The sequence below is a fragment of the Lactococcus hircilactis genome, from assembly GCF_009601015.1.
GTDB classification, from domain to species: Bacteria; Bacillota; Bacilli; order Lactobacillales; family Streptococcaceae; genus Lactococcus; species Lactococcus hircilactis.
Window position 1 is genome coordinate 173,015 of record NZ_WITJ01000002.1, and the last position, 41,007, is coordinate 214,021.

Below are 41,007 nucleotides of genomic sequence, written 5' to 3' on the forward strand. Positions count from 1 at the left end.
TCTCCAATTCCCTGTCCGGCACCAGTAATAATGGCTAATTTTCCCATGTTTTCACACTTTCATGCGTCACTCTTATCGTCCTATTATTTAAGTTTCAAATCCCAAGCAGGAATTTCTTCTTTATGTGGGTAAGCTTCTTTAATCGCAGCTTTTGTGGCTTCGGATTGATAAGCTTCAACAACTTCTTTAAAGACTTTGTTATTTTCATCTGATTTTTTTGCAGCAATCAAATTGATCCATTGCGCACTGTCTTTATTGACAGGTTCAGCAAAGATTGATTGATCACTTGTTAATTTAGCCGCCGTAGCATAGTTTGTATTAATGACCGCTGCTTCAACAGAATCTAGTGCACGCGCAGTTTGTGATGCATCAAGTTCTTTGATGACCAAGTGCTTTGGATTAGATGAAATATCTTTTACTGTAGCTAAAGTGTCCCCAGAAACTGAGAGATTAATTAATCCAGCAGATTTCAAAACATAAAGCGCACGACTTTCGTTTGATGCATCGTTTGGTACGGCAATGGTTGAGCCATTAGCAATATCAGAAACGGATTTCACTTTTGATGAATACAGATGAATCGGTGTGATAAAGGTATTTCCCAAAGCCACTAATTTATTGCCGTTGGCTTTATTCCAAGCATCTAAGAATGCGTGATGCTGAAAAGCATTCAAATCCGTATCTCCATTAGCAAGTGCTGCGTTAGGTTGCGTATAATCTGTAAATTGAGTAAATTTCAATGTAATATTGTATTTGTCTTTAGCAGTTTTAGAAACTGCCTTCCAGATGATATCGTCTTGTTTGATGCCTGACATGATTCCGATATTTACTGTTTTTGATGCTGCTTTTGCTGGTTTTGCTTTATTTCCAAAAGCAAAGAATGCACCTACAGCAACGATGACAACGATAATGACAGCAATGATAATATTGCGATTTCTTGGATTCATAAAAATTCTCCTCTAAATAGTAATTTTTTTGTTCAATAATTTCCTCAAAAAAGTTGTGCACGACTTTTTTGAAAAGGGTTCATTTTGAATAAAAAAATTCGTCTCTATCTCTATAGAAACGAACTTTTCGTGGTACCATTCTAATTCAAGCGATATCACTTTTTTTAGCACTAAGCACTAAAAACAGAGGTGACATTTGCAACTCTTCGTTCAATAACGAGAACGACTCCGTTACCAGCTTGAATACTCACTGATACACACTGTTTTGGCCATTTTCACTAACTTCCCGCCGTTTACTCTCACCTGATGTAAACTCTCTGTGCTTGTTTGTTTAGTTACTTACCAAAATGTTTTTTTATTTCATGAACTCTATGAATTAATTATAGCAAGATTAAATGAACCTGAAGATACTATTTTTTTATGTTGCCTTAAAAATTTTTTAACTACAACTCACGCTCACTTTTCGATAAAAAAACTCTGATGATAACATCAGAACTTTTTTAAATGGTCTTTAAATTTCCATTTTTGAGATTTTCATAGAATGCCACAAGTGTTGCGGCTGCAAATGGATAGACGTAAATGCCGGCAAATCCAAGTGTGATTGAAACTAAGATGCTCCATCCAATAAAGCTTAGGATCATATAAAAATATTTTCCTTTGTAACCATTCATCATCACACGGCTTTCAGTGATAATGTCACGAGAGTTGGTGTATGTCCCATCTTTTAACTTATCAAATAAGATCATGTTCGACTGAGAATAACTGAATGCTTTTACAATGCCGGGAATAACAAAGAGTAAGGTCCATAAAAAGAGAAACAAAAACTGCCAAAGTTGTAAACACAATACTTTAAAGAACACGTCACGTTTAAAAACTTGAAACATATCTGCTTGCGCGTTGATTTTGCGCTCTTTTTCTCTAAACATGGCAATCAATGTAAACGTAATGGAAATGCCAACAAATAAAACAAAAATAGAAAGAATAGGGAAAACAACAGTTGTCATCACTGACGACTGTACGACTGGTTTTACTGTCGTAAGCCCCATAACGTATCGATAATTCGCCATCATAGCCGAAAAGCTACGTCCAGTGTTATAGATAAAATTAAGAATGCTAATGACGATTGGAATGATGAAAAGCCCAATGGCTTTCCCTGCGCCTTCACGGTAAATCACCGCTTTAGCTTGTTTTTTAAGATCTGAATTTTTCATAATGCCTCCATATAGATATAAAATTTTTTAACACTTTTAAACATGATTTTTCTGCGCCACGTCAGATTTTTCAATCGCCTCACACGCATTATAGAACGTTAAAGCAGGCGCTTTAATTTTTGACTGCAAAAACGCTGTTTTTTAATTCTGTCAGTACTGACAGAATTATTTTTGAGTGAACCGTCATTTTTATTTGTAAAGAATCATAAAGCGAATGTTAGTTTGACCTAACGCTCCTATTGTTGTTGACATTTTGACATCAATCAACTCATAGTTTTGCAATTGCAATGCTTCTAAAACCTCATTAAGCATCGCATTGGCTTCTTTATTGTCTCCTGCTGTCGTGAGCTTCAAACCACCCGTTGAAAAAGCATACGCATGAATCAATCCATTTTTTGGTAAAAACTCCATTGTTTCTCCTCCTTTCACTAAGTCGTATTCTTTTTCTAATTTTATCACTTCTTTTTCCATTAGTCAATTGACTACGCCAAAAAATTTAGAGAATGATTGTTTTAACGATTGTTTTATTGAAATCCAAATCGAAATAAGTAAAAAAATTTACATTTTTATCAGAATTATGTTAGAATAAATAAGTAAATAAAATTTGCACAATGGGTCTCGCAAACTGCGAGTGAGAAAGACCATCTGACCTGATCGAGATCATGCTCGCGTAGGGATGTGTATGCTGAATGTTTCAGCACTCTCTAACCCTCTTTGTGTACACAAGGAGATTTTTTTATGTCAAATTCTAAAGTTTTGTCACTTGCTGAAACAGCTATTTTTGTGGCATTAGCCCTTATTTTGAGCCTATTTTCTATTAATTATGCTCAAACCTTTTATATGGAACTCACGGTTATCCCGCTGCTTTTACTGGCCATTCGAAGAGGATTAGCGTGGGGATTAGTGGCAGGTTTGCTTTATGGCTTATTGGCCATTGTTCTAGGTGAGGTGACTCCACTTAGTTTTGCTCAAGGATTTTTGGAGTATATTATTGCTCCCATTTCTTTAGGACTTGCTGGAATCTTTCACACCAAAAATGGATCCACCTTTAAAACTGTGATTTATGCAACACTACTTGGTGTTTTTGTGAAATATTTCTTTCATTTTATTGCTGGAATCATTTTTTGGGGACAATATGCTTGGAAAGGATGGTCCGCATGGCTTTATTCGCTTGTAACACAAGGACTTTCAGGAATTTTAACCGCATTAGCTGCATTGATCATTTTAGGTTTAATTTATAAGGCCAGTCCAAAATTATTTGTGGTGAATCGATAAGAAATCTGCGTTAATCGCAGATTTTTTCTTTCATTTGGTTTATAATACATTTATGGCAAAAAAACAAAAAATTAAAAAAACATTAGTAGAACAAATTCTGGATAAAGCGAATCTTCCCTATCTCAGTTTATCACTCAACGCACTGGAAGAAAAAACCTTACCAGCAGGAATTGAGCGAAGTGATATCTACAAAACACTCGCATTAATCGGAGATAAAACTGGCCCCATCGTAGGCATTTTACCTTTAACAGAGCATTTATCTGAAAAAAAATTAGCAAAAATTTCTGGAAATAAGAAAATTTCGATGATTCCTCAAAAAGAGCTACAAAAAACGACTGGTTATATTCATGGGGCGAACAATCCTGTCGGCATTTGGCAAAATAAAAAATTCCCGATTTACATTGATCATCTCGCTAAATCGCGCGCTTTTATCATCGTTTCTGCAGGGGAAGTCGGACGTAGCGTTTCAATCAACCCAATCGCACTTGCTGAATTTGTTCATGCACAATTTGTCGAATTACGGGAAGCGTAAAATTTAAGCTTCATTTGTAGTGCTTCTCACTTCTTCCCTCTCACTAAAAGGAGCTTTTATGCGACTTCAAAAAACATATTCATTGACCTTGATTGCGATTGGAGCAGCAATTATTGCTGTTTTATCTCCATTTACTCTCCCTATAGGCACAGTTCCTGTGACCTTACAGACCCTTGCTGTTGGACTTGTTGCCACTGTCTTAAAAGCGCGTGAAACTTTTTTTGCCGTCTTACTTTATTTGATTTTAGGAAGTATTGGACTTCCTGTTTTTGCTGGAGGAAGTGCTGGGGTAATGACGTTTTTCAGTCCTACTGGAGGATATTTATTGGCCTTTTTGTTTGGTGGAACCTTGATTTCATTTGGCCTTCAACGTGTTTCTTATCGTCCTCTTTTTGCTTTTGTCGTTAATATTGTAGGTCATTTATTAATGCTATTTCTAGGTGCGATGTGGTTAAAACTCATCACTCATACTTCTTTAAAAACAGCGCTAATCCTTGGATTCACTCCTTTTATTGTTGTTGAGATTGTAAAAGCGATTATTGTGACGATTTTAGGACTGGCTTTGATTCGCGCACTGTCACATACTCATCAATACTTTACAAAAATGTAAAAAACAGCTACAATAATAACATGTTACCAAAGATTATCGTCGCGCTGTACCCAATTTTGGTATTTATTGCGCTTGTATTTATTTTTAAATTCTTCAGAATCCGTCCTTTAACACATCGGCGGCTCAAAATTCCTGATGTTTACACTGTTTTTCTCGTGATTGGATTGCAGATGTTTGGGCATCACCTTTCTAGTATTAGTATTTTACCCTATTATTTTTTGATCATTTCAGGACTTGCACTGGTGATTTTAATGCTCGATTTGCTCTATTATCATACCTTTAGGACAAGGACATTTTTTAAACTCTGGTGGCGCATCACGTTTATTATCACGTTCGTCATTTATTGTGCTTTTGCTATTTTCCTTTTGATCAATTAAAAAACATAAATGCTTCATTTTGGAAGCATTTTTTAATCAAATTGTTCCTGATACAAACTCGCATAATCACTATTTTTCAATAAGTTTTCATGAGCATCAAAGCCGATTACCCTTCCATCTTTCAAATAAAGTACCTTGTCAGCAAGTTTAACAGAGGTCATTCGATGTGTAATCCAAATGACCGTTTTCCCTGATGCAAGCTCCATTAATTTTCGATAAAGTTGTTTTTCTGATTGAACATCCAATGCACTATTAGCCTCATCAAAAAGATAAAGTTCCGCATTTTCTTTATAAAATGCTCTAGCAATCGCCAATTTTTGCCATTGTCCACCCGATAAATCCGTACCAGCAAACTCCTTTCCTAACTGAGTCTCAGACGTAAATTCTGCTAAACCTGAAAAATCAAGTGCTTTTTCAACTTCTCCCATCTTTCCAAAAGAAATAGAATCTCCAATTGAAAACTTAAATTTAGAAAAATCCTGAAAAACAGGCGCAATTTTTCCCCAATATGACTCTTGCTTAATTTCTCGTAAATCTACATTATTAATCAAAATCTTGCCTTTTGTTGGAACAAATAAATCAGCTAAAAGTTTTAACAAGGTTGACTTTCCTGAACCATTTTGCCCTACAATCGCAATTTTTTCTCCCTTTTTAATTTCAAGAGAAATACCACACAAACTAGCTCTTTTTTCATTGGGATAGAAAAACATTATATTTTCTAACTTTATCTGATTAATTTCACTAATTTTTATATTACCAGACTTATCAAAAGAACGTTTCATCAGTTTTAAGTATTTTTCTAACCACATCAAAGTATCATAAAGTAAGTCGGATTCTTCGACCAGACCATTTGAGGCCGAAATCGCTGCAACCAAACTTGATGCGAAACCAACGATAATTCCGATAGACAAAGTCCCCGAACGAACTTGAAAAATTAAATATATAAATGAAAATGCAGATACAAGAGAACTCACAATAATGAAAGCCAACGCAATCCCAAATTGCCGTAAGCGAACACGATTTTCTTCCTTGTGTACACTGTAAAAAAGTGTCCAATAACGTTTTTTCAAAAAGTTAAAAACGTTGAAAAGGCGAGCCTCTTTAGCATAATCTCGATTTAAGGCAATCTCAAGAAGATAATTCATTTTTCGCGCTTCGGGACGTCTTGTGACCAAAGTTTCAAAGGCTTCTTGTTGAATACGATAATGAATCAAACTTTGTGGTACCAAAACGATAATAATTGCCAACGGCAACCACCAAGTATAGTTGAACAGTAAAATAAGCAAAGAAAGTAAGGAAATAATATAACGCACATTTGAAAGTGTAAAAACAATTAGATTCACTGGGCGCCATGAAAGTTCGCTCCGAACAGTTTCTACATCATTATAAAACTCGGCATCTTCAAAAACTTCTAAATTTTTGATTTCAGAGGATTTTTCAATCAATTTTTGATTAATATTAGCAATCAGTATATCTGTTAAATAACCTGAAATGGCCGTTGTTGCAGGTGGAATTATATTTGAAATTAAGAGCAATACAGCCCAAAAAATTCCCCAACTCATCGAAAAGGCCGAACCTTTGGTCAGTTCGGTCGTTACTTTTTGAATAGAAAAAATAATTCCTGTCGGCACAAGGGCCTCAATTGGGACCAAGATGACAAGGATAAAAGTTCCCCATTTACTAGCTTTCGCAAAAGTTCTTAATCCTTCAAAAAGTAACAAAAAATATGATTTGAATTTTTTCATACTATCTCCAGTTTCATCTAAAAACTTAATAAACATAATTTGCCTTATCCACTCTATCCACAAAATAAAATCCGACTAATAATATACATCAAATTTGAATTATTTAATTAATTTACTAAAGATTGACTGAAAAAGGCAGCTCTTTAGTTTATTCTCTTACAAACTTTTTTGTAGAGTAGCATACAGAAAATTATTGAAACAAACATAGCCACTGCTATTGAAAGTAAAGCATTAAAATTGGTAATATGAGCCGAGAAGTTTGGAATTACACCAACAATCACAACAAACATCCCTCCAATAAACTTATCAATACTTGAGCTAACCGTATATATTTGAGCTAGCTCATAAGAATTTAAATGATTTTGTCGATAGTTGGTTTCAGATATACCCATAACCGTTTGTCCAATAGCAAGACAAATATAACTAATAATTATCATAATTAAATTTCTAGAATTTCCAAAAAATAATAGATACAGGATATAAAGAAATAACCCCATTCCATAACTAAAATAAATATTTTTAAACTCTTTTTTAAAGCTAATTATAAAGCTTGTTAATAAAAAAATGACGGCTAAAAAAGAAAGTAAATAAGAGTAAACTTGACTACTAATTCCAAGAGTTTTAGTGATAAATATCACTTCATAGGCATCAAAAATTAGTCCTAAAGTTCCCGTAATCAGCGAAGTAATAAACATATTAAATATGAACCTGTCTTTCATAACTATCTTGAAATCCTTAAAAAAACTAAAAGAAGTCCTTTTTTTCTTTTTATTGTTTTCTTCTGTCTTAAACTTAGTAAGCTCTTTGGGAAGTAAAAATAATAAAGAAGCGCCAATACATAAAAGGAAAGCATAAATGAAAAAAAGAATATTCTCATTTACATTTAAAAATATCCCCACAAATAACGGGGCTATAAAGTAAGAAATAGAACCAATTGACGTATAAAGAGAATAAAATTTAATTAGTTTTTCCTTTGATACTACCTTTGGAGTTATTGAGTAAATTGTACTATTAAAAATGACATTAATCGTTTCAATGAGAAAAACAATTGGTAAAATCCCATAACTCCTTTTAAAAAATATAATCAACAAAATTAACATTGCTTTTAAAATTTCAAGCATTATCAAAAATATTTTTTTATTTAATATATTTATATAAGAATTAATTTTAACTGAAAACAAAGCCGCAATTGCTTTAATCAACCAAAAAAACATCACCAAATGTACAGATATTTGAGCAAGAATAATATTAAGTAGGATGCTATACCCATATTCTGAAATGAGCGAAATAAACCTATTGGACAATAAAACAGCGAAATACTTATTCAATCCTCCTCCCTTCTAACATAAAACAAACTCTTTTAAAAAATTTAGTAAATATAATCCTTCTTATCGGCTCTGTCAACAAAATAAAATCCAACCAATAGTACCCCAAACATCAAAAATGAAGAAAATAAGTAAATCCAGTTTCCTGAAAAATTATCAAATAATACTCCATAAAACATCAAACCAAGTGGTGAAAGAATTTGGGCAGAAGTATCTATAATAGAGAACGCTCTACCCTGTATATTTTCAGGAATATTGTTTTGAGCAAAAGTCATCATGGGTACTCTGGAAAATCCTAACCCCAAACCCATAAATAACATCAGTATCGATAGAATGACCACTGTAAAAATCATCTGCTTCATCAAAAAACTTATAACGATTCCAAATGAAAAGATAGCAAAGGCACAAGAAAAGTATGAAATCTTCAGCAATTTAAAAAGTTGAAATTTAGGCAATTTTTGTACCAATAAACTACTCAATACAATCCCAAGAGGAAAACTAAGCTGAACAATTCCGAGAATCACTGTATTTCCCTGATAGTTTTTATTTAAAATAAACGGAATTCCAACATTGATAGAACCCAATAAAAAGTTAAGAACAATCATGATAGAAACAATGATCATTACAACGTATTTTTTATTTAAAATCTTTAAAACTTTTTTGTATGAAGTTCTTTCAACACCAGTATTCTCTTTTTCTTCAATCGTCGTATCAAACCTCTCAAAATTTAATTGAAATACGAGCAAAACAACAAGAGCTTCACAAACTATTTCAATCCATGAAAAAGCTCTTACTGAGATAAACGTAAAAACAAAACCAGCAACTGCTGGGGAAATAATGGCAAATAAGGCTCCAATCCCTTGTTCAATTCCATTTATCTTTGACATTTCAGTTTTATTATCTGATAGTGACTTTACAGAAGCATACATTGTAATTGAAAATAATAAATCCCCCAAATTAAGACCAATAGAAAAAAGGATATAGACTATTAAACCATGAAAAGGCTGCAAAATAAAACTCAGTAAGATAAACACACTAAATACTTGAGCAATCAGAAGCAATCGTTTATGGTTATATCGATCAACAATTATTCCGATTAAAGGCATAGCAATAAGCATTGCAAGGGAAGATACTGTGGACAATAATGCAAATTGAGAAGCCTGGTGAGTTTCTTTTAAAACTGTCCATGAAATCATAAAAGTCAACGTACCACTTGCCAAATTTCCAAAAAGAAACATCAAAAAAATCATTAATAGCTTATTTTTTATAAAGTATTTTTTCATAATTCCTCCTATGATTAATCCTTGATATCCTTTTGTCTACTCGTTCTAAATGATTTATCAAAACGGAATATCCATTAACTCAGGAAAAATGTTCAAATATTCAAACTCTTTACACAATTATAGAACTTTTCGAACTTTTGCTCAATACGCTTAAATTACAAAACATTCAACATTCAGCTTTATAACTTTTGTTATTTTATTAGAATGAGATTTTTTGTAATAAAAAATCCTGAATTATTAGGATTTTTTTACAGTCTATTTATTGCTTAGCTCTTTTAACAGCACAGCAAATTCTTCATTTGTTAATGTGATGCCTTTTCCCATCTTTGTGTGATCTGGTGACCATTGGCGAAGGTCGTATTTAGCTTGTGCATCGTTCCATGAGACACGGTTTAATTCTTTTGTCCATCCTTTTGGATTTTCAGAGAGCGTGATGAGATGCTCGACGATTTCAAATTTTAATTCTGCCATTTTTCTCCTTTTCTAGCCAAGCTGAGTGGATGTCTTGACTTCTTATTATACGTCAAAAATGCTTATCAATCACTTTATGATTCAATAATTTTGATGTCAATTCCTAAGTTAGTCATTTTTTCAATGATATGCTCGTACCCTCGAAGGATGAACTCAATATTAGAAATTGTCGTCGTTCCTTTAGCAATCGCACCTGCGACGACTAAACTGGCACCTGCGCGAAGATCTGTTGCTTTGACTGGTGCTCCAATCAAAGTACTGGGTGCTTCATAAACAATTCTGTCATTAATGACAGAAATTTTTGCGCCCATTCGTGCCATTTCAGAAACGTGATTCACGCGTTTTTCATAAATCGTATCCATAATCCAACCGCGCCCATTGGCGTGGAGTAAAAGTGGAGTGATGGGTTGTTGTAAATCCGTGGCAAAGCCTGGATAGGGAACTGTTTTGATATTGACCGCTTTTAAGTGTTCAGACTTATGTATCTCTATGGAATCTTCACGAATGGTCATGCGAACGCCCATTTCTTCCAATTTAGCAATGAAACTCTCTAAATGCTCAAAAATAACATTGTCAATCACAACTCCGTCTCCAATCGCAGCTGCAAGGGCAAGGTAAGTTCCTGCTTCGATGCGGTCAGGAATGACCGTGTGACGTGCGCCGTGCAACTGACTTTTCCCTTGAATCCGAATGACATCTGTCCCAGCACCGCGTACACGAGCTCCCATATTATTCAGTAATGTCGCCACATCAATAATTTCTGGCTCACGTGCCGCATTTTCAATCACAGTTATGCCGCTAGCTGTACTTGCTGCGAGCATTGTATTGATTGTCGCACCAACAGAAACCATGTCCATGTAAATTGTTGTGCCCTGAAGTTTTTCGTTTTTCGTTTCAAGATGCATTGCACTTTCTAAAAAGCTCATCTCAGCGCCTAAAGCTTCAAAAGCTTTGATGTGCAAATCAATTGGCCGAGGACCAAGATCACATCCTCCAGGAAGTCCCACTGTTGATTTTCCAAACCGTCCAAGCATCGCACCATTGAAATAATAAGAAGCACGCAAAGAATTGATTTTTCCATAAGGAAGCGGCATGGATTTGACCGTCCGTGTATCAATCACAAGACTTCCTTCTTCTACGTTCCGCACCACTTTTGCTCCCATAATCTCCATGATTTCAATCAAGCTACTTACATCTGAAATATCAGGAACACCTTCTAATGTGACAATATCATTTGCCAAAATCGTTGCAGGAATCAGCGCCACAACACTATTTTTTGCACCAGAAACTGTGACTTTCCCAGCAATGCGTTTCCCACCATTAATTACTATTTTTCTCATCTTTTTTCTCTACATTTATTGATTGTTAAATAATTACCAATCCTTATTCTATCATTTTCTCACACATTTTCATAGTTTGGCACAACAAAAAAACGTTGTCAGTACTGACAGCGTTTTATTTTATTTTTTATGTTTGATTTGATACAAAATTAAGCTTGGTGCTGACAGCAAAACAAAGACGATGCCAACTAAAATTGGATAAAACGCATCTGGTATTCCCTTTTGACCGCTTGCAGGGACGAAAGTGAGTAAAAATGCCGCCACACAAGCAATCATGCCCATGCAACAAAAGAAAATTAATCCAGGCGCATGATAGCCTACTTTCCCAATTTTTCCTTTGATACGCAAAACGATCGCAGAGATGAACATCAAAAGATACATGCACACATAAAGTGACACTGCCGTTCCAATAAAAAATGAAAAGACCATTGAAACACTGTCGTGTGGGAAAATCACGTAAAATCCAGCCAAAACGGTCACAATCACTCCCATGATGATTAAAATTCCTTCTTGAGCTCCTTTGGCATTCGTTTTCTTAAAATAAGCAGGCAAAGTGTCATCTTGTGCGGCGTGAAGTAGTCCACGCGAAGGGCCTGAAATCCAGCTGATGATTGAAGCAATCGCACCGAATACAATCGCGAACGCCATTACATTTCCCATAAATCCAAGATGAAATGCAGCAAATAATTTTTCAAATGCAATGACTGTCCCGTTGGATAAATTGACGTTTTTAGGAAGCACCATCGCCAAAATCAATGTGGGAAGAACAAAAATAATCAACGCACTGATAAATGCAACAGCAACCACACGTGTATATTTTTTAGGGTGTTCCATTTGTTGAGCGTGAACTGCATTAACTTCCATTCCTGCAAAAGCAAGTACATTTTGCACCACCAATGCGATCGCAGCAAAGTTCGTAAAATTCGGTAAAACAGAGCTATGTGTTAATGTCGGAGAGATCTTTTGACCCGTCACAAGCCACAATCCTCCCATGATAAGCAGTAAAATCGTAGGAATGATCACGCCAACTAATCCAGAAAATGAGGCAACTTTTGCAAAAAGATTTCCTCCCTTGAGTGACAACCACACGGCCAACCAAAAGACAACTACGATAACTGTTGCAATATAAAGTCCAGAATTGGGCAATTGATCTAGCCCAAAAATTGATGCGCCAGCAGCGGCTACAAAAGCAAGCTGAGCAGGATACCAGACGACATTGTGAATCCATTGCATCCAAACCGCTACAAGTCCCCAGCGCTCACCAAGTCCTTCTTTTGCCCACTCATAGATTCCACCTTCATAAGTCGCTCCAAGTTCGGCTGCTACTAGAGCGGTGGGAATAAAAAACATAACAGCAGGGATCAAGTATAAAACAACTGATGACCAGCCCATAATTGCCATTGCAGGCAAACCACGCAAGCCCGCAATCGTGATGATTGTCATAATAGACATTTGAAAAACAGTGATATAAGATTTTTTGGCATTCACAAAAACTTTCTTCTTTCAATTATAGTTCGTCCTTATTTTAGCATAAATAGATCAGAAAATTAAAAATGAACTGATTATTTTGATAATTTTTTTAAAAAAAATCGGTCTATTCAGACGCCAAAAAAATGTTGTCAGTACTGACAATATCAAAAAAACCTCTGTCAGTGCGCACTGACAGAGGTTTTTTACTCATTTTAAGTTCTCCTTTATTCAAAAACAAATTGGTTGTGATAAAGTTCCGCATAAAATCCGCCTTCGGCGACTAGTTCGTGCCTTTTGCTCTTGCTGCTTCAGCAGCTAAGCAAACGGACAGCGTAGTGAGCAGGCGAACGAAGACCGACAAAGTCGGCGAACTTCATTTCAAGTTCTCCTTTATTCAAAAACAAATTGGTTGTGATAAAGTTCCGGATAAAATCCGCCTTCAGCAACTAGTTCGTGCCTCTTGCTCTTGCTGCTTCAGCAGCTAAGCAAACGGACAGCGTAGTGAGCAGGCGAGCGAAGACCGACAAAGTCGGCGAACTTCATTTTAAGTTCTCCTTTATTCAAAAACAAATTGGTTATGATAAAGTTCCGCATAAAATCCGCCTTCAGCAACTAGTTCGTGCCTCTTGCTCTTGCTGCTTCAGCAGCTAAGCAAACGGACAGCGTAGTGAGCAGGCGAGCGAAGACCGACAAAGTCGGCGAACTTCATTTTAAGTTCTCCTTTATTCAAAAACAAATTGGTTATGATAAAGTTCCGCATAAAATCCGCCTTCGGCAACTAGTTCGTGGTGCGTTCCTTCTTCGATGACTTGACCATCTTTTAAGACAACAATTTTATCTGCATTGAGGATTGTTTTCAAGCGGTGAGCAATGACAAAGGAAGTGCGTCCAGCAATAGCTGCTTCCATCGCCCATTGGATTTGTTGTTCTGTGACAGTATCGACGTTGGATGTAGCTTCATCCAAAATCAAAAGATCTGGATTTGTCAAAATCGTCCGCGCGATAGAAATTTGTTGCTTTTGTCCGACAGAAAAGACGGATTCATCATCTGTGACGTGTGTCTCATAACCGTCAGGTAAGCTCTCAATAAACTCATGAATGTGCGTTGTTTTTGCAACCGTGATAATTTCATCCATTGTCGCATCTGGCTTACCAAACTTGATATTATCAGCGATACTTCCATCAAAAAGCACAGATTCTTGAAGCACAATTCCAACTTTACTTCTTAGACTATCCAAATCAAATTCCCGAATGTCTGTGCCGTCAAATTTGACCGCTCCATTATTCACATCATAGAAACGATTCATCAAGTTCATGACCGTTGTTTTCCCTGATCCTGTCGGACCAACAAGAGCAACCATTTGTCCTTTTTTCACATCTATCGTGACATTTTTAAGAACTGGTTTTCCTGGAAGGTATTCAAAATCAAGATTTTCAATTTTTACATCATTTTTGATTGCGTCAAAAATCACTCCATTTTCAGGACGCACTTCTTCTGGTTCATCAAACATAACATTCAGACGCGTTGCCCCTGTAATGGCAAGTTGGAGTTGTCCGAAGTTAGATGAAATTTGCATGATTGGATTATAATAGGTTTGAACGTATTGCACAAATGCAACTAAAAGACCAAGTCCAGTCGTAAGTGACATACTTGTATCACCAAGAACGTATGCGGTCCCACCAAAGATAACGATTGCGATGGACAACAGTTGAAAACCATTCATGAGTGGGAAAATCATCCCAGACCACGCTTGCGCAGCAAATGTCCGCTTTTTAACTTTTTCATTGTGTGTCATGAATCCGTTAATCGAATCTTCTTGTAAGCCTTCTACAATGATTGCTTTTTGACCTGAAATTTTCTCATCCATATAAGCATTCAACTGTGAAACTTCTTCTTGTTGTGCATCCGTTGCTTTTTTTGATTGACGGATGATGATGATTGCAGCCAAGATTGCAACAGGTGAAGCCGCAACAGTCAGCCATGCAAAAGTGATGTCTTTGTGGAAGATTTGAATCAAAACCCCTACAAAAACTGCTGCATTTGAAACGACAGAAACAAGCGCTTGATTCAGTGTGTTTTGGATATTATCCAAGTCAGATGTGAAACGTGCTAAGATATCTCCGTCTTGATGGCGGTCAAAGTAAGAAATCGTGAGACGTTCCAATTTACCAAACAAACCTTTACGCATACGATTTGTTGAATGAGCAACGATACGGCTAAAGAGCAATGTGTAAATCAGCATCGATACACCCGTTGCAAGATAAACAAGGAGAAGTTGCCACATTCCCTTCATGAAAGTCGCTGTACTTGCAGCATGTGAATGGGCAACCATAAGCAATTGACTCAATGGATGACCACTTGCTTTCATACTTTCAACAATTGATGCAGGAACATTATTTGTCGTTAATTGGCTCCAATCAGATGGCATCTTCGCCATTTGTTGTAAGCTATCAATCGTTGTTCCCTTAGGCAAATGTGCCACAACCTCGCTAGGAACATTACTTGAAGTCAAACTGTGCCAATCGATGGAATGACCTGTTGCTGCGGAAAGTTGATGAGCAATTTGTTGAAGTGAGTCTTGCGCTTGTGAAGAATAAGCAGCGACTTTTTTCAAGCCCTCAATCGCATCCCCCGCGTGTTGATGTGTGAAATAATCTTTCACATAAATCCCCAGATTTGTAATGGCATCTCCTAAAAGTGAAGGCGCTACGACTTGGAGATAAGTTGCTGCGATGATGAAAATCATAATCACAACGAATTGAAGTTTGTATTTTTTAAGATAAAGATAGAAAAATCGGATGGCAAGTGTGGTGTCAGACATTTTCTTTTGTGGTTTTTTAACGTTTTCCATGTCTTAATCCTCCTGTGCTTTCTGTGTTTCATAGATTTCTTGATAGATTTTATTGCTTGCGACAAGTTCATGGTGCGTGCCTTGTCCGACAAGTTTTCCTTGATCAAGGACGAGGATATTATCAGCGTGAACAACAGATGAAATTTTTTGTGCAATAATAATGGTTGTGGTGTCTTTAAGGTCTTTATTCAAAGCTTCTTGGACAAGTTTTTCAGATTTGGCATCAAGTGCTGAGGTTGAATCATCTAAAATCAAAACATTTGGGTTTTTGACAACGCCACGTGTGATGGAAAGTCTTTGCTTTTGACCGCCGGAGAAATTATTTCCGCGTTCTTCCACTTCTGATTCATATTGTCCATCTTTAGTTGTGATGAATTCTGCTGCTTGCGCAATTTGTGCTGCACGCGTCATTTCATCCTCAGTTGCATCTGCTTTTCCTTGCTTGATGTTACCTGCAATTGTTCCTGAAAATAGAATGGCTTTTTGAAGAACGATGGAAATATTTGACTTCAAAGTACCGCGACTGACTGTTTTTAAGTCTTTTTCACCAACATAGACCGTTCCTTTTGTAGGATCAAATAAACGCGGAATGAGTTGAGCAAGTGTCGATTTCCCAGCACCCGTCGCACCAACAATCCCGACCATCTGTCCAGGCTGAATCTCAAAGCTAATGTCTTTAAGTGTTGGTTCTTCATCATTTGGATAATTAAATGAAACATGATCAAATCTGACGGATCCTTTGAGACTCTCATCTTTAGCATTTTCATCGAAAGTCATGGCAGGTTTGGTGTTCAATACTTCGTTGATTCGACCAATCGAGACCATTCCACGTGAAGCAAACATGGAAATCATGCCGCCCATGATAATGGCAAACATGATCATGCCCATATAGGTCATGAATGTCGCAATCCCACCAATGCTGTCTTGTGCAATGGTTTGAGAATTCGTGACGAATGTCGATACAAAATAGATGGCAAGCCAAATCGCACCTTGAGCGATAATCGTAAAGAGTGGAATCATGGCTGAAAAGATTTTTCCAACGGCCCAGTTGTGATCGTAAAGTTCATCTGAGGTTTGATCAAATGCACCGATTTGATTTTTTTCTTGGACAAATGATTTAACCACGCGCGCACCACGCAAGTTTTGCTTGGCAATCGCATTGATCCGGTCTGTTAATTTTTGAAAGGCCATAAAGTGTGGCCCCATTTGACCCATCAGTACTGCTGTTACAGCAACAATCAAGACTATCAAAAGCACTGTAATCCACCATAAACGTGGCATTGTTGTGATTGATAAAATTACTCCTCCGATAAGAAGGACCGGAATACGCAACAAGATTTGGAAAATCATCATCATCAAGTTTTGGACTTGCGTGACATCATTGGTCATTCTGACCACGAGATTTCCTGCATTGAACTGTTCGACATTTTCGTAAGAAAATGTATTGATTTTTTTGTAAGTTTGCTCTCGGACATCAGCTCCGATTTCTTGAGCAATCCGTGCTGCTGAAAGTGTACTAAAAATAGCAAATAAAATCCCAATTGCAGCAACAATCAAAAGTTCAATACCATAACCTTGAATTTTGTCTGACATTTGATGACGCGTATAGGTCGTTGATGACATCACCGTCATGATGTGTTTCATGATTTGTGGCTGATAGAGCTGTACGCCTGCATAAATGAAGGTTGAAAATACAGAGAATAGTGCAACCCATTTATGTTTCATAATAGATTTGAAAATCATAAATTCCCTTTCTATAGGTAGAAGTTTTAAGATAAATACATGGTGTTTTTTATATTTCGTTAAAGCACATCATTATACCATGATATCCTTTTTGGTACAAGCATTTAAAACGATTTATCTAACTTTAATAGTTAGTTTAAAAATTCTAAAGCTAACTAATATAGTGTAATACTTTTATTCTGTTAAGTCAATGATTTAAGCTGGTTTTTATCAAAAAAGAGGATCACTTGTTCAGTTTTTTTTAATCCGAATGGGTGTACAAATAAATGTGCAAAAAAAAATATTTTTTTATTCACTTTTTCTCCCATTTGTGCGCATATCTTGTTATAATAGTAGGACATGACTTAATAAGGACGGTGAACCATGCAAAATACACGTTCCAATAATCTCAAACTGGCTGAAAAAGGCGTTTGGGTTTCTATTTTTGCTTATATTATTATATCGGTTGGGCAAATTACACTCGCACAACTGACCCACTCCGCTTCATTAAAAGCGAATGGGTTTAATAATTTAACAGATATTTTAGGAAATATCGCCATTTTAATCGGGCTGCGCATTGCTCGAATTCCTGCGGATAATGATCATGTCTATGGGCATTGGAAAATTGAATCCATTGCAAGTCTTGTGTCAAGTTTCATTATGTTTTTTGTTGGGTTTGAAGTATTGCGTGAGACGGTATTAAATATAATTACAGAAAAAGAAGAAACGATTGATCCGATTGGTGCTTTAGTTGCAGTGATTTCGGCGCTTGTGATGCTGGCAGTATTTTTCTATACGAATCGTCTCGCAAAGGCCACACAATCACACGCGCTTTTAGCAGCAAGTAAAGATAATCTCAGCGATGCTTTGACTTCTGTCGGAACAGCGGTCGCGATTTTAGCAGCGGTGATTCATTGGAGCTGGTTGGATAAAGCAATGGCACTTTTGATTGCTGGATTTATTTTAAAAACGGCGTATGACATTTTCAAAGATTCTGTTTTTTCACTTTCAGATGGATTTGATGAAACATTGGTTGAGCAATACACTCAGGCGATTACACGTGCACCAAAAGTAAAACATGTGAAACTGGTCCGTGGACGGACTTATGGAAGTAATATTTTTCTTGATGTTGTGGTTGAAATGTCGCCAGACCTTAGTGTTTTTGAGAGTCACGCTGCAACAGAGTACATTGAAAAACTGCTCATTGATCAATTTGATGTTTATGATGTGGATGTCCATGTTGAACCTGCTACTTTACCTGAAAACGAGCATTACGCGAGTCGTGCACTTGAATTACTCGCAAAAGAAGAAAAATTACTTAACGGGAGTGACTTAGCAGACTTACTGACACCCAATTTTCAAGAAATTGCAGAAAATGGAGCGTTATTGACACGAGAGATGAAATTACAAGCGTCATCAAACCTGTCAGTACTGACAGAATCAAATTTTGCGATTCAGGCGTATCATGCGCAGCAGGTGAGTAAAAAAACTTTTATTTTGACCTATGACTATCTTGAGCAGCAAAAAAGAATCAGAGTCACCAGTATTTGGCGGAGAAATGATGAGTGGCTGTGCCTTTATCGCCAACTGACGCCACACCTTTGAGTGTCACATCACAGACAAATTAAAAATCTGATGAATCAATTCATCAGATTTTTGTGTTCATGGTTGATTAGAATTTTTTTGAAATTTCTGTGAGTGCCGAAATGACGGCTGGTTTTTGATTTTCAATCAAATCCACACGTGCATCAATTTGCTTCATTCCCATCTTGATCGACCGTCCAAGTCCAAGAATGTCAAGTTTAGGTTCAAAGAATGCTTTATATTCTGCTGATTTCTCAGCAGTTTTAAAGAGGTTTGCGGGATAAATGACGAATTTATCAAAACTCATATCTCCACCTAATTTTTCTTTAATCCATTCCCAGTTTTCCTTTGCCCATTCCCAGGCCATATCTTGGCTGAATTCTTTACTCAACACGCGGAAATACCATGATGAAATATCCTGTGGTTTGATGATGGCACTGTTTTTCATGTGTGCAAGCAGTGTTGCTGTGATAGCAGGATCTTTTGCGTTTGACATCGCTGTTGAGAGCTCATCTTTATATTCTGCCACACTTGTTTTTGTGTAAGCCTCAAGAAATTGATCAACGCGTGCTTTTGAATTGGTCGATTTGATTTCGTTATTCAAAATAATCGGACGAATGTCTGCTGAGATTGTCTGCATCTTATCTGAATGAGCCGCAAAAATTTCACTGGCTTTTCTTTTTGCATCTGCATTTTCAGCAAAAATCATTTTATTTAGAACAAGACCACGCTGTGTTTCATCATCTGAACTTTCACCAGCTTGTTTTTCCCAGCCCAAGTGCGCATAATCTGCTTTAAATAGTCCATCAACGATAGCATGGAACTCTTTTTCTGTGCTGGAATCTTCATCAACAAACAACATCAAGTCTGAAATCACTTGATTTAGCGCTTGTGATACGATGTAGGATTTACGTCCTGCAAAATAAGGCAAGAGTTGTGCAACTTCGGCATAAGAAATCACCTCTCCTTTAGCTAAAATCTTACGATCTTGCAAAATTTGGAATTTCGTGATTTCATCTAATGTTGTCAGCGCTGACAGAAGTGCTGTCAGTAACTCCCCTTCATAATTAACGACATAATGCGCTGCATTTTGATCATTTAACCGCAATGCAACACCTGCGTTGGCTGCTTTCAAGGCTGCAAATCCTGACAGACGAATTTCACTTTCCCCAAGCACATCTGGCAACCCTTTCCATGAGCTGTTCAATGGAATTTGCCATACACGTCCCTCATCTTTTCCTTCTCCAACGAAAAATTGTTTTTGAGAAAGGACAAGTTCGTCATTTTCGACACGAACATCAACGACAGGATATCCTGGTTGATCCAACCATGAGCGCATCAATCCAGCAACATCTTTGTTTGATGTTTCAGAAAGTGCCACCCAAAGATCATTTCCGACGGTATTGCCATATTTATGTGCTTCAAAATAATTGTGCAATCCTGCTGAGAAATCTGTATCCCCAAGCCATTTGCGCAACATCACCATCAACCGTGCCCCTTTTGCATAAACAATGGCAGGATCAAATAAAGTGTTGATTTCATCTGGATGCGTCACTTCAACGTGGACAGATTGAACGCCGTCAGTCGCATCACGATTGAGTGCCATATTTGCTTCGACAATAGAGAAGTGATTCCAAATGTCCCACTCTGGATGAAGCGCATCACACGCAACATATTCCATCATGTTAGCAAAAGATTCGTTGAGCCATAAATCATCCCACCACTTCATTGTGACGAGATCTCCAAACCATTGGTGTGCTAGCTCGTGACAAATGACAGACGCGACATATTGCTTACTTGCTGAGGTCGCATTTTCTGGATCCACAAGCATACACACTTCACGATACGTAATGCAGCCCCAATTTTCCATTGCTCCAGCTGAAAAATCTGGTAATGCAATGTGCCAACTGTGTGCAAGAGGATAAGGCGTTTTGAAGTAATCCTCGTAAAATTCGATGCATTGCGTCGCAATTTCAAGTGGAAAATCGAGCGCTTCTGGTTGATGTGCTTTTGTTGAAAATGTTCCAACAGTCACACCAGATTTTGTTTTTGCAGTTTTGTATTGCATCTCGCCAAGAACAAAAGCTAACAAATAAGAACTCATCTTGACGGTTCTCTCAAACACATGAATGCCTTCAATATTGAGCAGTTCAGGCATATTTGAAACAATCGTATCGCCTGGTTCTTCGTCAAATTTGACAGAAAGATCAAACGTTGCTTTTGCTTCAGGTTCATCAATAGATGGAAATGCTTGGCGCGCAAAATGGCTTTCAAACTGTGTGCCAATCAGCATTTTCTTTACGCCATCAACTTCGTAATATGAGGGATAAATTCCCATCATTTGATCTGTGATTTCTCCTTCATACTCAAAGGAAATCGTTACAGGACCAGTTGTTCCAACTCCGACTACGATTTCTTCATTTTCGTAATCATTCATAAAGTTGGTCTCTACACTAAACGCACGCACTTTACTAATTTTTAAATCTTTTGCGTGAAAATAAACGTTTTCGCTTTTTGCTTCTCCTTTAATCGCTACTTGGCCTTTAAAAGTCTTTGTTTTGCGATCAATGTCAAGAAATATCTTGTAGTTTTCAGGCACAAAAGTGTCGATAAGATGTTTTACAGCCATAGTTTCTCCTATTATTTAGTACTTCTTTCATTATATCAAATTGAACATCATTTTTCGAGTTTTAATCGTCTTTTTAACCAATCATCTTCCATCAAAAAAAGAGGAAATCCTCTTTTTACAGCGCTGCTTTCAATGCGGCATCATAGTTAGGTTCTTGTGATACTTCAGATAAAATTTCTGAATAAACAATGGCTCCATTTTTAATTACAAAAATCGAACGTGCTAATCTCCCTGCAATGGGGCCTTCTTTCATCAGCAAACCATACGCTTTTCCAAATGAGCCGTCGTCTGATAAAATTGTCATTTCCACACCTTCTGCGGCACACCAATTTTTTTGCTCGTCTGGTGTGTTATTAGAAATACTTAAAAAATCAATTTCCTGATGCTGACTCGCTTCTACATTAAAGTGCTTGGTTTGCAGCGCACACACTCTCGTATTAATGTTAGGAAAAACACTGATTAAAACAGGTTTTGTCAGCGCTGACAGCGTGACTTTTTTTCCTGTCAGATCGTGTAGCGTAAAATCAGGTGCATTTCCTTTTACAATCGGATCGATGGTGCTTACTTTTTCACCATGATAACTCAAATCAAAAACCATTTTTATCCTCATTTTCTTTATTTTTCTGTTATTCCTATCATACCATTTTCATAAAACGCTTAGAAAAGATATGCTTAAAAATTGATTATTTTTCCGATTTTTTGCTATACTGTTCTTGAAAGCGATAAAAAAATGGATAAATGGATAACAACAACAGACCAAGTCAAAATTTATTACAGTGTTTGTGGACATGGGCCAGCTCTCATTTTTTTGCATGGCAATTTGCAAACGGGACGCGTCTTCAAAAAACAAGTGGCTTATTTCTCAAAAAAATACACGTGCTTAACGATTGATACACGCGCACATGGACGAAGTTTTTTTGATGGTGAGCGACTGGTCTTTAGTCGATTGGCACAGGATGTTTTTGATGTGATGAATCAAGAAAATCTACAAAAAGCAGATTTGATTGGTTTTAGTGACGGAGCGAATATTGCAATGGTTCTCGCTTCTGAACATCCAGATCGTTTTTCACGACTGGTTTTAAACGCTGGAAATTTGACAACAAAGGGAATCTATTTCGCTTTACGTTTTTTCTTTTTTGTCACAACCCACCTCTTAAATTGGCTCAAAATTAGCCGTCCCACACTTCAGCTGCTCACCCAAAATACCGGACTTGAAATGAGTGATTTATCTCGAATTACAGCTCAAACACTCATTTTGATTGGTCAATTTGACGTGGTCAAGTACGCTCATGCTTATGAAATGAGCACTTTCATTCCCGATTCAAAATTAATTGTTGCCCCGCTAGCCACGCATCTTTTTTTCTACTTCCAACCCAAGCGCTTTAACAAATTGATTGATCAATTCCTAAGCTGATGAAAAACAGCACTAAAGCACGAATTTTAATCTTCATTTCAGTATTTTTGATATAATAATCTCATGACTACTATAAAATATGATTTTGCAAAATTGAGTGATCTTGATGAGATCATGCACGTTGAAAATTCTTGCTTTACGCCAGATGAAGCATCCTCACGAGAAGCGATGCTTGAGCGCATTTCCCTGATTTCTGACACCTTTATCGTCGCAAGAGACATGGAAAAACAAGGGACCGTCGTTGGAATTATCGTGGGTCCAACGTCATCACGGCCTTACATCACAGATGACCTGTTTGACCATTCAACTCCAAATAAACCCACAGACACTGTTCAGACCATCACAAGCTTGGCTGTTTTAGAGGAATACCGTAAGCACAAAATTGCAACGCATCTGCTTGAAAAACTCGCTGAGGTGGATCGTGAAAATGGACGAAAAGTCATCAGCCTGACGTGCTTAGACTCCCTTATCCCGTACTATGAAAAACACGGCTTCAAAAATAAAGGAAAATCAGAATCAAAACTAGCTGGCGAAACTTGGTATAACATGACTTACGACCTCTAATTTAGTTTTGTCAGCACGCGCTTCACTTTTAAATCTCAAAAAAATTTCTGTCAGTACTGACAGAAATTTTTTATTGTATCGGATGCCCTTGTTTTGTCATTCCGTGACGTAATCTCGTTCTTTGATTCGCATGAATCGAATATTTTTCTAACGTTAATCCCATGATCAGCGCTGACAAAAGTCCACAGCCACCTAGCAACCAAATTCCACCTGACAAAAAGCCAATGCCAGCACCAGCCGCAATCAAAAGTGGCCCAGCTGCAGCGCCCGTATCCCCAAAAAGTCTGCACATTGCTAAAAATTGCGCCCGATAATTTTCTGGTGCCATGTCAGCACTAATGGTCATAATCATTCCTGCACCAATACTATTTCCAAGCCCCATGATTAATGACACGATTGCCATCGACCAAATCCCGTGCGTCAGCGGAATAAACAAGATAGAGCCACCAAGAATCAACATCGAAGGAATCGCAACCCAAAGTCTGCCATACTTATCCATCATTTTTCCAGCAGGATAAAAAAGAAGTGCATCCAAAAGTCCTGACAATCCATAAATATAACTGGTCATTGAAGCATTCAATCCGATATGTGCTGCCCACAAAGGTAAAGCAGTATTTGACGTTTGTCGTACCGCACCAACTAAAACAATCGCAATGCCTAATGTCGCAAACATCTTCAAATTTTTACGTAAGATATAAGATGTTTTCACCGTCACTTGCTTTACTTTCTTCACTGTTTTTGGCACCTCAATTTCAGGAACCGCATAAACAACGATAAAGGTTATACAAGTCAACACTACTGCCGCCCAAAATGCACCAGGAAGCCAATCTTCACGCTTTCCAGCAACGCTAATCGCAAAAATTGACATGATTGCACCTCCCACAAATGGACCAATCAATGATCCAATTCGCGTCATTCCTCCGAGAATGGAAAGCGACAATGACCGCCGAAGTGGTGGAGTAACCTCCGTCAAATACGCCTGTCTCGCAAGAACAAAAAGTGCATTGACCATTCCCAAAATAAAAATACTCAGCGCAAAAATGACCCAGTTCGGCGTGAATGCACACGTCACAAGTAAAATCAATGTGACAACAGCACCATAAAGCATCGCTTTACGATCGCCAAGTTTCGTTGCCAAATATCCTGCTGGAATATCCCCAACGACCTGTCCAATCCCAAGAAGTGCAACAATAAACGCCGCAATCGCTGGACTCGCATGGAGTTCTAACGCCATAAGTGGAATGACAGGCGTCACTGCCCCAATTCCTGTTTCATAAATCATCGTTGGAGCATAAATGCTCGCTACTTGCTTTCCAAAAGAAAGTTCATTTGGTTGTGTCATTTTACTTTGAGTCATTTCTCTTCGATTCTAATTCATCCTATTTTCTTTTACATTCTATATTTTACATTTCAAAATGAAAAATATCAAAAATTGCTAATGATATAAACGTAATTGAATTTTAATGTTTTATTTATAAATTCATTCTAGCACCTGCAAACACGCAATCATTGCTACTCACCAAGGTCAAAAAAACAGATGATGCTCATCATCTGCTCTTTTATTTACTGACTAAATTTGCAAAAATCATCCGACCTGCAGAAGTTTGCAACACTTTATCCACTTCGACTGTCACCGTTTTATCAATTAATTTTGCAGTATCTTCAATTACAATCATCGTTCCATCTGGCAAATAAGCCACACCTTGCTGTCGTTCAGACCCCTCACGAATAATCTGAACACGGATTTGTTCTCCCACCACCAATTGCGTTTTAACTGCATTCGCCAAGTCATTGATATTTAAAACACGAACTCCCTGAATCTCAGCAACTTTATTTAAATTAAAGTCATTGGTCACAAGTTTAGCGCCTGTTTCAGCTGCATAGCGCAATAATTTCGTATCCACTTCGTGGACATCTGAATAATCTTTACTTGAAATCTCAACATTATCAAACGCTTTTAAAGCATTGACTAAATCGAGTCCACGACGTCCTTTAGCCCGCTTCAAACTATCTGCACTGTCTGAAATTGTCTGTAATTCTAGTAACACAAAATTCGGGACAATTACCTTATCAGAAATAAATCCCGTTTCCAAAACATCCAAGATTCGTCCATCAATCACAGAGCTTGTATCCAACACAATACTATGCTCTTTTGTTTCATTTTCCTTAGTTTCTGATGCTTCTGCTTCACTGACTGCACCTTCACGTCGTTTACGAAACAATACTCGGAAAATTTCATCCCCTCGCTTATCAAAAACAATATATCCCAAATAAACGAAAATCAAAATCAACAAAAATGGAACCAATGAATTGAGAATCGGAATATTCAATCGTCCTAAAGCAAATGAAGCCAAAACTCCGACAACAAGTCCGACAATAACACCAATAAAGTTATACACGAGCTTTGATAAATTAATGCGCGTAATCGCATTTTCCAAACGTTTCAAACCACGAATCATCATTCCTGAAACTAAAAAAGAAAGAATAAGAAAAATAATTGCACCAATTAATCCATCAAAAATGCCGTGATCTAAAATACTATTTCTTTGCCCCAAAACTTTTCCAAGCACAGGCAAAAGGGTCGTTCCTAAAGAAGCCCCAACAATCATCATCAGTAGATGAATGACCCAACGTCGCATAGACATCCTCCTTATTAATTATGATGAGGCTTTCAACCTCTCTATTCATTATAACACAGAAGTTCTTTTTTATCTTATCTCACTCTAATCAAATACTAATTTCAGACATTCTTGAAGCGTTGTAACTCCAATCACTTGAAGGTTTTTAGGAACATCAATCCCAATCAATGAATTTTTCGGCGCATACACTTTTTTAAATCCTAATTTACTCGCTTCATTCAAGCGCTGCTCAATGCGTGTCACCCGTCGAATCTCTCCAGTCAATCCAATTTCACCAATGAAACACTCTGAGGCCTGCGTGGGGTGCTCTTTGTAACTGGAGGCAATCGAAACTGCAACAGCCAAATCAATTGCTGGCTCATCTAATTTCACACCTCCCGCGGACTTCAAGTATGCATCTTGATTTTGCATCATTAATCCCGCACGTTTTTCAAGCACTGCAATAATCAAACTGACCCGATTAAAATCCAGCCCAGACGTTGTCCTTCGCGCATTGCCAAACATCGTCGGTGTTGTCAAAGCTTGAATTTCAACTAAAATCGGACGTGTTCCTTCTAAAGCACACACAATAGCAGATCCTGATGATCCTTCTAATCGCTCTTCAAGAAAAACCTCTGATGGATTAGTGACTTCAATCAAACCTTGCCCTTGCATTTCAAAAATTCCGATTTCATTTGTTGAACCAAACCGATTTTTAACCGCTCTTAAAATCCGAAAAGTATTATTGCGTTCTCCTTCAAAGTACAACACCGTATCTACCATATGCTCCAACATCCGAGGACCAGCAAGCGTTCCTTCTTTTGTCACATGACCGACAATAAAAGTAGCGATATTATTACTTTTAGCGATTTGCATCAACTCTCCTGTCACTTCACGGACTTGACTAACTGAACCTTGTGTCCCTGGAAGTTCAGGTGATAGGATAGTTTGGATGGAATCAATGATCAAGAATTCAGGATGTAATCTTTCAACCTCCGCACGAATTGCTTGCATGTTTGTCTCAGCATAAAGATAAAAATCGCTCTCTATATCGCCCAATCGCTCAGCGCGCAGCTTGATTTGCTGTGCCGACTCCTCCCCACTGACATAAAGCACTCGACCACGAGAGGCGAGTTGCGTTGAGACTTGTAGCAATAACGTTGATTTCCCAATTCCTGGATCTCCACCAATTAACACGAGACTCCCAGGTACAATCCCTCCTCCTAAAACACGATTAAATTCATCCAGATCAGTCTTGACACGAGGGGTTTCAAAAAGCTCAACTTCCCCCAATTTCATTGGTTTTGAGCGCTCTCCTGAAACTGAAACTCGTGCATGCTTGACCTCTATAATTTCGACTGCTTCAACAAAAGAGCTCCACGCACCACAATTGGGGCAACGTCCCAGGTAAGCAGCTGATTTATACCCACAATTTTGACATTCGAATGTCGATGATTTTTTCTTTGCCATCCTTCTCCTCTATTTTTATACGTAATTTTCTATGAATTGTAACACCAGCCCACACTAATTTTTTTCTCCTTTTATTTTATCACAAATCTTTTTTCTGATAAATCGTAAAATCTTCTTTATCCTTTTAAATGGGATTGGTGTTATAATGAGAATGGTCTGATTCTGTTTTCGTGTGAAAGCAAATTGACTTGTATCACAACTTTTTTATTTAAAGGAGTCCTAATGACAACATTTAACTGGGTTGCAGGAACGCGCAACTATGAAGATATCAAGTATGAGGTTTATGATCACATTGCTAAAATCACCATTAATCGTCCTGAGGTGCGCAATGCTTTTCGCCCTAAGACTGTTTCTGAACTCATTGATGCGTTTTCTGTCGCACGTGACGACACTGAGGTGGGCGTGATTATTTTGACAGGGCAAAACCATGGAAAAGGGCAGGATAAAGAAGCCTTTTGTTCTGGGGGCGATCAAAAAGTCCGTGGGAATGGTGGATATGTGGGAGAGGATCATATTCCTCGCTTAAATGTGCTTGATTTGCAGCACTTGATTCGAATCACACCAAAACCTGTCATTGCTATGGTCAATGGTTTTGCAATCGGTGGTGGGCACGTGTTACATCTTGTTTGTGATTTGTCAATCGCTTCTGAAAATGCACGCTTTGGTCAGACTGGTCCTCGCGTGGGATCATTTGATGGCGGGTACGGGGCTGGGTTGCTCGCTGCAATGGTTGGACAGAAAAAAGCACGTGAAATCTGGTTTCTCTGCCGTCAATATACCGCAAAAGAAGCCTTAGATATGGGCATGGTCAATACAGTTGTCCCATTTGATCAACTCGAAGAAGAAACCGTCAAGTGGGCGCAGGAAATCCTATGTCTGTCACCAATGGCGCTGCGCATGCTCAAAGCCTCATTTAACGCGGCCACAGATGGTTTAGCTGGCTTACAACAATTTGCTGGGGATGCGACTTTGCTTTATTACACTTCTGATGAAGCAAAAGAAGGTCGGGATGCTTTTGTACAAAAACGCAAACCTGACTTTGATCAATTCCCAAAATTCCCTTGATTTCTAGCACCTTTGGGTGCTTTCATTTTACAAAACGATGATTATTAATTGGCTTAAAAACTGGGCTCAAATTAGCCCTCAAAAAAAATTTATTAACGATGCTACCTTCTTTGATGTCGATCATGCCTCTTCTTTTCTTGCAAAAAAATGGGAGCATCCGTTGCAAAATCACACCAGAATTGGACTACTCTCAGAAAATTCTTTAGCGATGTGTGTTGCGATTTTTGCACTCCTAAAACTTGGCAAAGAAATCTTATTTTTAAACACACATCTTTCTTTGTCAGAGCTGACAGAACAAATTTCGGATGCACAGCTTTCAACTGTCGTGAGCGCGTCTCAATTTGAACACCGTGTCACTCATTTGCCACTCAAAATCCCCCCTCTTTTTCTGTCAGTACTGACAGAAATTCCCAAGTTGCATCATGAGTCTTTTTTTCTTCCAGAACAGCCCGAAAAAATAGCCTTCATCATGAATACAAGCGCCACCACCGGAAAATTTAAATCTGTTCCAATTACAGAAAAAATGGTCTACGCTCAAGTCAAGGCTTCAAAAGAAATCCTCGGCAGTTTTTTTGATGACAATTGGTTAATTGCCACGCCGCTTTTTCACGTCAGTGGACTTTCCATTCTCATGCGCAGTTTGTACAATGGAACAGCTGTGAGTATTTTATCAAAATTCGACGAAGACAAGATTTTAAAAGCGGTTGAAACTGAGGAGATAAATATGATGTCGTTAGTGCCAACCATGCTCAGCCGCTTGATTGAGCGTTTGGAAAAGCATCGTCTTCGCGTGATTTTGCTGGGAGGAGCTTTCATTCCAAGAGCGTTGATTGATGCCGCACTAAAAAAAGAACTTCCCATTTATAAAACGTACGGGATGACTGAGACTTTTTCACAATCTGCAACGCTGAATCTCTCTCATCATCACGATAAGCTGGATGCCGTTGGACGCGCTTTACCAACCGTTCAAATTACCCTAAAAAATGTCAATAAAGACGGAATCGGAGAGATTATGATCGACTCTCCAATGGTGATGCGGGGCTATCTTTTGAAGCCTCCATTGTCTGGTCCTTTTGAAACGGGCGACATTGGCTTTATTGATGCGGACGGTTTTTTGTACGTGCTCAATCGTCGCAATGACATCATTATTTCTGGTGGAGAAAATATCTATCCAAAAGAAATCGAAAATTTAGTGTATGAACTTCCAGAGATTGAGGAGTGTGTGGTGATTCCGCGCGCTGACGAAAAATGGGGACAAGTTCCTGTACTGTATTACTCTTGCAAAGATTCTGTCATTACTGACAGCACCATTTTATCTTATTTAAAGGGGAAACTCGCAAAATTTAAGCTCCCTCGCCAGATCATTTACTGCCAAACACTCCCCAAAAATGCTTCAGGAAAAATTATTCGAAAGGTACTGAAATGACACTCATCGATCAACTTCAGATTTCCAATGTTCAACTCACAAAAAATGGATTTACCGCTCAAATGCAGCTCTCCTTTTTCCATGCCCAACCCCAAGGGTATCTCAACGGTGGAGCCACTTTAGCATTTGCTGAAATCGCATCTGGCATGGCGTCAAATTTACTGATTGAAAAAGGATTTTTCGCCGTAGGTAAAGCAATCCATGCTAACCATCTTGCACCGACTAAAGCAAGTGGTATCCTCAAAGCACAAGCGATTTTGCTTCATAAAAGTCCCCACAATCATCTCTGGGAGCTCAGCATTTTAAACGATCAAAATAAACTCATCTCAAAAATCACAGTTGAAAATGCGATCATCAAAAACTAAAACTGTTTTTGATAATCAAAATCAAGTGATTTAACTCATTTTTTAGCGTCAGCTCTTGACAAATGAACGTTCATTCAGTTAAAATAAAAGCATGAGAAAAATTGATGAAAATAAAAAAAGGGCCATCACACAAGCTGTTTTTGAACTCACCGAAACAGTTGGATTGGTCGGATTGTCCATTGCTAAAGTCGCAAAACTCGCTGGAGTGAGTCCTGCCACAATTTATGTGTATTACGCCGATAAATCTGATATGCTGGCACAGATATTGATTGGTGTCAAAGATATTCTTGATGATGGGCAAGAAGCACTTATATTATCTGTTGACGATCCAATAGAACAGCTCAAAAAATTACTTGCTCACCTCATTGAAAAGTGGACAACCTATCCAAAACATGCGCTTTTCATGCGTGCTGCACTTGAAAACGCCAGTGAAATCGCTCCTGTTGGCATCGCATACTCGCAAAAACGGGCGGAGGTTGTCGTTGCCCTATACGAGCGCCTGCTTTCGAGTGGCCAAATTAAGATGCTCTCACAAAACTTACTGATCAGTTGGACCGCTGGTGGAATCATGAATAATCTGATGTTCCACGCAAAAAACGGAACGACTCCTGATCAAGTGGAGATTGATCAAATGATCGAGCTCTCAATTGATGCGATTAAAAAATAATCTCAAAACTGACGGTGATGAAACGCACCGTTTTTTTTTGACTTTTCATTCGCACCAAAAACGTAAAGGAAAAAGCGTCGTCAAAAAAATTTATATTTTCTCTCTTTATACTTGACAAATGAATCATCATTCAGTTATAATTTTAAGTGAATGAACAATCATTTAATTAAAAACGAAAAGAGTATTACTTATGAAAACTGTGATCATCACTGGAGCATCCAATGGAATGGGATATGAAGCCGCACTTTTATTTGCAAAAAAAGGCTGGAGGGTCTTTGCTGGAGCCCGTCGTGTCGAAAAAATTCCAACAGCATCAAATCTTACTTCTCTCAAACTTGATGTTACAAATTCAATTTCCAATACCGAGTTTATCGCAGCAATCCTCAAACAAACGGATCGAATTGATGTTTTAATCAACAACGCAGGATATGGAGAATACGGTCCGGCCGAAGAAATTCCAATGGAAAACATCAGAAAACAATTTGAAACTAATTTTTTTGGTGCTGTTGAGCTCACTCAGCTCGTCCTTCCCACGATGCGCGCACAAAAATCTGGACGTATCATCAACATTTCAAGCATTGGTGGAGATTTGTATATGCCACTTGGAGCATATTATCATGCAACAAAAGCTGCACTTCAACAATGGAGCGATGCTTTAGACAGTGAAATCAAACCTTTTGGCGTCCGCTCACTGATTGTCCAGCCTGGTGGGACCGCATCCAGTTGGGGAGCGATTGCAATGGAAAATGCAATGAAAAATCTTAAAACAAATAGTCCCTATGCCCCCACGGTTAGAGCTGTCCAGAGCGCACTTTCTGGTGAGCACTTTGGGACAGGTGCGACATCGGCTGATCTTGCTGCACTTTTTTATAAAGCCGCAACAGATGCAACTCCAAAACGACGCTATTTTCATTCCTTTGGTGATCGCACTGTAGTCCATATCGCACGCGCGTATCCTCGACTATTTTCAAAACTCTTAGCGTTTATGGTCAAACGTCTCACAAAAGTTGAAAAATAAAGTTCTTAACACTCATCATGGTCAAAAAACTTGAAAAACGTTGAAACACATAACACGAACACACAAATAAAAAAAACCTAAACGGACCTCATTCTATTTATACCATTGATGGCAATACAGCAAAAATTGAAAATTCAATTGACAAAAAAACGCACCATGCCATTCACTCTTCATTTTTGCCGAATCGTGATTGTAGCGCGGTTGGCGAGGAGAAAAAACCTCCCCTAAAACCTCCCCAAGCAGATGGCAAAAACGGACAATTATGGGCTAAAATGGACAAATGAGAAAAAAAGAAAAAGCCATGTAAACGGCTTAGTAGTGCGCTTGGCGCGCGGTATGCCATTGATGTGAATCGAACACACGACCTTCACCTTACCATGGTGCTGCTCTACCGACTGAGCTACAACGGCATCGTCACTTATTTAAAAAGTGTCCTTTATTATTCTACCAAAATTTCTAAAAAAATCAACTTAAAAAGTCTACTGAGTAGACTTTTTCGTTTAATTTTATTTTTTCTGTTTTTTCCACAGTCGCACTAGAGAAGGGCAAAGTAAAATCCCAACCCCTAACAGGGCCAAAAAGAGTTCTAATTCATCACTCAGCTGTGGCAATACTGCATTACTTTGGTCTTTTTCTTTATCATTGTCATTGTTTTTGTCATTGGTTTTGTCATTGTTTTTGTCATTGGTTTTATCTTCATTTTCCTGTGGCGGAATTTTAAAATTGGCAAATCGAATGCCGTTTTCAGTTGATCCTTGATATTCTGGAAAATGCTCTAAGGCATCAAAGATAAGAAGGTTAGGATTTTGATCGGACCGTCTCGCCATTCGGACATGGATCACAGACGCTTCTGCATTTTTTCCTTGTGCCTCATCCATATATGCGACAATGACTGCATCTGTGACTTGATAACCTGGCGGTGGATTATTTTCGCTAATAATATAGAGATTTCCTCGTCCCATATTATTCATCGTCTTAGAGCCGTTAACTGTCGAAAGCGTTGCTCCAGTAGCAACATCAATCGCATCATTTGTGAGTCCATCTTCTTGGGTACCACTGAGATGGAGGGCATCAATATCAAGACTTGACATCGTATCAAATTGTCCTTGATCATCGTATTGATCGACCCAACGTAAGCGAAATTGAGTATCCATCAACTGACCTGAACTCCCATCTATTTTTTCAATCGTGAGCGGATGTGTTACATTTGATAAAATATCAAATGAAATCACATAAGGATTTCTTGCTTCTAATCCGATTTGTTCTGTCCGAATCAATGCGCGACGTCCAAGTTCAGGTACTGCGGGGTGATGTCCTGAGACCACCTCTGCATCAGAGATTTCTTGGTCTGGAGTTGCAACAATCTGTTCAGCTTCCAATGTGAATGCATCATTTTCAATATGATTAATTGCCTCAACCAGTGTTGGGGTTTTAATTTCCCATGTACTGATGCCATCAAAAACTGGAAAATGCCCTACACTATCAAGTTTTCTGAGCTGATATGTTGTATCATAAGCTAATTCGACCACGCCATTTTCTGTCTCATCCACGGATCCATCTGCCAAAATTCGCCGCAACTGTCCGTCTGAACCTGAACGAAGTGGGATAGAAAGCGTCTCATCAAAGGGTAAAATCAGGGCTGGCAAACGTAAGGGTAAAATCGCCCGATCCAGCGTTATGACGTTCCAATCAAACGGAATAAGAGCTGATGTTTGCGTGAGAAGAAAATTTACCCCATCAAGGGCTGATCTTCGCGCACGATCTGCTGTCGTGAAATCCGCATCCAATTTGTTCACTTCAAGAAGAAGTTCAGGACCAACCAACACATTTGTGATTTCAAAATGAGATGGAGACAGGGGATCTAAGGGGTTCTGTGGTGTCACATGAATGGATGACTCATAAAGAGGGGCTACAGCCTCGTCTAGCACTTCTGTGACAAAATACTCAAGCTCACGACTATTCCCCGCATCCGCCTCATATTTTGCGAGCCCATCAATCATAAACGTCCACTGATTCTCCTCAGAAAGCACACGATAGACCTGATTTCCATTCTCATCTAAAACAGGAAGCTGACTTCCAAAGTCAATATTTCCCAGACTATCATAATTATAGTGCCAAAGATAAATCCTGATTTCTTGAGGGCGTACAGTAGTTTCCTCATCTGAGTGCCATATTTTGTGACCACTGACAGAAGTTTGATTTCTAAACTGATTGATCAAATGAAACGGCTCATACTCCTCACGACTCAACTCATATCCAAAAGGAGCACTCACTTCTCTTACCGTGTACACAAACGGCCCAAGCGCATGATTTCGATAAACGGGCAAGTGCTCAAACGTATGAATCCAATTTTCGTCAGCACTGACAAAATCCGTTTCAAAGACTTCCCCATCTTGTAAGAGTTCAATTTCAATGCTTTCTGGACGATGACCAAAGACATTATCCTCATCATCCCACGATTTTGTGACCGTAATGTCTCGTTTATCATAATCAAATATATTTTTGATATCAAATCTTCCTAATTCTGGCTGTTCTTCAGGATAGACCGTGCGATAATTCGCAATGGATTCTTCACGTACTTGATAATTGATTTCGCGTCCCAACTCATCTTCTTTGGGGTGACTTCCAAAATCATATTGCCAATTTTGAGCAGCCGTGACACGTTTTGTCGCTATCAAAGTCGGTGATTGACTGCCTTCGTTTGGATAAGCCCATAATTGTATTGAGAGCTCTTCTGGTCGATACTGATCATTTGGCTCACCTTCCCAAAATTTTTGTCCAGAAATGTCAATCTGCTCAGGAATAAAGCGATTTGTAATTTCAAAATGTGTCTCATCTATTTTTTCGATGGTTTTTGTATAATGCGATGAAACACTTACTTCTTTTACCTCATAGTCATACTTTGTAGTGGCGTCTTTATACTCAGCAAGTGCTTCAAAAACCGTATTCCAAACACGCGCTTGAGGATCCCCACTTAATTCCACTGGTTCCCCATACGCTTCTCCATCCCGAAAAAGTTGAAGGGTAATGGCACTTGGACGATGACCGGCACGATTATTGTGATCCTCCCAAATTTTATCGACTGAAAGTTCTATTTTTGACACTTGTAAGGTATTCTCAAGATTCAATCCCTCAACTTTACTCTTATAATGTGGGACTGTTTTTTCATTAATGGTATATGCGTAAGTGTTCCCTGACAAATCACGTGTCGGTACCCATCCAAAATCATAGGTCCAAATATCCGCATCGTCATTGTCAATCGGTGCTTTGGCTTCAACTTCGCGATAAAGAAGTCCATTTTGATAGAGTTCAATTTTAAGACGCTCAGGACGAAATTGTCTCATTTCTCCTGATTCAACCCACGTTTTTTCTCCACTGAGTCGTGTCACATCGCGCTGATTCACTAAAATCACCTTAAATCGTGCAAGAGTTTCATCCGACTCCGTGAGATAAACACTATGATGATCTGAAGGATCATCTGCACTCATCGTGATATTCCCATCTAAAACCTGAATGGACCAAGGGCCAGCACTATGATGAGATAAAAGAGGCGTCGTTTCAATGAGCTTGTAAGTGGTATTATTTTTCAATCTCACACTCCCATCAGCCCACTCTACTTTTCCCTGTGCATCACTCACGCCAGTACTTACACTCTCTTGAGAAGCTGTTTTTAGTTCAAAAACAGCCCCAGCTGGTGTATGTCCTTCATCGGATTGCTTGATGAGCTCAAATTTCCAAAGCTCTGTATTTGTAATGCTCTTTGCGTCCTCACTGATTTTTGAATCATAAGCTGGTGCACCACTTTCTCCTATAATACGGTACTCAAAAGTTTCTCCACGATTATTAAATCGAGGAAGAAAAACCCTTGTGTCATCCTCAGTCAAAAGGAGGTGGTCAAGCCCTTCTTGTGTCCATTTTTCATCTTCTTGTGATCCTTTGAGCGTGGTAAATGCTGACTGCCAACTTTCTTTATGTGTTGTTGTGGAACGTTTGATTTCAAGTTGGATTTCTGTTGGCCTTTCGGTAGGAGTTATGGCCATTTCTTTCCAGATTTTTGTCAGATCAAGTTGCGTCCCAAAAGCACGTCCAGAAGGGACTGCAAAAGGGAGTGCGACACTTTGAGGAGTGGGCTGTAAAAAAGTCTGTTCTGGATCAGAAATGTGCCGCCAAACCTCAGGTAAAAATTCCTTTTTTTCTGTTTGAAGATGCACTTGATGATGAATTTGGATTTCCTCACCTCGTCCCAGATTGAGATGATTCACAGTAATCGTTTGTTTGAGTGGATCAAAAGAGGCCGTGTAGTTTTGAGCAGCAGAAGTTGTCCCATTGACAAAATAACGTGTTGAAAGTTGATTTTGATTATCCCATTCAAATTGCTCGCCAAGTTTGATTTGGACAGATCCATTTGAAATCGTCTTGAAAAATTTGAGCAGATTGGCTTGTAAATAATCTGAAAGTTGAGTAGGATCATAAATATTTTGAAAAAAATAATCATCAGAAACGAGTTTTTTCATTTGTTCAATAATCTGCTGATTGCTAAACGCTGGCCAGTATCCTGGATTTGTTCCTCCATTTGAACCGATCGCATCATTTTCAGGCATTGCAATACCAATCCCGTGAACTTCAACTCCCGCTTTTTTTAATTGCTCTGCCTCAAAGTAAGTCGCTGGAAAAACACTATTATAAGTTGGTCCAGAAGTTGCCCCTTGCACATAACGATTGGTGAATCCTGCATAAGATCCTGTTCCGTCAATCGGACGTGCCGCTCGATTTCCAGAAGGGAGCGGAGTGTTGTAATTTCCAAAATTATTCGGTGCTGGATTAGTGCTGTATCCTTCAAGAAAAGCAGAGTGCTCTGTTGTTGTTGCTGTCACTTCTCCAAGATCAATCTCTCCTTGAGGGTTCATTTCAGTACTTCCTGTGATCCGATTTGCAAGCGTTGGGACACCATCTGTCAAAAGGATGACGATTTTTTTTCGATTTTCCTCTCCTGAAAGCATCGCTCTTGCTTCTCTCAATCCCGTTTGAGTAAACGTGCCTTGATTTGCATCTGGATGTTGCGGTGTCGCATCCCGTAAGCGCTGAGCGTTCGTTTCTACGTCATCTATCGGTACATATCTCGTTCCTGAGTTGTAAAGTAAATTTCCATAAGCCACATGACCGACTCGAATATAATCTTTAGGGATTTCATTTTCTGTCAGTACTGACAGAAGTGTTTGAGTAAAGTTTTCAATCGCCTGATCAAGATAATACATGCGATTATGCCCTGAAACTGCCGTATCCATTGAACTGGAGTGATCAGAAACTAATACAATACTTAAAGGTTCAAAGTGTTGTTGCTGCTGTCCACGAATATTTGTGAACACATCATACAGTCCAGGCGTCTCAGTTTGTCTCGCAAATTGACGAATCGCGTAATCAGGAGCAGAAGAATTTCCTCCATAATTGATGTAGTGATCTGTAAAATTATTTCGATCTCCCTGATCTGATACGGACTCAAAAAACTCATTTGTTCCTGAAGTGCGATTTCCTGTATGATTCAAAACATCGTGCTGTCCATCAATAAACCACGTGTTCTCCTCGGCAGGACGTTCTTTATTTTCCTTGTAGTTTGGGGAAATGACCTCTTGAATTTTAGCGTGTTTTTCTACGCGAGATAACACTGTTCCACACAAATCCAAAACTAAGGGACTGATCAAAGACAAAACTGCAATGATCTGAACAAACTTTCTTATCTGATTTTTCATACGTTCTCCATTTTTTCTTACGTTTTATCATAATTATCTCATTATTTTTTAATAATAAAAAATAATATAAAAATAAAATAAGAAAAAAATGAAATAAAAAATCAACTGATGACAAATCAATTGATTTTTAGGTAAAAAAAAAACCATGAGTGATCACACTTATCCTAAAAGATAAGCGGACAGAGCTAGACTAAGCAATGCTACTCAATAATCAAGGATCAGAGGAAAAAAGTTTTCTCATCTTTTGATTATCAACTCATGCACACCGCCAACATCATAACACTCAGGTTCATTTTAATTTATTGTAACTTTCGCTCTTGATTAAACAAGTTCAATGATTGCCATTGGTGCAGCATCTCCACGACGTGGTTCTACTTTAAGAACACGAGTGTATCCACCATTGCGGCCTTCATAACGTTTAGCAAGGTCAGTGAAAAGTTTTTGAAGTGCTGTTGGGAAAGTTTCAGTTTCTTCGTTGAAATCTTTAATCGCGATTTCGTTGCGGACGTAAGCAGCAGCTTGACGACGAGCATGAAGGTCACCTTTTTTTCCAAGAGTAATCATCTTTTCAACAGTTGAACGAACTTCTTTCGCACGAGCTTCAGTGGTGTAGATGTTTTCATTGATAATCAAATCAGTGGTCAAATCACGCAACAAAGCTTTACGTTGTGCAGATTTACGTCCGAGTTTACGATTGCCCATTTTGTCTCCTTTCGCGGATTTGCAAATGCAAATCTTCAATTCGGTTTTGAATATTTTTATCCAAATCCCTTAATTATTTTCTTTTTTTAAGGGTAAGTCCCAATTCAGTCAATTTAACTTTGACTTCTTCTACTGATTTGTGACCGAGGTTTTTGACTTTAATCATGTCAGCTTCACTCATTTCAACAATATCAGCAACAGTATTGATCCCTGCACGTTTCAAACCATTGTAAGCACGGACAGAAAAGTCCATTTCTTCAATAATTTTATCGAGCACACGTTCTGTTTTCACTTCTTCTTTCACAACAAGTGTTTCAGCTTCCTGAGCGACTTGTGACAAATCAACAAATAAGTTTAAGTGATCTGTCAAGATTTTTGCAGAAAGAGAAAGTGCTTCTTCAGGAACGATGGTTCCATTTGTAGTAATTTCAAGTGTCAATTTATCATAATTAGAATTGCCACCCACACGGGCAGGTTCAACTTGATAATTTACTTTACTTACAGGGGTATAAATTGAATCAACAGCAATTGTACCAATTGGTGCGCCTTCAACTTTATTTTCATCCGCAGGAACGTAGCCATAACCTTTTTTAACAGTCATGACAGCACGCATTGAATGTCCTGCTGCAATTGTAAATAAATAGTGGTCTTTATTGACGATTTCGATATCACTATCAGTCAAAATATCGCCTGCAGTAACAGCCATAGGACCAGTTACATCAAGTTCAATTTGTTTATCAGAGCCTACGTAAGATTTAATGCTAATTCCTTTAATCGCAAGAACGATTTGGATGACATCTTCACGTACACCTGGAATGGTTGCAAATTCGTGTTGAACGCCTTCAATTTGAATTGAAGTGACCGCAGCACCAGGCAATGATGACAAAAGAACACGACGCAAAGAGTTACCTAAAGTCGTTCCGTAACCACGTTCAAGTGGTTCGACAACAAATTTTCCGTAATTTTCTGTTTCGTCAAATTTTGTAATTTTTGGTTTTTCAAACTCAATCATGTATATTCTCCTCTAAAACAAAAAGTGTTTAGCGACAAGAGTGACTAATTATACACGACGACGTTTTGGAGGACGTGCACCGTTGTGAGGTACAGGAGTCACATCAGAAATAGAAGTTACATTAAGTCCAGCAGCAGCGAGTGCGCGGATAGCTGATTCACGACCTGAACCAGGACCTTTAACTGTAACAGATACTGTTTTCAACCCTTGATCTTGAGCAGCTTTAGCAGCAGCTTCTGAAGCCATTTGTGCGGCGAATGGTGTAGATTTTTTAGAACCTTTAAATCCAAGAGCACCAGCAGATGACCAAGCAAGAGCGTTACCATGAACGTCTGTAATCATGACAATAGTGTTATTAAATGTAGATTGGATATGAACAATACCTGATTCAACATTTTTCTTAACACGACGTTTACGTGTAATTTTTGGCATTTTAACTCCTTTCTATAATTATTTTTTCTTACCAGCGATAGACTTAGCAGGACCCTTACGCGTACGCGCATTGTTTTTAGTATTTTGTCCACGCGTAGGAAGGCCACGACGGTGACGCATCCCACGGTAGCTACCAATTTCCATCAAGCGTTTGATGTTAAGGTTAACTTCACGACGAAGGTCCCCTTCAAGTTTCAAGCTGTCCAATTCACGACGGATTGCGTCTTCTTGGTCAGTTGTGAGGTCTTTTGTACGTACATCTTCTGAAACTCCAGCAGCTGCAAGTACGTGTTGAGATGTTTTAAGTCCAATACCATAAACGTAAGTCAATGAAATAACGATACGTTTTTCGTTTGGAATATCAACTCCAGCAAAACGAGCCATATTTTTTTAGTTTCCTTTCTATCCCTGACGTTGTTTGTGTTTTGGATTTACAGGGCAAATTACCATTACACGACCGTTACGACGAATTACTTTACAGTATTCGCAGATGGGTTTAACTGATGGTCTTACTTTCATTGTGTCTTCCTTTCTATAGGTTACTGTGCAAAGTGCACCCAATGAATGTCCGAATTACTTAAAGCGGTAAGTAATGCGTCCTTTTGTCAAATCGTATGGTGAAAGCTCAATTTGAACTTTGTCTCCTGGCAAAATCCGGATATAATTCTTACGAATTTTTCCTGAAATTGTCGCCAAGACTTTGTGACCATTTTCGAGTTCAACAGTGAACATTGCATTCGGCATTGTTTCAACAACTTTGCCTTCTACTTCGATTACATCATCTTTTGCCAAGCAAAAGCACCTCCTTAAATTTTTCCGAGAGATTGTTTTATCTCAAAAGTCGGACTTGTCTATTATAGCACTTAATAAATGAATTAGCAAGCTTTTTTTCCTTATCCTGCTTTATTTTTGGGCATTAGTTCGATTTTTTGTCCAGTTTTTTCACCCGACCGATATCATGACAATGTTTTCGGGTGTTTTGTGTTGGATAACTAAAAGTTCTGTCAGTGCTGACAGAACTTTTTTAACTTACCCTTGTCTTTTTGGGCGATAATAATAAGAGATGACGAGTCCCATTGCTGCGACAAGAAGGGTTGAGGCGATGATTAAGAAGATTCCCATCGGTCCATTTGCGCC

At 38.3% G+C, this 41,007-nt stretch carries 36 protein-coding genes, 1 tRNA gene and 1 riboswitch (1 of these 38 running past the window's edge); of the genes, 12 read left to right on the top strand and 25 right to left on the bottom strand.

The features are described from left to right. From GHI93_RS01890 to GHI93_RS01905, 4 genes are all read right to left on the bottom strand, one after another. Positions 1-47, bottom strand: the start of a protein-coding gene (locus tag GHI93_RS01890; RefSeq protein ID WP_153495082.1) for an acetoin reductase. 724 nt of this gene lie to the left of the window's left edge; the window shows 47 of its 771 coding nt (coding positions 1-47); its start codon is at positions 45-47; its stop codon lies beyond the left edge, outside the window. Between the two features lie 36 nt (positions 48-83). After that, the gene (locus GHI93_RS01895; RefSeq protein ID WP_153495084.1) at positions 84-944 is read right to left on the bottom strand and encodes a MetQ/NlpA family ABC transporter substrate-binding protein; all 861 of its coding nucleotides are present in this window, start codon (positions 942-944) and stop codon (positions 84-86) included. A 500-nt stretch (positions 945-1,444) separates the two neighbouring features. After that, positions 1,445-2,155 carry a DUF975 family protein gene (locus tag GHI93_RS01900; protein ID WP_153495086.1) on the bottom strand — a complete coding sequence of 237 codons (711 nt, stop codon included), beginning with the start codon at positions 2,153-2,155 and terminating at the stop codon, positions 1,445-1,447. Between the two features lie 189 nt (positions 2,156-2,344). Continuing rightward, positions 2,345-2,614: a hypothetical protein gene (locus tag GHI93_RS01905; RefSeq protein WP_153495088.1), complete on the bottom strand. Its 270-nt coding sequence runs from the start codon at positions 2,612-2,614 to the stop codon at positions 2,345-2,347. A gap of 142 nt (positions 2,615-2,756) precedes the next feature. Next, positions 2,757-2,849, top strand: a riboswitch (TPP riboswitch). A 44-nt stretch (positions 2,850-2,893) separates the two neighbouring features. On the opposite strand from GHI93_RS01905, the gene thiT reads away from it, so the two are divergent. The 4 genes from thiT to GHI93_RS01925 are packed head-to-tail and all read left to right on the top strand — an operon-like array spanning position 2,894 to position 4,949. Further along, positions 2,894-3,430, top strand: coding sequence for an energy-coupled thiamine transporter ThiT (thiT, locus tag GHI93_RS01910; protein ID WP_153495090.1), 537 nt, complete (start codon positions 2,894-2,896; stop codon positions 3,428-3,430). Between the two features lie 52 nt (positions 3,431-3,482). Then, positions 3,483-3,962, top strand: coding sequence for an aminoacyl-tRNA deacylase (locus GHI93_RS01915; protein WP_153495091.1), 480 nt, complete (start codon positions 3,483-3,485; stop codon positions 3,960-3,962). Between the two features lie 58 nt (positions 3,963-4,020). Next, positions 4,021-4,572 carry a biotin transporter BioY gene (locus tag GHI93_RS01920; RefSeq protein WP_153495093.1) on the top strand — a complete coding sequence of 184 codons (552 nt, stop codon included), beginning with the start codon at positions 4,021-4,023 and terminating at the stop codon, positions 4,570-4,572. Between the two features lie 20 nt (positions 4,573-4,592). Beyond that, on the top strand, positions 4,593-4,949 hold the full coding sequence (locus tag GHI93_RS01925; protein ID WP_153495095.1) for a DUF3397 domain-containing protein: 357 nt from the start codon (positions 4,593-4,595) through the stop codon (positions 4,947-4,949). A 32-nt stretch (positions 4,950-4,981) separates the two neighbouring features. On the opposite strand, the gene GHI93_RS01930 is transcribed toward GHI93_RS01925, so the two are convergent. The 8 genes from GHI93_RS01930 to GHI93_RS01965 form a co-directional block, all read right to left on the bottom strand. Beyond that, positions 4,982-6,694: an ABC transporter ATP-binding protein gene (locus GHI93_RS01930; protein ID WP_153495097.1), complete on the bottom strand. Its 1,713-nt coding sequence runs from the start codon at positions 6,692-6,694 to the stop codon at positions 4,982-4,984. A gap of 143 nt (positions 6,695-6,837) precedes the next feature. Beyond that, positions 6,838-8,022 carry an MFS transporter gene (locus GHI93_RS01935; protein ID WP_153495098.1) on the bottom strand — a complete coding sequence of 395 codons (1,185 nt, stop codon included), beginning with the start codon at positions 8,020-8,022 and terminating at the stop codon, positions 6,838-6,840. A gap of 41 nt (positions 8,023-8,063) precedes the next feature. Continuing rightward, positions 8,064-9,302, bottom strand: a complete 1,239-nt coding sequence (locus tag GHI93_RS01940; RefSeq protein WP_153495100.1) for an MFS transporter — start codon at positions 9,300-9,302, stop codon at positions 8,064-8,066. 255 nt (positions 9,303-9,557) lie between these two features. Next, the gene (locus GHI93_RS01945) at positions 9,558-9,773 is read right to left on the bottom strand and encodes a YdbC family protein (protein WP_153495102.1); all 216 of its coding nucleotides are present in this window, start codon (positions 9,771-9,773) and stop codon (positions 9,558-9,560) included. Positions 9,774-9,847: 74 nt separating this feature from the next. Further along, positions 9,848-11,113, bottom strand: coding sequence for a UDP-N-acetylglucosamine 1-carboxyvinyltransferase (locus GHI93_RS01950; protein WP_153495104.1), 1,266 nt, complete (start codon positions 11,111-11,113; stop codon positions 9,848-9,850). A 120-nt stretch (positions 11,114-11,233) separates the two neighbouring features. Beyond that, positions 11,234-12,601: an amino acid permease gene (locus GHI93_RS01955; protein ID WP_153495106.1), complete on the bottom strand. Its 1,368-nt coding sequence runs from the start codon at positions 12,599-12,601 to the stop codon at positions 11,234-11,236. Positions 12,602-13,305: 704 nt separating this feature from the next. Beyond that, positions 13,306-15,405 (bottom strand): ABC transporter ATP-binding protein, encoded by a 2,100-nt coding sequence (locus tag GHI93_RS01960; protein WP_170272367.1) that lies wholly within the window; start codon positions 15,403-15,405, stop codon positions 13,306-13,308. A gap of 33 nt (positions 15,406-15,438) precedes the next feature. After that, positions 15,439-17,160, bottom strand: coding sequence for an ABC transporter ATP-binding protein (locus GHI93_RS01965; RefSeq protein WP_153495109.1), 1,722 nt, complete (start codon positions 17,158-17,160; stop codon positions 15,439-15,441). A gap of 381 nt (positions 17,161-17,541) precedes the next feature. Here GHI93_RS01965 and GHI93_RS01970 point away from each other — a divergent pair, with 381 nt between their 5' ends. Further along, positions 17,542-18,762, top strand: a complete 1,221-nt coding sequence (locus tag GHI93_RS01970) for a cation diffusion facilitator family transporter (protein ID WP_153495111.1) — start codon at positions 17,542-17,544, stop codon at positions 18,760-18,762. A gap of 67 nt (positions 18,763-18,829) precedes the next feature. Here GHI93_RS01970 and GHI93_RS01975 read toward each other — a convergent pair whose 3' ends face one another. Together GHI93_RS01975 and GHI93_RS01980 are read right to left on the bottom strand one after the other, a co-directional pair. Beyond that, complete coding sequence (locus GHI93_RS01975) at positions 18,830-21,370, bottom strand: M1 family metallopeptidase (RefSeq protein ID WP_153495113.1); 2,541 nt, start codon at positions 21,368-21,370, stop codon at positions 18,830-18,832. Positions 21,371-21,485: 115 nt separating this feature from the next. Beyond that, positions 21,486-21,968, bottom strand: coding sequence for a thiol peroxidase (locus tag GHI93_RS01980; RefSeq protein WP_153495114.1), 483 nt, complete (start codon positions 21,966-21,968; stop codon positions 21,486-21,488). A gap of 132 nt (positions 21,969-22,100) precedes the next feature. Here GHI93_RS01980 and GHI93_RS01985 point away from each other — a divergent pair, with 132 nt between their 5' ends. After that, positions 22,101-22,784 (top strand): alpha/beta fold hydrolase, encoded by a 684-nt coding sequence (locus GHI93_RS01985; protein WP_153495116.1) that lies wholly within the window; start codon positions 22,101-22,103, stop codon positions 22,782-22,784. A 63-nt stretch (positions 22,785-22,847) separates the two neighbouring features. Next, positions 22,848-23,348 (top strand): GNAT family N-acetyltransferase, encoded by a 501-nt coding sequence (locus tag GHI93_RS01990; RefSeq protein WP_153495118.1) that lies wholly within the window; start codon positions 22,848-22,850, stop codon positions 23,346-23,348. 70 nt (positions 23,349-23,418) lie between these two features. Here the strand turns inward: GHI93_RS01990 and GHI93_RS01995 are convergent, their stop codons facing one another. From GHI93_RS01995 to radA, 3 genes are all read right to left on the bottom strand, one after another. Continuing rightward, a complete protein-coding gene (locus GHI93_RS01995; RefSeq protein WP_153495119.1) occupies positions 23,419-24,705 on the bottom strand; it encodes an MFS transporter in 1,287 nt (428 codons plus the stop codon). 202 nt (positions 24,706-24,907) lie between these two features. Further along, complete coding sequence (locus GHI93_RS02000; RefSeq protein ID WP_153495121.1) at positions 24,908-25,987, bottom strand: PIN/TRAM domain-containing protein; 1,080 nt, start codon at positions 25,985-25,987, stop codon at positions 24,908-24,910. A gap of 84 nt (positions 25,988-26,071) precedes the next feature. Then, a complete protein-coding gene (gene radA, locus GHI93_RS02005) occupies positions 26,072-27,436 on the bottom strand; it encodes a DNA repair protein RadA (RefSeq protein ID WP_153495123.1) in 1,365 nt (454 codons plus the stop codon). Between the two features lie 222 nt (positions 27,437-27,658). Here radA and menB point away from each other — a divergent pair, with 222 nt between their 5' ends. The 5 genes from menB (at position 27,659) to GHI93_RS02030 (ending at position 31,977) form a co-directional block, all read left to right on the top strand. Next, positions 27,659-28,501, top strand: coding sequence for a 1,4-dihydroxy-2-naphthoyl-CoA synthase (gene menB, locus GHI93_RS02010; protein WP_153495125.1), 843 nt, complete (start codon positions 27,659-27,661; stop codon positions 28,499-28,501). A gap of 37 nt (positions 28,502-28,538) precedes the next feature. Then, entirely contained in the window at positions 28,539-29,927 is a 1,389-nt protein-coding gene (gene menE, locus GHI93_RS02015) for an o-succinylbenzoate--CoA ligase (protein ID WP_153495127.1), read from the top strand. Then, positions 29,924-30,292, top strand: a complete 369-nt coding sequence (locus GHI93_RS02020) for a PaaI family thioesterase (protein WP_153495129.1) — start codon at positions 29,924-29,926, stop codon at positions 30,290-30,292. Before menE ends, GHI93_RS02020 begins: the two co-directional genes overlap by 4 nt. Before the next feature lie 91 nt (positions 30,293-30,383). Further along, the gene (locus GHI93_RS02025; RefSeq protein WP_153495131.1) at positions 30,384-30,959 is read left to right on the top strand and encodes a TetR/AcrR family transcriptional regulator; all 576 of its coding nucleotides are present in this window, start codon (positions 30,384-30,386) and stop codon (positions 30,957-30,959) included. A gap of 190 nt (positions 30,960-31,149) precedes the next feature. Beyond that, positions 31,150-31,977 (top strand): SDR family NAD(P)-dependent oxidoreductase, encoded by an 828-nt coding sequence (locus GHI93_RS02030; RefSeq protein WP_153495133.1) that lies wholly within the window; start codon positions 31,150-31,152, stop codon positions 31,975-31,977. A gap of 337 nt (positions 31,978-32,314) precedes the next feature. On the opposite strand, the gene GHI93_RS02035 is transcribed toward GHI93_RS02030, so the two are convergent. From GHI93_RS02035 to infA, 8 genes are all read right to left on the bottom strand, one after another. Then, positions 32,315-32,387: transfer RNA gene (locus GHI93_RS02035), tRNA-Thr, on the bottom strand. Positions 32,388-32,483: 96 nt separating this feature from the next. Further along, a complete protein-coding gene (locus tag GHI93_RS02040; protein ID WP_153495134.1) occupies positions 32,484-37,724 on the bottom strand; it encodes a Cna B-type domain-containing protein in 5,241 nt (1,746 codons plus the stop codon). Positions 37,725-38,045: 321 nt separating this feature from the next. Further along, the gene (rplQ, locus tag GHI93_RS02045) at positions 38,046-38,426 is read right to left on the bottom strand and encodes a 50S ribosomal protein L17 (RefSeq protein WP_153495136.1); all 381 of its coding nucleotides are present in this window, start codon (positions 38,424-38,426) and stop codon (positions 38,046-38,048) included. Between the two features lie 73 nt (positions 38,427-38,499). Beyond that, on the bottom strand, positions 38,500-39,438 hold the full coding sequence (locus tag GHI93_RS02050; RefSeq protein WP_153495138.1) for a DNA-directed RNA polymerase subunit alpha: 939 nt from the start codon (positions 39,436-39,438) through the stop codon (positions 38,500-38,502). Between the two features lie 48 nt (positions 39,439-39,486). Beyond that, on the bottom strand, positions 39,487-39,870 hold the full coding sequence (rpsK, locus tag GHI93_RS02055) for a 30S ribosomal protein S11 (protein ID WP_054639142.1): 384 nt from the start codon (positions 39,868-39,870) through the stop codon (positions 39,487-39,489). Between the two features lie 18 nt (positions 39,871-39,888). Next, on the bottom strand, positions 39,889-40,254 hold the full coding sequence (gene rpsM / locus GHI93_RS02060; protein ID WP_153495140.1) for a 30S ribosomal protein S13: 366 nt from the start codon (positions 40,252-40,254) through the stop codon (positions 39,889-39,891). 18 nt (positions 40,255-40,272) lie between these two features. After that, positions 40,273-40,389 (bottom strand): 50S ribosomal protein L36, encoded by a 117-nt coding sequence (rpmJ, locus tag GHI93_RS02065; protein ID WP_014024193.1) that lies wholly within the window; start codon positions 40,387-40,389, stop codon positions 40,273-40,275. 54 nt (positions 40,390-40,443) lie between these two features. Beyond that, positions 40,444-40,662 carry a translation initiation factor IF-1 gene (gene infA, locus GHI93_RS02070; protein WP_153495142.1) on the bottom strand — a complete coding sequence of 73 codons (219 nt, stop codon included), beginning with the start codon at positions 40,660-40,662 and terminating at the stop codon, positions 40,444-40,446. Positions 40,663-41,007: the final 345 nt, after the last annotated feature.

Excerpts from the sequence above, each read along its gene's own strand:
- GHI93_RS01980 (WP_153495114.1), bottom strand. The coding sequence starts at position 21,968 with ATGGTTTTTGATTTGAGTTATCATGGTGAAAAAGTAAGCACCATCGAT.
- GHI93_RS01960 (WP_170272367.1), bottom strand. The coding sequence starts at position 15,405 with ATGTCTGACACCACACTTGCCATCCGATTTTTCTATCTTTATCTTAAA.
- GHI93_RS01995 (WP_153495119.1), bottom strand. The coding sequence starts at position 24,705 with ATGACTCAAAGTAAAATGACACAACCAAATGAACTTTCTTTTGGAAAG.
- rpmJ (WP_014024193.1), bottom strand. The coding sequence starts at position 40,389 with ATGAAAGTAAGACCATCAGTTAAACCCATCTGCGAATACTGTAAAGTA.
- GHI93_RS01975 (WP_153495113.1), bottom strand. The coding sequence starts at position 21,370 with ATGGCTGTAAAACATCTTATCGACACTTTTGTGCCTGAAAACTACAAG.
- GHI93_RS02050 (WP_153495138.1), bottom strand. The coding sequence starts at position 39,438 with ATGATTGAGTTTGAAAAACCAAAAATTACAAAATTTGACGAAACAGAA.
- GHI93_RS02040 (WP_153495134.1), bottom strand. The coding sequence starts at position 37,724 with ATGAAAAATCAGATAAGAAAGTTTGTTCAGATCATTGCAGTTTTGTCT.
- GHI93_RS02000 (WP_153495121.1), bottom strand. The coding sequence starts at position 25,987 with ATGCGACGTTGGGTCATTCATCTACTGATGATGATTGTTGGGGCTTCT.
- GHI93_RS02030 (WP_153495133.1), top strand. The coding sequence starts at position 31,150 with ATGAAAACTGTGATCATCACTGGAGCATCCAATGGAATGGGATATGAA.
- GHI93_RS01985 (WP_153495116.1), top strand. The coding sequence starts at position 22,101 with ATGGATAAATGGATAACAACAACAGACCAAGTCAAAATTTATTACAGT.
- GHI93_RS01915 (WP_153495091.1), top strand. The coding sequence starts at position 3,483 with ATGGCAAAAAAACAAAAAATTAAAAAAACATTAGTAGAACAAATTCTG.
- GHI93_RS01895 (WP_153495084.1), bottom strand. The coding sequence starts at position 944 with ATGAATCCAAGAAATCGCAATATTATCATTGCTGTCATTATCGTTGTC.
- GHI93_RS01945 (WP_153495102.1), bottom strand. The coding sequence starts at position 9,773 with ATGGCAGAATTAAAATTTGAAATCGTCGAGCATCTCATCACGCTCTCT.
- rplQ (WP_153495136.1), bottom strand. The coding sequence starts at position 38,426 with ATGGGCAATCGTAAACTCGGACGTAAATCTGCACAACGTAAAGCTTTG.
- menB (WP_153495125.1), top strand. The coding sequence starts at position 27,659 with ATGACAACATTTAACTGGGTTGCAGGAACGCGCAACTATGAAGATATC.
- rpsK (WP_054639142.1), bottom strand. The coding sequence starts at position 39,870 with ATGCCAAAAATTACACGTAAACGTCGTGTTAAGAAAAATGTTGAATCA.
- GHI93_RS01970 (WP_153495111.1), top strand. The coding sequence starts at position 17,542 with ATGCAAAATACACGTTCCAATAATCTCAAACTGGCTGAAAAAGGCGTT.
- GHI93_RS01965 (WP_153495109.1), bottom strand. The coding sequence starts at position 17,160 with ATGAAACATAAATGGGTTGCACTATTCTCTGTATTTTCAACCTTCATT.
- GHI93_RS02025 (WP_153495131.1), top strand. The coding sequence starts at position 30,384 with ATGAGAAAAATTGATGAAAATAAAAAAAGGGCCATCACACAAGCTGTT.
- GHI93_RS01940 (WP_153495100.1), bottom strand. The coding sequence starts at position 9,302 with ATGAAAAAATACTTTATAAAAAATAAGCTATTAATGATTTTTTTGATG.
- GHI93_RS01900 (WP_153495086.1), bottom strand. The coding sequence starts at position 2,155 with ATGAAAAATTCAGATCTTAAAAAACAAGCTAAAGCGGTGATTTACCGT.
- radA (WP_153495123.1), bottom strand. The coding sequence starts at position 27,436 with ATGGCAAAGAAAAAATCATCGACATTCGAATGTCAAAATTGTGGGTAT.
- GHI93_RS02020 (WP_153495129.1), top strand. The coding sequence starts at position 29,924 with ATGACACTCATCGATCAACTTCAGATTTCCAATGTTCAACTCACAAAA.
- menE (WP_153495127.1), top strand. The coding sequence starts at position 28,539 with ATGATTATTAATTGGCTTAAAAACTGGGCTCAAATTAGCCCTCAAAAA.
- GHI93_RS01925 (WP_153495095.1), top strand. The coding sequence starts at position 4,593 with ATGTTACCAAAGATTATCGTCGCGCTGTACCCAATTTTGGTATTTATT.
- GHI93_RS01990 (WP_153495118.1), top strand. The coding sequence starts at position 22,848 with ATGACTACTATAAAATATGATTTTGCAAAATTGAGTGATCTTGATGAG.
- rpsM (WP_153495140.1), bottom strand. The coding sequence starts at position 40,254 with ATGGCTCGTTTTGCTGGAGTTGATATTCCAAACGAAAAACGTATCGTT.
- GHI93_RS01950 (WP_153495104.1), bottom strand. The coding sequence starts at position 11,113 with ATGAGAAAAATAGTAATTAATGGTGGGAAACGCATTGCTGGGAAAGTC.
- GHI93_RS01920 (WP_153495093.1), top strand. The coding sequence starts at position 4,021 with ATGCGACTTCAAAAAACATATTCATTGACCTTGATTGCGATTGGAGCA.
- thiT (WP_153495090.1), top strand. The coding sequence starts at position 2,894 with ATGTCAAATTCTAAAGTTTTGTCACTTGCTGAAACAGCTATTTTTGTG.
- GHI93_RS01930 (WP_153495097.1), bottom strand. The coding sequence starts at position 6,694 with ATGAAAAAATTCAAATCATATTTTTTGTTACTTTTTGAAGGATTAAGA.